This is a genomic window from Effusibacillus pohliae DSM 22757, assembly GCF_000376225.1.
GTDB classification, from domain to species: domain Bacteria; phylum Bacillota; class Bacilli; order Tumebacillales; family Effusibacillaceae; genus Effusibacillus; species Effusibacillus pohliae.
The window spans coordinates 1-56,030 of sequence record NZ_AQXL01000121.1 but is presented as its reverse complement, the minus strand read 5'-3'; the positions used below and the strand labels follow the sequence as shown (position 1 = coordinate 56,030).

Below are 56,030 nucleotides of genomic sequence, written 5' to 3'. Positions count from 1 at the left end.
GGACGGAATGACTGACCGACTTGCGGGCGATCAGCAGGATATTTTGTTCGAACAAAGTCCAGCGGGATACCGGGAGTACTTGCACATAGGAAAACACTTGACAGACGGTTTTGTACAACGTGCGAAAGCCGGTGTTCCGGGATCCGCGTACTGCTCCTATCGAATTGACGAACAGCATCCCGTTTTCCTCCATCACATCGCGAATTGCCGAGAAGCATTCAACCGATCGCATCGACTTGGGAATCGAAAAGGAATCGAACACATCCAGGAACACAAGGTCAAACCGTCTGTCGGCCGACTCGAGAAACGCGCGGCCGTGCATCGCGTACAACCGGGTTCGTTCATCGCACGGACAGTCGAAGAATCGAACGGCCGCCTGTAACACGTTTGCATCCCAATCCACCCCGATAATGTCAGCGTCCGGATGATGGCGCCGGATCGTCCGGATCGCGGTGCCCGTGCCGACTCCCAACGAAAGGAACGAGCGCACCTGCGGCAACCATGCCCGGTAAGCGAGAAAAAAGCGCTGATACGGGAACAAAAGCCGCTCTTTGTTCCGCATATCCAGCGCGCCTTGCCAATTGTCGCTTGCGAACGTCATATAGCGAACGGATCCTTTTTCAAATACGTGCACCGTCTGATGCGGCGACCGCCGCTTCCAGATCAGTTTCGTCCTGTGCAACAAGGGAAAACCGAATCGCATTGCTAGGACCTCGCTTCCGTCGGATCGAAAGCTTCCCGCTTCGGGAACAAAACCATCACCAGCACGGCCGCGATGGCGATTCCGCCGATCCATACAAATACCGCATGCAGCCCGGCGTAGAGGGAATCCTCCGCCTGCATTTTATAGTTGAGCACCGCTCCCATGATAGCGACGCCGACAGATGATCCAAGCGAGCGAATGAATTGGTTGGTGGCGGTCGCAATGCCGCGCCGGTTCCAATCGACAGCGCTCTGAATCGCCACCGTAAATGCGAGCGTCGACATGCCAAGCCCGACGCCCATCACAGCCATCAGCATCATCGCAAAAATCCGGCCAGCCCCCGGTGTCAGCATGCTCAACAGGACGGAACCGGCGGCGATCAGCGCGACGCCGGAAGAAGCCAGCCGCCTGAATCCCCAGGCAACCAGATTGCGGCCGCCATAGATGCTGCCGACCATCCAGGCAATCGACATCGGCGTCAACGTAAACCCCGCCTCGGTAGCCGTTCGTTCCAACACTTGCTGCACAAACAGCGGGATGTAGCTGGTCACCCCGAGCAACACGGCCCCGATCAGGAAGGATGTCACGTTGGAAACGGCGATCACCCGATTTTGGAACAGTTCCAGCGGAACCATCGGTTCCGAGGCCCGCCGCTCCACATACAGAAACACAACCATGCCGACAGCCGCCACGGCAAACAACGACAGGGTGGCGGGATGCAGCCAGGACCACTTTCCGCCTTCCAAAATTGCCAGCAAGAAGGCGGTCATCGACAGCGTCAGTGTACCGGCCCCCCCATAATCGATCGCATGCCGCTTTTTCTCAATCTGCTCATGCAGCGAGAACCAAAGGATCAGAATGCCCCCGAGTCCGACCGGCAGATTGAGATAAAACACCCACGGCCAGGACAGCCAATCGATCATCAAACCGCCGAGTGCGGGACCGATGATCGCCGCCACTCCCCATACGCCCGAAAAAAGCCCTTGCACGCGGCCGCGTTCCTCGACGGTGAATAGATCGCCGATGATCGTCGTCGCGATCGCCATGATCGCGCCGGCGCCCAGCCCCTGTACCGCCCGGCCGATCACCAGCATCAGCATCGACTGGGACAGTCCGCACAGCACAGAGCCAATCAGGAACATTCCGGCGCCGATCGTAAACATGATTTTGCGGCCGAACAGATCGGCTAACTTGCCATAGATTGGGGTGGAGACGGCGGAAGTCAGCAAATAGGCGGAAAACACCCAGCTGATTAACGCCAGGCCGCCCAGTTTGCTGACGATCGTCGGCATCGCCGTACCGACGATCGTGACGTCCATCGCGGCCAAAAAATTGGTCAGCATGACGGCCAGCACAACAGCCTTTCGCTTCGTCCGCACGTTATCCCTCGATCGTTTTCGTCAGATTGGCCATTTCGATCGCGGTCACAGCCGCCTCCCAACCTTTGTTGCCCGCCTTGGTACCCGCCCGCTCGATCGCCTGCTCGATCGTATCGGTGGTCAGCACCCCGAAAATCGTCGGTACGCCGGTTTTCAACGAGATGGCCGCCACGCCTTTCGCCGTTTCCGCCGCCACATAGTCGAAATGCGGGGTCGAACCGCGAATCACCGCACCCAGCGTGATCACCGCGTCGTATTTGCCGCTTGCCGCCATTTTTTGCGCCACCAGCGGAATCTCAAACGAGCCTGGAACCCAAGCGATGGACACCGCATCCTCCTCGACGCCGTGCCGTTTCAGGGCATCCAACGCCCCCGCCAGCAGTTTCGATGAAATAAATTCATTGAACCGTCCCACCACGATCCCGATTTTTAAGCCAGTGCCAATCAGATTTCCTTCGTAAATGTGTGCCATAGGTCTCTCCTCCGACGTTTTCCGTTCAATGTTCAACTAAATGTTCAACAGGTGTCCCAATTTTTTCTGTTTCGCGTTCAAATAGTTGATGTTCACCTCGTTTGGCTCCATCTGCAGCGGAATCCGTTCGACGATCGTCAGGCCGTGCCCCTCGAGGCCGCGAATTTTGCGCGGGTTGTTGGTCAGCAGGCGGAGTTTGCGCACGCCCAGATCGATCAGGATCTGCGCACCGATCCCGTAATCCCGCAAATCGGCCGGAAATCCCAGCTTCTCGTTCGCCTCCACCGTATCGTACCCTTTTTCCTGCAGCTCGTATGCCCGGATTTTATTGATCAGGCCGATGCCGCGCCCCTCCTGCCGCATGTAGAGCAGTACGCCGGAACCGTTCGCTTCGATCTGGCGCAAGGCGGCGTGCAGCTGCGGCCCGCAATCGCAGCGATAGGAACCGAACACATCACCCGTCATGCACTCCGAATGCACGCGCACCATCACCGGCTGTTCCGGATCGATCTCGCCTTTCACCAGCGCGATATGCTCCTTGTCATCGACCGAATTGGTGTACACGACCGCCTGGAAATCGCCGTATTCAGTCGGCAGATGGGCGGACGCCGCCCGCTGTACCAGCACTTCGCGCGATTTCCGGTAACGGATCAGATCGGCGATCGTGATCATCTTCAGATCGTGCTGGTTCGCGATCTCGACCAGATCGGGCACACGTGCCATCGTCCCGTCCGGTTTCAACACTTCGCAGATCACACCGGCCGGATAGGCGCCGCACAATTTTGCCAGATCGACCGCCGCTTCCGTGTGCCCTGCCCGACGCAATACGCCCCCTTCCCGAGCAATCAGCGGAAAAATATGCCCGGGCCGCCGGAAATCATCCGCCGTGCTTTTCTCGTCAATTAGGGCGGCGATCGTCACAGCCCGCTCAAATGCCGAGATGCCTGTCGTCGTCCCTTGCTTCGCATCAACCGATACGGTGAACGCAGTTCCGTGCAGATCGGTGTTCCGGTTGACCATCGGTTGCAGATCGAGTTCTCTCGCCCGCTTTTCCGTGATCGGCACGCAGACGAGCCCGCGCCCGTGCGTGATCATGAAATTGATCACTTCCGGCGTCGCCTTTTCCGCCAGCGCAACAAAATCGCCCTCATTTTCGCGGTCCTCGTCGTCAACCACGATCACCACTTTGCCTTCTTTCAGATCGGCCAACGCTTCCTCAATCGAATGAAACATCGCGCTCCCCCCTCACGCAAATCCATGTTCCCGCAAAAAATCGATCGACAACGCCGATTTTTCCTCCGCAACCGGGCCGCCAGCCGCAGCACCGAACCTGTTTGCCAACAACTGTTCCACATACTTGCCGATCATGTCGCATTCCAGGTTGACCGGATCCCCGACCCGTTTGCCGCCGAGATTGGTGACAGCTTCCGTGTGCGGAATGATCGACACCCGGAAGCTGTCCGGTTCGCGGTCCATCACCGTCAGCGAAATTCCGTCGATCGTGATCGAGCCTTTCGGCACGATGTATTTCATAATCTCGGGTCCCGTTTCGATCCGAACCAGCTTCGCATTGTCTTCCGGCTCGATCGACAGAATGGTGCCGATGCCGTCAATATGCCCGGACACGATATGGCCCCCGAACCGGCCGCCCATCTGCATCGCCCGCTCCAAATTGACCGGGCTGCCCGGCTGTAGCGTGCGCAGGGCGGTTCGCCGCATCGTCTCCGGCACTACATCCGCTTCAAAGCCGCTCGCATCGAACCGGGTGACCGTCAGGCAGACGCCGTTGACGGCGATCGAATCGCCGATTTTCGCGCCTTCCACCACTTTGCGCGCCCGGATCTGCAGTTGAATGGCATGGCCGACCGGCCGTATCGCCGCCACCCGCCCGACTTCCTCGATTATCCCGGTAAACATCGTGTCACCTACCTCCAAACCGGATATCCGGTGATCGCCAGATCGTTTCCGAACATTTCCACTGTCGTATTTTGCAGCGCGATCGCGTCGCCCATACGGGAAAATCCAGCTCCGCCGACCGGCGACTGCCCATTGCCGCCGATCAGTTTCGGCGCCACGAACATCGTCACCTTGTCGATCAGTCCCGCCTGCAGGAACGATCCGTGCACTTCGCCGCCGCCTTCCACCAGCAACAAGGTGACTTCGCGCTTGTACAGTTCGGCCAGCAGTTCGTTCAGATCGATCCTGCCGTCCGCCAGAGCGAGCTGGAGGACTTCAATTCCGCGTGCCTGCAGCCGGCCGATTTTTGCCGGATCGGCAGCTGGACCGCAAGCGACCAGCGTCGGCGCTTCCGGTTTCAATATCTGCGCCGTTTCCGGCATGCGCAAACGCGTGTCAAGCACCACTCGCAGCGGGTTGCGTCCCCCCTCCGGCAACCGGGTCGTCAACTGCGGATCGTCCGCCAGCACCGTGCCGATCCCGACCAAAATCGCGTCTGCCCGGTCGCGCATCCGGTGCACCTCGCGCCTCGCCTGCTCGCCTGTGATCCACTTGCTGTCACCCGTGCCGGTTGCGATTTTGCCGTCCAACGTCATCGCCGCTTTCATCCAGACGAACGGCCGACGCTCGTGGATTGCGGTGATCCACACTTCATTCAACCGCCGGGCTTCCGCTTCCAGGACCCCGACCTCGACTTCGATCCCCGCCTGCCGGATCCGCTCCACGCCGCGTCCGGCCACCAACGGATTCGGGTCAAGCATCGCCACGACCACGCGCGCCACGCCGGATTCAATCACTCGTTCCGCGCATGGCGGCGTTCGTCCATAGTGGCTGCAGGGTTCCAGCGTCACATAGATCGTGCCGCCTCGCGCGGCGTCGCCCGCCATCCGCAGCGCATACACTTCCGCGTGCGGCTCGCCCGCTTTTAAGTGCGCCCCGATGCCGACGATCCGTCCGTGATTCACCACCACGGCTCCGACCATCGGGTTCGGCCATGTCCGCCCGTTGGTTGCGGACGCCAACTCGAGCGCCAGCTTCATATATTCTGCATCCGTCAATCTTCTCACCACCTGCCGGTATCGCCGCAAGTCGGATCGGACGCCGCTGCCTTCCTGAACGCCTGGGAGCCCGCACGTCCGAACCCAACAAAAAAACCCTGAAGCAGAATTCTTCAGGGCATACGGGCAGCAGAAATCAGGCAAGACCAAGCAAACAGGCATAACTCGCCTGTTTTTTGGCATAGTTTTCCATAAGACACAGATCAGATCGCTCCATGCCTCGCCTGGTTCCTTCTCCCATCCGGACTGTACCGTCGGTGTTGGATTCTCACCAAACTCCTGCTTTCCTGGTGGAGTGCACCAGGTCGGCTCGTGGACTTAGCGGGGCTCCCCGCATCACCACCGGTCGGGAATTGGCCGTCAAGCCTCACCCTGCCCTGAAGGAAACTCTGCAGTTGAATGTGTATTCAGTATAACGGTGTGTAGCAGTTCTGTAAAGGTAGACTTGCAATAGGTAGAATTGCAATATCTGTGAAACCGTAATAAAATAAGCATGTCCTGTTGCGATTTCGGCAAATCCGTTTTTTGGAGTGTATGCATCATGCTTCGAAAATTGATCATCTGGTTGCTTGCGATTTTACTGGTGATTTCGGCGTTGCCCCTGTTCGCGTTCGCGGAAGGGGAACCGCAGATCCAATCGGAAGGCGCCTTTCTGATGGATATGAAGTCCGGTCAAGTCCTCTATCAAAAAAACGCCCATCAACGGTTCTATCCCGCCTCCATCACGAAAATCCTGACCTGTATCATCGCGCTTGAAAATTCCAGACTGGATGAACAAGTGCGCGTCTCCAAACGGGCGACGGAACAGGAAGGGAACCGGGTCTACCTGGCGGAAGGCGAGTACCAGTCGATGGAAAATCTCTTGTACGGCTTGATGCTCAACTCCGGCAACGATGCGGCGGTCGCGATCGCCGAGCACATCTCCGGGTCGGTGGAAGCGTTCGCCGATCTGATGAACCAAAAAGCGAAGCAAATCGGGGCGAAGGAGTCGCATTTTGTGAATCCGAACGGATTGCACGATCCGGAACATTACACGACCCCCTATGACATGACCCTGATCGCCCGGTATGCGATGCAAAACCCGAAATTCCGGGAGATCGTCAAAACGGAAACGCGCCCTTGGCACGGCAAGGAATGGAACTCGGTGCTCTATAATATCAATCCGATGCTGTACAACTATGACGGGGCAAACGGAGTGAAAACAGGGTACACCGATCAGGCGAGACAGACGATGGTGGTGTCGGCCGCCCGCGGCGACCGCGAAATCATCGGCACGCTGATGCGGGCCGATCTGAAGCAGACGATCCGGCTTGACGCAACCGCCTTGCTCGATTACGGATTTTCCCATTATGACACGCAAAAAATCGCCGAAAAAGACAAAGTCGTCACGTCCCTCACGATCAGCGACGATCTGAAAACGGACGTGAAAGTGGCATCCGATTATTACTACACGTTTCCGGCGAAAAGACATCCGGACATCCAGTCACGCATCCGCTTACATCCGCCTGCCAAACCGCCGGTGGCGGCCGGAACGACGGTCGGCGAGCTCGAGTTTACCGCCGACGGACAAACGATCGGTTCGGTGCCGCTTGTTACGGCAGGGGAGATTCCTGCGCCGCGCTCGGTCATCGAATATGTACGGTTTAACTACTCGTTCAAATGGTGGCATGCGCTGCTGCCGTTTCCGATTTTGCTGGCCGGGTTGATCTACCGCAGAATCCGCCTCCGCGAGGCAGCCCACATGCACATTCAAAATTTCCGCGACTACCGGAATCAAAACTATTAGTTCAGAGTGAACCGGGGATGACTCTCCCCGGTTCCGGAAAACGGGCATGCCTTCGCTGGCATGCCCGTTTTCACAAATTCCGCCGCTCAGGCGGCAGATGCGGTGGCCGGCCTTCTGCCGATCCATCCCCTTATGAAATCCCAAAACGGAACAAGAAACCCCCAAAATCCCCGAACCGCCCCGGCGATCCGAAAACAGGTCGAGAGGATGCTGAACAAAGCGCCCATTTTTTCACCCCGTCTCCAGTCTAGAAAATTTCCGCGCGCGGATTGCGATTCAACTACTGGCAGACTATGCAGCCGACAAAACAAAAGCCAGGGGCAGATGTCCGCCCCCGGCGAAAAATGGGCAACACAACCGATTACCGGATCGGAGCCGCCGCCTGCATCCGTTCCGGGATGCGGTCATGCCGGATCAGATCGTCCAGCGTCTCCCGTTTGACGACGAGATCCGCCTGGCCGTCTTTGACGAACACGACGGCCGGCCGGGCGATCCGGTTGTAGTTGCTCGCCATCGAATAGTTGTAGGCCCCCGTGCAGGAAACAGCCAAAATGTCGCCCGGTTCCACTTGCGGCAGCCGGACGTCCCAGATGAGCATATCGCCGCTCTCGCAGCATTTGCCTGCCACCGAAACCGTTTCGGTCGCCGGCTCGCACGCCCGGTTGGCCAACATCGCTTCATATTCCGCCTGATACAAGGCGGGGCGCGGGTTGTCGGTCATGCCGCCGTTTACGGCCACATATTTGCGGATGCCGGGAATCGTTTTGGTCGATCCGACCGTGTACAGCGTCGTTCCGGCCGGACCGACGATCGACCGGCCCGGCTCGATAATCACTTCCGGCACCTCCAGCCCACGGATCGCAAATTCGGCCAGGATCGTATCGGCAATCGCCCGCACATAGTCGGCAGGCGACAACGGCGCGTCCTTGTCCGTGTAGCGGATGCCGAAACCGCCGCCCACATTCAGTTTGGTCAACATCACACCCGCTTCCTTCGCCGCCCATTCATACAAATCGGCAAGCCGGGCGATCGCGACCGCAAACCCTTCCGTTTCAAAAATTTGCGACCCGATATGCGAATGCAGCCCCGCCAGGCGGATCGCCGGCAAATTCAGCGTTTTGCGGATCGCCGTTTGCGCCTGGCCGCTGCCCATGTCAAATCCGAACTTGGAATCCTCTTGCCCGGTGGAAATATATTCGTGCGTATGAGCTTCCACACCCGGCGTCACCCGCAACAAAATGCTGGCGGTCTTGCCTTTCGCCGCCGCCATGGCGCTCAACAGTTCCAACTCGTAAAAATTGTCCACAATAAACTCGCCGATCCCGACTTCCAGCGCGTATTCAATCTCGTCCGGCGTCTTGTTGTTGCCGTGGAAGTGAATCCGTTCCGCTGGAAACCCTGCCTTGATCGCCGTATGCAGTTCACCGGCCGACACGACATCGAGCGACAGCCCTTCTTCTTCAATCAATTTGCAGATCGCCATCGTGCAAAACGCTTTCGATGCATACGCAACCTGATACCGCAGCCCGGTTTCATCAAACGCTCGCTTGTACGCCCGGCAAGTCTCACGGATCAGCGCTTCGTCATACACGTATAGAGGCGTCCCGAATTGCTTCGCCAATTCCACTGTATCGCAACCGCCAATCTCCAGGCGGCCTTTTTCATTGATTCGGCTCGTTCCCTGAAGGTACATGAGTTGAGCTCCTCTCCACAGAAAAAAGTCAGTCGATATATATGACTGACATTATACCACGATTTTGGCGGATCAGGGAACATCACAGCCGCTTCGTTTCAAAATCTCCAAAATGGCGCTGGTGGTGATCGGCGCCCCTTTGCAGAACGCGTCTTTGCCGCCCATTTTTCCAATATCCCCGATGCCGATCACGATCGGCACGTTGCATTCGTTCAGCACATCGACCGTATCGCCCATGATGACCGGTTGGCGCAATCCCAGCGGCACCCCGTCCTTGTCGACTCCGTCGCGTACGATGTGGCCTTGCTGGTCGAGCGAAAAATCGACCCGCGTCCCTTCCACATACGCGGTGTTCGAGGCGACTGCGATCGCCCCGATCACTTCGATCGACGGATCATTGACAAGTTCGCGCAGCGCTTTTTCGCCGTACCCTTCTTCCCCGTGGCCGTTGTCGTCGAACATCACCAGCACCGGATCGTTTTTCGCCTGCTGTACCAGGCGGACGATTTCATGCCCCTGTAAGGGTGTAGGGTTGCCCGCCGATCGCGAAATGACGCGAGCCCCCACTTTGCGGGCTGCCTCCTCCACCGCTTTGCGGGCAACCTGATCGCCATCCGTAATCAGAATCACTTTCCGTTTCGCCGTCGTCCGACCTGCAGCCATATGATCACTCCCGCTGCTTAACCCCTCGCCCGGAATACCAGTGAGGCAAGGAAACTGAAGATGATCGCGGCGGAAATCCCCGCGCTTGTGACTTCAAAGATACCGGTGATAATCCCGATCAGTCCGTGCGTCTTTGCCTCCGCCATCGCCCCGTGCACCAACGCGTTGCCGAAGCTTGTGATCGGAACCGATGCCCCGGCGCCGGCAAATTTGATCAACGGTTCATACAGTCCCAACCCGTCCAGCACCGCCCCGGCCACGACCAGGATCACCATTACGTGAGCGGGTGTCTGATTCGTCAGGTCCATCAGCAACTGACCGATGACACAGATCAGGCCGCCGATCACAAAAGCCCAAAAAAACGTCACTTCGTTTCACCTTCCCTTTCGATTGCAACCGCATAGGCGATGCACGGAATCGTCTCACCTTGCTGCACCGTCAACGGCGACAGCAGTGCACCGGTGGCGACCACCAACATCCGGTTCAATTTCCCTTCTGCCATCCGCCGCATCAAATAGCCGTAGGTAACTGTCGCGCAACAGGCGCAACCGCTTCCGCCGGAGAACACTTCCGGCTGATCGGGATGAAAAATCAGCATCCCGCAATCGGTGAATTTGTCCTGCATCCGATACCCTTCCGCCTCCAGCAATTCGGCGGCAATCGGATGGCCGACGCGGGCCAGATCGCCCGTCACGATCAAATCGTAATCGTCCGGCGTTCTGCCGGTATCGCGGAAATGGGCGGTAATCGTGTCGACCGCCGCCGGCGCCATGGCTGGTCCCATTTCCCACGGGCTTTTGATCCCCATATCGATCACCTTCCCGATCGTCGCATAGGTGATCAAGGGACCTTGCAATCCTTTGCCGACCAACGCGGCTCCGGCTCCCGTCACCGTGCACTGCGCGCTCGGCGGTTTTTGCCCGCCGTATTCGGTGGGATAGCGAAACTGCCGCTCCGCCGTCGAATTGTGACTGGACGTGGCGGCCACCGCATAATCGGCAAAACCGGCATCGACCAGCTGGGCGGCGAAGGCCAAACCTTCCATCGCTGTCGAACAGGCGCCGAAAATCCCCAGATAAGGCGCCCCGATGCTTCTGGCCGAAAAGCTCGAGACGGTGATCTGATTGATCAGGTCGCCAGCCAGGATCACATCCACCTGGCTGAGCGGAACGCCCCCTTTTTTCACCGCCAATTGAATCGATTCCTGCAACAGTTTTTGTTCCGCTTTTTCCCAACTGTTTTCGCCGACATACGGTTCGTCGTGAATCACGTCAAAATCATTTTTCAGCGGGCCTTCCCCTTCCTTCGGACCGACGACTGCCGAACATGCCAAGATCCGCGGCTGATTGCGAAACTGCCACGTCTGCTTGCCCAATTTCCCCATAGCGTCCTCCTTACAGCTTCTCGAAAACGAAACGGACGAGCGCGACGAAGAAAGCGGCCACCGTACCAAACACGATCACCGGTCCGGCCAGTTTAAACATGTTCCCCCCGACTCCAAGCACGTACCCCTCGCTTTTATGTTCCAGGGCGGAAGCCGCCATCGCGTTGGCAAAACCGGTAACCGGCACGGCCGAACCGGCCCCCGCCCACTGGCCAAACCGGTCGTACACGCCAAGCCCCGTCAGCAGCACGGACAGAAAAATCAGCGTGGCGACGGTCGGGTTGCTGGCGGTGCGTTCCGTAAAATCGAAGTAGGTCATGTAAAACGTCTGGATGATTTGTCCCAGCAAACAGATCGCACCTCCCGCCAGGAACGCCCGTACCGTATTTTTCAAAACGGGGCGCTGCGGAGTCCGCTGTTTCGCAAATTTCTTGTAAGCCTGTTGCGTCTTCGGACCGCTTGCGAGCATCCGTAGAAACCTCCTTGCCCCCTGACCTGTTTGATGTTTTTAGCGTATCTCCAACGGCTGCCTCCTATCCCTCGGGTAAGCTGGAAACTGCGGCCAAACAAACAGCCTTCGGCAGATGCAAACTGCCAAAGGCTGTTACAATTCGGTGGCGTTCGTAACCGAATGGTGTTTGGGGACCACCACGAAATGATAGTAACCCCAGCCGATGCCGCCGCCAAGCACAGTGCCCAATACAAACAACCACAATACGAGACGCTTTGCCGACTTTTTGCGCATTCCGCTCCACCTCATCTTCCAGTATGTACAGGAGGAGCGAATTTATCCCAAATGATCCTTGATCGTCTGCAAAATTCGCTTTTCCAGGCGGGACACCTGCACCTGCGAGATGCCCAGCACATCGGCCACTTCTGCCTGCGTCTTGTCGCGGAAAAAGCGGAGAAACACGATCAGCCGCTCCCGCTCCGGCAATTTCGAGAGCGCATCGTGCAGAGAAAGCTTGTCAAACCACCGCTCCTGCGCATCATCCGCAATCTGGTCCATCAGATAAATCGGGTCGCCGTCATTTTCGAACACCGTCTCATGAATGGACGCTGGCTGCCGCACTGCTTCCTGCGCAAACACCACTTCCGCCGGATCCATGCCCATCGCTTCCGCCACCTCGTTGATGTGCGGCTGACGGCCCAATTTTTTTGCCAGTTCGTCCCGCACCTTGCGGATCTGGCGGGCCGTTTCCTTCAGCGAACGCGAGATCTTGACGGTCGAATCGTCCCGCAAAAATCTTTGGATTTCGCCGATGATCATCGGCACGGCATAGGTGGAAAAGCGCACGTCGTAGCTCAGATCGAATTTGTCGATCGCTTTCATCAGACCGATGCAGCCGATTTGGAACAGATCGTCCGGTTCGTAGCCGCGGTTCAAAAACCGCTGCACGACCGACCAAACCAGCCGCTGATTGGCCATCACCAGCCGTTCCCGAGCTTCCTGGTCGCCCGTTTGGCTTTTCGCGATCAATTCCTTTACCTGTTCGTCCGATAGCTTGCTGTGGGAAGGAGTCCGGTTGCGTTCCATAAGCAAACCCCTCAGTGTCCCAATACTTGAGCGCTCTTCATGCTTTTCACCAAACGGACGCGAGTGCCCTTGCCGACCTCAGACGTAATCTCGATTTCATCCACAAAATTTTCCATAATCGTGAACCCCATGCCCGATCGTTCCAGTTCCGGTTTTGATGTGTAAAGCGGCTGGCGGGCCTGTTCGATGTCGGGAATTCCCCGCCCCTGATCTTCGATCACCAGTTCGATTGTCTTCCCATCCAGCGAACAGGTTACCGTGACGATTCCTTCTGTCCCTTCATACCCGTGAATGATCGCGTTCGTCACCGCTTCCGAAACGACCGTTTTGATCTCGGTTAGCTCCTCCATATCCGGATTCAGCTGCGACACGAACGCAGCCACCGCGACGCGGGCAAACGATTCGTTCTGCGACAGGCTGGCGAACTCCAGTTTCATATGGTTGCGCGCCATCGTTATACCTCCCCCATTTCGGCCAACGCCCGGGTTTCGGTATCATAGACGGGCAGAATCTTGAATATCCCCGACAGCTCAAACAGTTTGCGCAGCGAATCGTTCACGGCGCAAAGCGACATTTTGCCGCCAAGCTGCGACACCCGTTTGTACCTTCCAAGGATCACGCCAAGCCCCGAACTGTCCATAAATTCCAAACGTCCAAGCGAAAAAATCATATTTTTATAGAGACCGCTGTCCAATTCCGACTCGACACGGTTCCGCACCAGTTCGGCCGTGTGATGATCCAGTTCCCCTGCCAACCGGACTACCAGGGTGGTTCCGATTTTCTCCGTTTCGATTTGCAAACTCATGTTTTACTCCCCCTGTACAATCCAAATCTACAGAGGGTATTCGTGCAGCAGATAAAATTTTCCTTCCGCTCGACAAAACTAGATGGAATTCGAGCGGATCCGTCAAAACCGGCGGGCGTATACTTGTCATACCCTCCCGATCGCCATCATTTTTCCATCCAGTATTCCCCTCGTTCACCAGGAATAGTACAATAAAACTGGGGGTAAGGGAAACAGGGGGAACAAAGTGAATGCAAAAAACTTTGGGACAAAAAATCAAACAACTCCGCCGCAGCAAGCAGATGACGCAAAGCGAACTGGGCAAGGGCCTGGTGACACCGAGCATGATCAGCCAGATCGAAGCTGACAAAGCGAGTCCTTCCTGCAAACTGCTGGCGGAACTGGCCGCCCGTTTAGGTGTCAACCTGCAATATTTTCTGGACGAAATGCAAATCAAAATGGAACAAAACGGCGCGGTAAAATATGCCCGCATGCTGATGGAAGCGGAAAATTACGCCGCCGCCTGCAACCTATTGCAAAAGCTGCTGAGTGAACCGCTTCCTCATCTCCCGCTCACCGAACTTCAACTTGACCTGGCCCAGTGCCTGCAAAAAAGCGGCCAACCGGAGCAGGCGCTGGAATTGTACGATCAGATCATCCAGACCGCCTTCAGCGAGGGCGACTCCCAGACTGCCGTACGGGCGTTCCGCGGCATAGGGCTGCTTGAACATGACAGGGGCAACCTGGTGCTGGCCCATTTTCACTGGAGCAAAGGAGCCGTCATCGGCTGCCGGGAACTGAGTCCCGACAGCGATCTGCTGGCCGATCTTCTGCTTCTCCTGGCACAGGTGCAAAATCAGTTGGGCGCCCACTCGGAATCGCTCGCCACCTTGCAAAAAGCACAATCGATTTTGCAAGCGGTCGGTCATCCGCAACAACTTGCCGCGTTGGCTGAAACATTCAGCAGCGTCTATCAAAATCTGGGACAGTATGAAAATGCGGCCGAATACGCACGGGACTCGATCTCCATCTGGCAGGCCCTCAACCTGCGCCCGCGCGCAGCCCACATGAAAACCACCCTGGCGCAGATTCTCGACGAAAGCGGCCGGCCGGAACAGGCGCTGGAACTCTTGGAAGAATGCCTCGAACAATTCCATGTCGATCTGATGGAAGAGATCGCCTATGTCCACTCTGTCATCGCCGGCATCTTTTTCCGCTTGGGGCGGCTGGAAGCCGCCAGGTCGCACTGCGAAACGGCGCTGGCGTTAGCCGACCAGGACGTAGAAGCGCGGCTGCAGGCATACCGAACCCTGGCGAAGGTGTATTTGCAGGAAAACCAATATGCAGAAGCGATTGACTACTGTGAATTGTTGATCGACCTCTGCCAAAAACAGCACTGCCTCGGCGAATTGACACGCGCGTTCACGTTTCTTTCCGAAATCTACAAACGGCAGGGAAATTACATGAACGCGGCGGAAACGATCTTGCGCATGCAAAAGGCGGTGGAAACCAATCTCCGCGAAATCACCGTGATGGCGTAGCGGTAACAAACGTCCCGGAAAATTCCGGGGCGTTTGATTTTACGAATCGGCGACATCCGCTCTCCCAGATGATTCGGGTTCCGGTTTGTCGCGGGTGAAAAAGAACAAGAACACGGCCAAGAACGCGGCCGCAAAAAAGATTGTTCCCCTTGACGGCTTGATTGCCGGAATGTCGGATAACGGCATGTTGCATCATTCCCTTATTTTTGTATGACGGATTTGACACTTTTCCAACACCAATTCGCGGTATTCAGCAAAAAACTGCACCGCTTCCGGAACGTATGCTTCTTTTTTCTTCAATCCGAACGGCGGTCCGCCGACGACAATCGTAAATCCGCCTGACGTTACAAAAGTGCCGATCACATGGATTTGACCAATCAAAAGCAGCAATGCAGCGATGATCTCCAACCAGTCCAGCACAACGCTTGCTTGCGGAACTTCCGGAAGGGCTTCCACTCGGGGTCTGCCGGTAATGGGACCGGACAAAGACAGCGAAAACCCCTCGGGCGTAACAAACACTCCGCGAATCGTAATTTGTCCTGTCAACAGCAAGATAACGGTGGCAATATCGATCGTCTGATAGACAGTTCGCACGATGTTCCCTGCCACGTTCCTTGTCTTTTTTTGCAAACTCACCACCCCAATTGCCGCAACGTCTACTATAAGGTATGTGACCGAAAGCTCTGATGTCCTCAGCGTATCTTTTATTTTCCAAGGCAACCGGGACACGGGCGGTCAAAATCCATCAATGAATACAAATTTGCAAGCAAAGGGAATGAAAATTCATTGCACGGAGTGATTCCATTGGGACGGCAAACAATATAGCAGCCAGCGAATCCCGAAAATTTAAAGGTTAAATCCGCAGGGCCACCAGCAAAGCGGCCGCAAGCAGGGCAAGCAGGCTGCTCACCGCAAAGGCGGCGGTCGCTCCAAACGTTTGCCAGAGAGTGCCAGCCAGCAAGCTGGCGGGCAGAGCTGCCAATCCGGTTACCGCGTTGAACGTGCCGATCGCGGTTCCACGCTGTCCTGCCGGTACAAGATCGGCGATGTACGCTTTTTGAATCCCTTCCGTCGCCGCGTAATAAACCCCGTACACAAGAAACAGCGCCCAAATCCATGCCGGCTGGTCGGCAAACGCAAATCCCAGGTAGATGGCGGCAAAAATCAGATAGCCGGCGACCAGAACGGATCGCCGCCCGATGCGATCCGACAGGATGCCGGCCGGCATCGCAAGCAGGCTGTACGTCAGGTTAAAAGCAAAATACGCCAGCGGAATCTGCGCCGGCTCCATACCCGCGTCCTGTGCCCGCAAAATGAGAAATGCGTCGGAAGAATTGCCGATGGCAAACAGCGTGGCGGCAAACGTAAACGAGATAAAGCGGCGGTTTTGGTTGCGAAAGCTGATGGTGGGCCATGACCGCTCTCCGCCTGCTTGTTCCCCCGTCCTTTCTTTCAAGAAAAAAATCAACAGGATGACCGCCAAAACGCCCGGTATGGCGGAGACCCAAAACACCGCCCGGTAATCGCCGGCAAACTGCGACAGGATCCAAAACGCCAGAAAAGGACCGGCTGCGGCACCCAGTGTATCCATCGCCCGGTGAAACCCAAACGCCCTGCCCCGATCCTGCTGCGGGGTCGTATCTGCGATCAGGGCGTCCCGCGGGGCGCCTCGCACCCCTTTGCCAAACCGGTCGGCAAAGCGAATCGCCAACACCTGCCCCCAGGTCGTACTGAGAGCGAACAGCGGTTTGACCAGATTGGAAAGCCCGTAACCTACGATCATCAGCGGTTTGCGCCGTCCGATCCGGTCAGACAACCAGCCGGAGAACAGTTTCAGAATACTCACCGTACTTTCGGCGATCCCCTCAATCAAGCCGATGGTTGCTGTTTGCACATGCAACACGGTTGTCAAGAAGAGCGGCAAAATCGGTACGATCATTTCACTCGACACATCGGTAAACAGACTGACCCAACCGACAACCAGCACCGTTCGGCTGAGCCCCCGGAAACCACCCGCAGATCTCCCTGCCTCCACTTGCTTCGCCTCACTTTCTATCGATCCATGACGACCTGAACCGGTATCGCGATCAACAGGCCTTCCTGTACCCGTTTTTCCAGTTCCGGCACAAGCCGTCGGACAACCTCCGTTCTGCCGACCGCTTCGATTACGACCGGTACCTGCGATGACAGCGAAAAGATCGATTGTTTGTGAATCACGTGGTCTTTCCCGAAGCCCACGATGCCGCGGGTGACGGTTGACCAGATCAGTTGGTGTTCGTTCAGGAGGTGTAACAGTTCCTGATACAAGGCGCGTCCGAACCAATCGGATTTTTCCTTGACATAGATCTTCAGCATCAGGTACTCCGTTTCATTCATCGGCCAGGCCCCCTTCAAAATGTCGAACGCTTCAATTGTCACGATTTCCCCATGCGGAATCATGGATTTGAGTTCGGGCAAAAGTGATCTCACCCGCTCTTGTGTGTCCACCGCTTCGATCACGATCGGCAAATTGTTGAACGGAACGTCTTCCAACACCATCTCCCGAAACGTGTCATTCTCGTCGATTCCTGCATCCGCCCGCGCCACAGTTGCACCCGCCAGTCCTTTTTTCCAAAGAAACTGCATGATCTCGGTGTACAGCGGTTGCGAATGGCGGTGGTCCAATTCCTGCTCACCCAGCACGATGTTCAGCAAAAGCTGGTTGGCCATTTTTTCACCCCCTGCTCACAGATCCGATGGCATAGCCGCAAAACGCGAGAACGATGCCGATCGTGTAACTGATCGCCAGATACTGAACGAACGGTTTCCATTCTTTTTTCATACCCAGTTGGATACTCTCCAGCTTGAATGTCGAAAATGTGGTAAATGCGCCCATAAATCCGGTACCAAACAGGAGGCTGACCGTTGAGCCGGCACCGCTGCCGATGATTAGCCCCAACAGGAAGGAACCTGAAAGATTGACGAATAAAGTACCGTACGGAAACACGGACGCCACCCGTTTTCCCAGCCATTGGCTGATCCCGTAGCGGGCGATCGCACCGAAAAACCCCCCGACAGCCACCAGAAAACTGTGCCAGATCAAGGCGTCTGCCACTCCCTTTCGTTTTTTTTCAACGGAAGCTGGGCGATGCGGCACCCGGCCCATGCCAGAAACAGGCCCCCCCAGAGACTGAGCAGAACGTAGAGCAATGCCGTTCCCCACAGTCCCTGCCGGATCAGTTCGAACGTCTCTACGCTGAATGTGGAAAATGTGGTGAACGATCCGACCACACCTGTTCCAAATCCGAGCCGGATCCAGGCGGGAAACCAGCCCAGTCGGGCCACCCGGGTGGTAAACCAACCCAGCACGAAGCAACCGATGAAATTGGTCACAAGCGTCGCCAGGGGAAAAGGCAACGCCCACCACGCATGAACAGACACTCCCAGATAATAACGAAGCAACGCTCCCAGAATGCCGCCCGTACCTACCGCCAGGTAGAGCACACCGATCACCTCCTTTGATCCCCGGAAAAAGGCAGACTCCTACCAGCACAAAACCTGGTAGGAGTCATCAGCCGCTGCCGGCAGTTATGGCGAACTCCATCGCCTGTTCCACATTTTCCCTCATTATAGTGCACATGTGTGGGGTTCGTCAAATCTTCGTGATCACTCATTTGATCATCATGTCATCATGCGGATGCCATGTCAATGTTATCAAGGAATTCCGTTTGTCATTCTCTCACATAAACCAATTTCCCCATGCCCTCACGCTTCTCCACTTAGTCGATAAACCGATTATAGCAAATCCCTTCCCTGAAAAGCGACCCATAGGACCTTCAGCCTCTCGTAGTCCTCCCGCGTATCGATATCCTGGAACAGGTATGGATCGTCATATTCGACACACATTCCCTGGCCAGGCATCCCGTTTCGCAACAGGTGACGGGCCCCTTCGTCTCCCCGCAACCGTGCAAGAGTGGAAAACAGCCGGTCGGATAACAAAACGGGCGGCCGCGCGATCCCCCGGTGACTGGCCGCCACATAAGAAAGCCGCCTGTTTTCATGGGCGCTTTTTTGGTAGTGAAAAATCAGCTCATCGATCACCGACCGGGTGACAAACGGCTGGTCGGCAAGCAGCACCACGATTGCCGCTGCCTGCCAAGCCGCGGCCCGCAACCCGCATCGCAAAGAGTGTGCCTGCCCCAAGCCTGATTCGGCACAGGCAACACGGCTCCATTTTTCCCGAACCGGGGTGGCAAAAAGGGAGCGGTCGACCCAGGCGAGCGAATCGTCCGCTCGGGTGACCACGAGGATGTGGTCCAACTCCGACGCAAGCGCCGACCGCAACGCCAAACTGCCAAGCGGCACTCCCCCGAGCGGCAGCGCCAGTTTGTTGGTTCCCATACGACCGCTTTTCCCGGCCGCCAGATAGATCCCTACAATGCACCGCCTTGTCTGAATAGGCCCCGCCATCAAACAAAAAGATAATTTCAGCCGCTTTCAGCTTCCCTTCTCTTGTGCAGCCCAGTTTGATTTTTGCATCGAGCCCGATGTGAACGGGAGACGTGATGAAATCCTCCTTGCGTGAGTTGACCAGTTTCACCTTGCGGCCGCCGACCGCTCGTGCCGCCAGATAGGCGATCAGTTCGAGCTGGACCGGCACTTTTCCACCGTAAGCTCCGCCCACCAATGGAGTGCGGACGATGATTTGACCTTGCGCAAGATTCAAATACCGGCTCATCAACCTTTCCACCATAAACGGGGACTGCGTGGAAGAGTGAATGATGATCTGTCCGTCCGGCAAAATTTCAGCCGTGACCGCTCGCGTTTCCATCGCGGCATGGTCCGATTGCGGGAATGAAAAGCTTGCTTTCGCGATCACTTCGCTTTCCATCCATCCCTTATCGAGGTTTCCCTTTCGTATTTTTGTACGGTTCGCGATATTGGTGCCAGGCTCCGGGTACACTCCCGGTATGCGCTCATATTCGCCCAGGCGTTCGTGAATCAGCGGCGCATCAGGTTGCAGGGCTTGCGTGGGAGAGTTGACAACCGGCAGCGGCTGGTATTCCACTTTGACCAACCCGGCGGCCCGCTTCGCCGCCGCTTCACTCTCCGCCACGACGACTGCCACCGGCTCGCCGTGATAGCGGACCCGGTCCGCCGCCAGAATCGGCCGGTCGCGAATTTCCTCTCCCGTCAGCACAACCTGATCCCGTCCCGTCACCACTGCCCGCACCCCGGAAACGGATCGGGCGGCGGCCGTGTCAATCGATTTGATTTTCGCGTGGGCATAGGGACTGATCACCATCTTCGCATGCAATATCCCGGGAGCCATCCAATCACTTGTATATTTGGCGACTCCCGTCACCTTGTCCAAAGCTTCTTTTCTTGGCACGCTTTTGCCGACCGCCATACCGCCTGAGCCCCCCTCCCCCTCAACATCTCCCGTACGTGTATATGCCTGCTTTCCATTGTCCTATTCCATTCTTCACAACACAAAAAAGCCGCCCCTGGTTCTGGCAACCATTGACGGCTCCTGTTTCCGAATGCCTATGACGCGCCGAACTTCAACCAACTGTCAAACGTCCGTTTCAGCATCGTGCCATACCCGGCCCGCTCCGCATCCTGTCCGGCCAAAATCGGGCTGCGCGCGATTTCCTGACCGTTTTTGCAGAGGATGATATGACCCACCACGTCCCCTTTTTTCAGCGGCGGTTTGACAGGCAGCAGCTCGATTTGCTTCGTATAGGCATCTTTCTTCTCTCCTTTCTTCAGCAAGATGCCGACCGTGTCACCTGCGATCAGCGGAATCTCGCGCGGCACCGCTTTGTCGATGCGGCCCGGCTGGACGACTTGTCCCTTTTTATAAATCGCCTCGCTGTAAAAATTGGCGAACGCCCAATCGAACATTCCGGCAATCTCCGCATTGCGGGTGGGGGAAGTCGGTTCCCCCATGACGACGGCGATCACCCGAAACTCGCCGCGCTTCGCGGTTGCCGACAAGCAATATCTCGATTCGCTGGTGAAACCGGTCTTCAAGCCGTCGACACCCGGGTAAAACCGCACCAGCTTATTGGTGTTGACCAGCCAGAACGGCTTGTCCGTATCTTTCCGCAAATAGTCCTGGTACATTGATGTCCACTTCAAAATCCCCTCATGTTTCAGCAACTCCCGCGACATGACGGCGACATCGTAGGCGGACGTATAATGGTTCTCGACCGGCAGTCCGTTGCAGTTGGAAAAATGCGTATCTTTCAGGCCCAACTCCTGCGCCCGCTGGTTCATCAGGCGGACGAACTCCTCTTCCGAACCAGCCAGATGTTCCGCCACGGCAACCGATGCATCATTCGCGGAACCGAGCGCGATCCCTTTCATCATATCCTCAAGCGTCATCTCTTCACCCGGCTCGAGGAAAATCTGCGATCCGCCCATCGAAGCGGCCCGCTCGCTGGTGCGGATATGGTCGGTCAGTTTCACCTTGCCCGCTTCGATCGCCTCCATCACCAACAGCATCGTCATGATCTTCGTGATGCTGGCAGGAGGTAGCCGGTCGTGCGCGTTTTTCTCAAACAGCACCTGGCCGGTCGCCGCGTCCATGACAATCGCGGAGACGGCCTGTTTGGCAATCTGCACCTGCGATTTTTCGTCCGGTTTTGTTTCGGTAGCACGAGCGGAAGCGACAGGGAGCAAGCACGCGCCTGCCACCACTCCCGCCGCCAGACCGGCCAGGACGGTTCGTTTGAAAGCCCTACCCCACATACTGTGATTTCCCTCCTTCACTCGATAGTGGTAGTGTACCACCAAAGGCTGGATTTCATCACAGCATCCGGGAACGGTCAATCGCCTCGATAGGTTGGCCGCTCCAGAGAAAACCGCTCGCCGAGCTTGGTATATTCGGTACCGGCCAAGCGACCGACGGGCCCCAGCTCAGCCAGCTTGATCTTGCCGTTTTCGATCACCGCATCATCGATGTGAAAACAGACTACTTCGCCAATGATCAGGTCTGTATCCGGCCCGTTCCCCAACTCCAGAACCTGATGCAGCCTACACTCCATCGCGACTCTGCACTCGGCCACGCGGGGAACGTGCACCTTTACGCTGGGCAGCGTGTGCAGGCCAGCGCGTTCCACCTCTGAAATGCCGGGCGGATAGGGGCATGACGTGTGATTGATCAGCTCGATCAACCGTTCTTCCGTCACATGCACCACGAACTCGCCGGTGCGCCGGATATTGCGCGATGTGTCCTTGTACGCTCCGCCCTCTTTTCGCCCCACCGAAATCGACAACAGAGGCGGATCGGAGCACAATGCGTTAAAAAAACTGAACGGTGCCGCATTCACAACACCGTTCTCGTCCAGTGTCGTGACAAACGCGATCGGCCTTGGCGCGACCAGCCCAATCAACAGTTTGTAAACTTCCAGATCGGTCAGATGATTCGGATCCAGCAACATATTGCCCCTCCACGTTCCTCCCGTTTTGCGTTCACGGATTGTTCCCTGCTTCTACTATTCCGCAAATAAGCCGATCTTGCAACCGGATGTGTGACTTTTTGCCGGTTGTGACGTCTATATGATTGTAGGCTGTGAAAAATGGGAGGGAGCAGTATGTCTGTTGTCCTGCAGGTCGATACGCTGAGCAAACGGATCGGATCCCGCATCCCGGTTGACCAGATCTCGTTTGCCATTCGCGCGCCGCCGCGACGTATTGGCGTAGCGGCGTACGTTTGGAGCCCCGGGCGAAGTACCCGGAAAAGGCTTCGAAGCATAGCATCACTTCGCTGGGCGATAGGGATGCGCTAGTGCCGAACACGCCGCTTTTTGCATATGCTGGTTCAGAATGTGCGCAAACGGAGAGCGTGAAGAAGGGTGAAGGATGAAACTCGCTGTGATTGTCGGAACTCGCCCGGAACTGATCAAAATGGCGTTGGTCATTCAAAACATCAAACAGCGGCACCCGCGTTCCCTCTTTATCCATTCGGGCCAACATTATGATGACGCACTCGACAAAAGGATCGCCGAAACGTTCGGGCTGCCGGAGCCGGACTGCCGCCTGCACGTCGGTTCAGGTTCCCACGCCACGACAACGGCCAACATCATGGTCGGTGTCGAGCAACTCATCGACCGGGAAAAAATCGAAACGGTGATCGTGCACGGAGATACCAACACCACACTGGGCGCCGCGCTGGCGGCCGCCAAGCGAAACTGCCGCATCGCCCATGTGGAGGCCGGTCTTCGCAGTTTTGACCGACAGATGCCGGAAGAGATCAACCGGAAACTGGTCGATCACATGGCCACCCACCTGTTTGCTCCAACCCGGACCGCCGCCCGCAACCTGCAGCGGGAAGGAATCCGGAACGGGATTTATCTGGTGGGGCAAACGATTGTGGATGCGCTGGCCTATATCAATGCCCGGTCTGGCGACAGGCCGATTCTCGGCCAACTGGGACTTGCCCCGAAACAGTATCTGTTTGTCACGATCCACCGTCAGGAAAATACGGACGATCCCGCCCGGTTGCGATCGATTGTGCAGGCGTTGCGGCAGATCTCCGGGGATACACCGTACAAAGTGGTGCTGTCCCTGCATCCGAGAACCAAACGGAAACTGGCCGAATCGGATTTATTGCGGGCGCTGCCATCCAAAAACCTGATCGTTCTGGACCCGCCCGCCCCGTTTGCCGACTCGGTTCTGTTGCAGCGGGAAGCCCGAATCGTTTTGACGGACAGTGGAGGTTTGCAGGAAGAAGCCTGTATCCTGGGCACCCCTTGCATCACCTTACGGCTGAACACAGAACGCCCGGAAACGGTTGCCTGCGGGGCCAACCGGCTGGCCGGAACCGACACCCGCGAGATCCTGCAGTCGATGTCAGCTGTGTTACAGTCCGCTCAAACTTGGATCCATCCCTACGGCCCGCCCGGCGCAAGCGAAAAAATCGTCCGGATCCTGCTGCAGGGATAAGGGAGGGCTTGTCGTGACTCACTCCGAACGGTTGGCTTCCCGTGCAATGAAACTGCTTGCAAAAGGCGTGTTCCCCCTACCGGACGAGACAGCGGTAACGATCATTCTACGCAGTACCCGCCCGGCCTGGACGTCCGCCTGTCTGGAAACGATCCGCCGATGCACGTCGGAACCCGCCAAACTGATTGTTGTGGATGACCATTCCTACGATCCGGAGCTGGCGGGCAAAGACCGGTTGAATCTGGCGTTGTCGCAAGTTAAAACCGATTTTTTCGTTTTGCTGGATGACCGCGTGATGGTCACCCCGCACTGGTTGACACGCATACTCTGGACTTTTTTTGATGATTCGGCAGTCGGGATGGCAGCCCCCTCTTCCAACCTTGAAACGGATTCGGCTTTTTGTTCCGATCTCGACGAACTGTTCGCCTTCTCACAGAAAATCGCCATGCAAAACAGCGGAATGTGGGAACCTGTGCACAGCCTGCGCGGAACCTGTTTCGTTTGCCGCAAATCGGTACTGGACAGGATTGGCGGACTCGATCCTTCTCTCCAATGCCACACAGCCCGTCTGCTCGATTGGTGCCTCCGGGCGAAAGCAAACGGATACCGACTCGCCCTTTGCAAAGACGCGTTTGTGTATGTCATGCAGCCGATCTCTGAAGAGTCTGATGAAAAGACGGCAGAAGAGGCGAACAGCTGGATCCGCTTCCGCCAAAAATGGAATCTGGCGGCAACGGTCGATCCGTATTCGACCCTCGTCCAAACAGAGGATCCGGGCCAGATTCCCCTGACTTCGGAAGCGCTTGCTCCTCCCCTTGTGTCCGTCGTTGTCACGTGTTTTGCCGCTTCCTTGCATGCTTTGCATGAATCGCTCGCCAGTATTGAGCAACAGACCTACTCCAACATCGAAATCCTGCTGATCCGCCTGGGGTCTCCTCCTCGCCTGCCGAAACTCACCCGCCGACCCGTCGCTGGCCTCTGGATCGAACAAGCAACCCAGGCTCAAGCGGCGTTTGAAGCAGTGCAGCGGCTGGCGCGGGGACGATACATTGCATACCTTGAGGCAGGTTATCTGTACCGGCGGGATCATATCAGCCGGTTGGTCGACGCGATCCACCGAAAGCGGGCAGCCCTGGCGCTGGCCCAATCGGACGCATGGGAGGAAATTCCTCTTTCCTGCGTCATGCACGTGCATCCCGGCCCCGATCCAGCCAATTTGCCAATTCGATTCTCCGAACAGGGAACATGCAAACTGCTTCCCAACGCAATGCCGCTCTCCGACATGGCAAAAATTCCGGAACTCACAGTACGGAAGGTGAAGTCATGAAAATCGTCTGTTTCGGCACCGCCTGGCAACAGGACTCCCCCTGCCACCGACTCCTGCAATTGCTGCCAGAGTGTGACGATCCGCTGCTGATTCCGGATGTTCCGCTCTCACGCCTGGAATCGCTTGATCCGAATGAAACGGTGGCATTCGTGTTTCACCCCTATTGGATACAAGTGGTGAACCGGTTTGCGCCCCGCTATCTCGTTTCCTATCTCGAACCGTGCCCGGAAGGGTGCGACAGGAGCTTATGGGAAAAATGCTCGACCCATCTGGCCGCAAGATCGACGGTTGTTTGCACGCAATCAGAACGGATCTATCTGGAACAATGTTTTCGCCGCGATTCCCTGATCTTGCTGTCGGGTGAAGAACGAAAACCGTTCGATGTGCATCAGACCAAAGACAGTACCTTGTTTCTCCGCGATTATGAAGTGGCTTTCCGGGATGCCATGAACCGGATGATCCACAACCTCCCGATGACGGATGTGGTGCAAAGACAGTGGCGCTGGCGTACCGCGTACTACAGGAGTCTTTTGGAGCGGGCCGACATGCGGGCTACGGTCTGTTTTCTGCTTTCGGTGTACCTGTATTTGTTAAAACAGCCGGAAGCTCGCGAGCATCTGCTGCAGTCGTTTGAATCCGCCCTGCTGGCGGGCGACAAAGACTGTTTGACGACACATTACCGTTTTTTATCGGCGATCGAAGCGCAGGCGGGCGAGCTGGAGAAGGCGGTCCATGTCTACGGCATCACCGCCCTTCTGCCGCATGAAAAACAAGCGTACTGCTTCCTGCTATCCTTGCTGGAACAAGGAAAATACGGACTGGTGCAGGCGGAAATCTTCCGGCTCAATGAGGATTACAAATCGGCGGCAGCGATTCTCAGAACGCTTGCTTCCGATGATGCACGACGCATATTATGCCAGGTGTATCTTCATCTGGGACAACTGGAAGAGGCGCTCCGCTTGATTGAGCCGGCCGATCTTGTTTCCCTACAGGACCGGCGGGATTATTGCATTCTCAACGGCACGGTGCGATCCATGATATACGGCAATCGACATGCGGCCATCCACTGGTTTTTGCAAGCTGCAACCTATGATTATCAGGCGATCGCGCATATTTTGGAATGCAAAGCGCTGGATGACGGTTTGGCCGCCTGCGCAAAGGAGGTGAGGCCGGATGATCCGGAAATCGCAAGACAACCGGTTGACGGCGATGCTGCAGGTTCGGAATGAAGCGGATCGCTACTTGCCGATGGTGCTCGATCAGCTTTCACAATTTGTCGATGACATCGTGATTGTGGATGACGCCAGCACCGACGGCACCGTCCGTCTCTGCAAATCGTACCAAAAGGTCACCCGTCTGATCGAATTGACAGAGTCCCATTTTGACCGCGAATGGGAGCTGCGGTCCCTCCTGTGGCAGGTTGCCGTATCGACAAGTCCCGATTGGCTGCTGGCGGTGGATGCGGACGAGGTCTATGAAGACAGGGTGAAAGAACAGATTGCTGGTCTCATCAATCAGGATCAATTCGACTGGGTCGGATTCCGTTTTTATGACTTCTGGGGAGGTTTGACCCATTACCGGGACGATGCGTTGTGGAATATCCACCGCCGGCACACGATGACCCTGGTCCGGTATCTGCCGGGATACCATTATTTCTATCCCAAACTGATGCACCATTGCCCGCGGCTTCCCCTGTCCTATTGCGTTCTGCCGGGACATCGTTCCGATCTTCGCGTGAAACATCTGGGCTGGGCAGGGAGCGAAGAGGAGCGGTACCAAAAGTACCTCCGTTATCTGTCGATCGACCCGGATGGCATCTGGGGTAGCCTTGCTCACTACCAGTCGATTCTAGATCCCAATCCCAATCTGGTGGAATGGAAAGAAGAGGAATGATGAAACGGGTCAGTATCTTCACACACAGTTTTCTCGACGGATACAACTGCCGTTTTACGCGTATTTTTGGCGGCGGACTGGAACGCTATATCTACGATCTCTGCGGCGTCATCCAGGAAATGGGATACAAGCCGGAAGTTCACCAGCTTTCGTACTATCAGCCGTTTGCCACCCGCTTCGAACAGATCGAGGTGTTCGGATACCCCTACGATTTTGACCAGATTGCGGAAGCGTTTGAAAAAATGGTATCCCATGCCCGCGGAGCATTGATTTACGCAAGCTGCATCTGGCATCCCATCCGGTACCGCATAGGCAGTCTGGGCATCTGCCACGGCATCAACTGGGATCGGCCCGATTTGCCCCAGTCGGACAAAACGCATGTGGCGAAATCGATCCAGTTGGCGCTCGACCAGTTGCATCGCATTGTTTCGGTCGATTCCCAATTTCTCACATACTGCCGTTCCGTGTGTACGTACGAGGATCCCGAGCAGGTGGTGCTAGTGCCCAACTCGGTTGACACCCGTCACTTCCTGCCGAAGGAAAAAAAACCTGACTCGTCGGACATCCGGATCCTGTTCCCGCGCCGGATCAGTTATGAGCGGGGCATCATTCCGATGATGTTGGCAGCCGACCGGTTATTGCGCCAGTATCCTAACCTGGTCGTCGAATTCGCCGGTGAATTGGTCAAAGACAGCCCGATCGGTGACACGTTTTTGCTCTGGATGCGGGAACATCCGCACAAAAACCGGATCATCCACCGGACCTACGCGTTCGACCGGATGGCCGACGCCTATCAGGAAGCGGATATCGCAGTCATTCCCAGCATTTTTTCGGAAGGTACATCATACTCTTGTCTGGAGGCGATCAGTTGCGGGATACCGGTGGTGGCCAGCAATGTGGGAGGGCTGAATGACATCATTATCGACGGATTTAACGGGCTCCTGACAGCTCCGACGGAGGAACGGCTGAGCGAAGCGATGATCCGGCTGATCGAAGATCCGGCGCTGCGCAAGACGCTTGGAGCGAATGCCCGGGCCACCGCGTTGGCATTTGACAAATCAATCTGGAAACAGCGTTGGAAAAACATATTGGCAGACTACCTGGAAGGTGGGGCAACATGAACGACCCGCAAAAATACGTCTGGGACCGATTGTGGTCCCAAGAAGTGTCCTACCATTGGGATTCGCTGAGTCAAACGATTTATGAGACGATCGGCAGATTGATCGGTGACGTAACAGGAAAGACGGTACTGGAAGCAGGATCAGGCACGGGAAAAATCTCCTTGCGCCTGGCGATGGAAGGTGCCAACGTGACACTGGTTGATTATTCGAAAAAAGCGCTCGACAATAGCCACCTGGCGTTCCGGCGCAAAAACCGGAACGGGCGATTTCTGTTGTCCGATATCCGCAACATCCCCGTTCCCGATGATACGTACGATTTGACCTGGAACGCGGGTGTTCTCGAACATTTTGATTTCGCGGGAAAAGTGGCTGTCCTGCAGGAAATGGCACGTGTCACAAAACCTGGCGGAATGGTCATCACATTTGTTCCTTATGCTAAATGTTTGCCGTATCGCGTCGGAAAAGCGTTTGCAGAAGCGAACGGAATCTGGATGTATGGTCGGGAAGACCCGGTTGATACCTTGCAAAACGAATTTCACACCAGCGAAATCCGGTTGCTTGAGGAGTTTCCCATCGGATTCATAAACAGTCTGGATTTTCTCGATTTCATTCCGCAGTCACAACCGGTAAAACAATGGATCGGGCAATGGTACCAGACGCTGACCGACGAGGAGCGCAGTCTGTTTCCAGGGTATTTGCTGGTGACCGCGGGAACCGTGGGACACTGATCGAATACCCAATCGAGCAGGAGGGGGCGGCTGGCCCCCGTCTTCAAAAGACTGCTGCATGTACGTGCAGCAGTTTTACTTTGTGTGATTTCCATACAGGGCGAAAATGTCCTCTGCGATCGCTTCGGCTCGCGCCTGCCAACTCTCTTGTTGAGCGATCGTTTGCCTTTTTGCCATCTTTTCCGGAGTGCGGTCTTCGATCAACGCGTCATCCAGATGCTGTAAAAACTGTTGTGGGGAGTTGGCGATCCGGACGCATGAATAGAGCCGCACTTCCGGCAGATCGGTTGCGACGACAGGCAATCCGGCGGCCAGATATTCATACAGTTTGACAGGATTGGCCGCTTTCGTCACGCCGCGAACCTGAAAAGGAATGATCGCCGCATCGAATTGGCGGGCAAACGCAGGCAGTTCTGCATAATCGCGATTTCCGAGCCAAAGCGTATTGGAAGCTTTTGCGAGAGACTGCGGAATGGGCGAACTGATCTGGCCGACGAAGCAAAACAGGTAGTGTGGGCGCTGTTGGACCAGATAGGTGAGCAAATCGTAATCCAGCCAGGTAGCGACAGCCCCCCAGAATCCAATCACAGGAGCGGTCGAGCCGCACAGGGCTCTGGCTGTTTCCTCATGCGGCAGGCGACCGGTCTCCGGCTTCAAGGCTGCGGAGAAATGGGCGTAATCGACAGCGTTGCGCACCAGTCTGACTTTCGCATGTTGACAGGCCGCCTCCTCATAAATCGCCTGGGAAGAGCAAAGCACCAGATCGGCCGCCTGAATTTTGCGGTCGTGCCACTCGGCATAAGGTGCGAATTCTTCCACACAAGCGTCCGCAATGTCGCTGACCACCAGTGCAAGGTTGAACTTCGGCAACAATTCAACATAGGGACCGTGTGTGAGCCACATGATATAGGTCTGGTCGAGCGGCAATGCATCGATGTCCTGGCAGATCACAAAATGATCGTGCAAACGAACAAACGGATTGCTTTTGTCTTGCGTGACATTGCAGTATATGACATCGAACCCGAGCAGGCTGAGATGATACAACAGATGTTGGGGGCGTTGGCGGTGAACATGGAAATCAAAACACGGGAGATAAAGAATCGGTGGTAACAGATTTCCCATCGGTCTGTCTCCTTCATTCGCAAAGTGTGAGAAACTGCAGATCGCTGTCCAAAGCGGCAAGCGGTTGTCCGCTGACCGACCTTGCCGCCGACGTGTACAAATGCAAAAGCGCGATGCGGGGGGCCACCCGATTGGGAAATTCCCTTTGTGCTTCCGAATACCAGCCATGCGATGCCGCAAAATCGGAGCAATCGTACGCCAACAACCCGGCGGCCAACCGTTCCTGGTAGGTCAATCGCTCCCGCCTCATGTTACACAATGCCAAGAGTTGGCGTTTGGCCGCTGCAGGCGCTTTTCTCAATCCGCAGAGCACATGAACGGGCAGCCAGGGCCAGGCAACCGCAAGCGGAACCTGGCTTTGCAACCAGATCAACCCGTCCCACGCCCCGACCTGAACGAGCACCTGCTGGCACTGACGGTACGCCGTTTCGGAAATGTGTATTGGTTCATCGCCTTTCAGCATGGCCTCTATGGAGGAAAAGGACGGATCCAGGATAACAAATTGCTCCAACTGTTTCATGGCGGCACTTGTATCGTTCTCTTGTAACAAAAGCGCCCATAAGTACAGATGGCGCACCGCTTTCGGGGCGAGAGTCCAGACGATTTTTGCCTGTTCATACTGATCGGTCTGCGTCAACAGGATGCCTTTCAGTATCGGATCCGATACTTCCGAAACGTTTCCACAGGCCAGTATCCGCATCGCAAAATCAGGCTCCCGGTGATTGAGCGCCACCTGGATGAGCAGGCGCCGGGCGCGTTCCGGAACCTGATTTCCAGATTTCGTGAGGAGGGCAGACACCTCCTCTGTCTCGCCCGCCAACAGCAAGATCGCCAGCAGACGCCGCCATGCGGGCAGATAGGCCGGATTCTGGCGCACTGCCTGGACATAATGATGTTTCGCCTGTTGCCAGACGCACAGATACTCACACGCCAGTCCCGCCAGGAAATGCGAACGGTAGGTCCCCGATCCGGAAGCGGACGTGTACTTGAAGGACACGTCCCCGATATTGATCGCTTGCAAAAAAGTCGATTGGGCGTTCTGATACTGTTCATTTTCGAGCAACAGCATCCCTTTCAGGTCCAGCAGATCCGTAAAATCCGGGTAAAAAACCAGCGCTTCTTCGATGATCCGGCATGCGTCCTGTTGGCGTCCCGTTTCCCGCAAGGCGTACGCCGTCTTCAGCAGCAGATCCGAATCATAGCCGCTGAATATCGGCACACGGGGCAGGATCGATTCAAACAGAGCGAGCGCTTCGGCATATTTTTGACGCTGAAAATATTCGGTTGCCAACGCATATTGCAGCCGCAGATCATCCGGCTGGCGTTCGATCGCCCGTTGCAGGATTGTCCAGTTTCGTTCGTTCTTCCGTTTGCGGTCGATCACTTCCTGCAGGTAGCCGTAATGCCGTACCGTGATGTCCGAAAATTCGATTTGTGCGGCGGCGATTTGCCGAATGCTGGGAACCACCTCTTCATGGATGCTGCTTGTAAAGCGAATGTCCGGATGGTTGCGAAAGAGGCGGCAAACCGAATCGGTCACATACTCTCCGTCATCGGATCCCCCGATATAATTGATGATTTTGAGAAAATACCCATACACCTGTTCCTGTTGCAGCAGGCCATTCAGATAGTCCGCATCCGGTGGTTCCAGTTCTTCGTCCGCGTCCAGCACCAGAATCCATTTTTTCGTTGCCCGGCTGAGTCCCGCATTGCGGGCTTTCGCAAAATCGTATTCCCACGGAACCGGAATGACGGATGCTCCGAACCGTTTTGCGATCTCGACCGTTTTGTCGGTTGAACCGGTGTCCACCACAATGATTTCCGATACGACCCCGGATACGGAAGCAAGGCATCGTTCGAGAAACTCCTCTTCATTTTGCACGGTCATGCACAATGAGATGTCAAAGCTCATGCCAATCCTCCCGACTAAAAACCGTCCGCGTGGGGACAAGCCAAGCGCGCATCCCGCACCACATCGTGATAGGCTGCAGACGTTCCCAATACTTCCAGATGAAAATCGGACAGGCTGGCCAGCGTTCGGATCCATTGTTTGTACGCATCCGGGCTGTGGAGCCGGTCCCGCCAGCCGTCGAGCAGCTGCAGACCGGCGTCGATCCGCCCGTTTTGCAACGCGCTTTTCGCGAGAAACGGCAGTTCTTCCCCGCTGGCCAGCACATCTTTCGGGACTGCATCGGTACCCTTTTCCAGCCAATCCAGCCCGATTTGGAAGAAGTTCCGTTCTTTCGAACGAATCTGCCGCAACATCCTCCGTGCGGCTTCCCAGTCGCCCTGCAGCAGCAGACATTTCAGTTCCGCCATCCGTTTAAACTGACGCAGGTTTGCATTGCGCAATCGCCTTGCAAGCGCAGGAACCGGTTGCAAGCAATCGGTCTCAAACAAAATCTGGATTATCCTGGCCAGGGCCGCTTCCGATTTGAGATGAAAACGTCGCTCGATAAAAGCGGGGATTTGCGGCTGGGCATTGGTACATTTCAGAAGGCGAAAGATACGATACAACGGTGGATTTACGCTCGATTTGAAACGAATCGCCTGCATGTGGCACTCGATAGCCCTGTCGTATTGGCGCATCGCTTCGTACAAAAGGCCCAATGTGTAACAGGTCTGGTACGTGCCGATCCCTTCTTCCGTGTGATAACAGTTGGCCGCAGGTCCCAATGTCAAAGCGTGACTGAAAGCGGATTTCGCTGCCGCGAGTTGTCCCGCTTGGATCAAACAGACCCCTTTCAGATGATGCAAATCGGTATAATCCGGGTAGAGACCGATTCCTTCCTCACACAATCGGATCGCTTCCGGCAAGCGGCCAACCGCCAGCAAGCAGCGGATTTCATATTTAAACAGCAAATGCGTATAACTGCTCGCAACAGGATCCAGCCGCGCACGCGCTTTTCGAAACGCGTCGAGCGCCTGCTGCAGACTGGCCAGTCGCAGATATTCCACTCCCATGTTGTAGAGGGTGAACGGATCGTCCGGTTTTTCCGCGAGCATTTGCTGCAACAGCTTCAGGTTGCGGTGAATTTTGTCTTTTTTGCGAACCGTTTCCTGTTGATACCCGTAATGGTGAATTTTGATGTCAGTGATGTGAAAGGCGGCTTCCGGCTTGTGACGGCAAATGCTGGCGGCGATCTGCTCGTGAATCCGTCCCTCGAACCGGTATTCCGGGCGGTTTTTGAACAGCCTGAGAACCGGATTGATCGTCGCCCCCTGGGAACCATCGCCGATATAGTTGTGAATCTGCAGGAAGAACGCTTCAAACTCCGGATGTTGAGCACACAGACGAAGTTTCTCGCGGTCATCGGGATCCAGTTCTTCATCCCCGTCCAGAAACAGAATCCAGTCTCCGCTGGCCCGATCCACCCCCTGGTTACGGGCGTAAGCAAAATCGTCCCGCCAGGAGACACAGAACACATCAGCACCAAATCGACGGGCGACAGCGGCCGTACCGTCTGTTGAGCCGGTATCGACTACAATGATTTCATCCACGGCTCCTTTGACACTCTGCAAACATCGCGGCAGATGGTCGGCTTCATTTTTGACGATCATACACAATGAAATCGTTGGCTGATGCATAGAGATTCCTCCTCTGTGCCCCCTTCCAGCACGTATGCCAGCGGATCCCCCGGAGCTTTTCTTTGCTTGCCCTGATCCGCTGCAAATCGGCTTGCAATGCCGGGTGATCCGGGAAGCGGCCGATCCCTTCCACCGCGACTTCCTCCGCGATCCCCAAATAACACAGGGCCGCGCCTGTTCTCGCCCGCTCATCAGTTGGAGCTTCCGCTAAGATTTGTTCAAACAGAGCGCACGCCTGGCGAAAATGCCCTTTGTCATACAGAAGTTCAGCCAGCAGAAACAATCCTTCCCCATCCAGTGACCCGGTTTTCATGGCTTGCAGGAGACAATCAGCAGCCAGCAACACAAATCCGTTCCGGTACAGACATTTTGCGTAGGCAAGAAACCAGTCGGACGAAAGCTGGCCCAATGCATCGGCAATCCGCAGCAACCGGAGTTGAACCGCCCGTTCCAGCAGATTTTGCACAAACGGTTGTGAAACGGAATCCGGGACTTTTTTTTCGATCAACCAACCATCCAGACACGCAAACATGTGTTGCTGTTCCGGCGACAATCCCGTGTAAAAACGGAACGGCAGGCTTCTCTCCTCGCTCCAGCAGCACAACGCCCGATCCAGGAGCAAGGACTGCCGGCCGGGTTCTGCCGCTTCCCGCAGCAACACCCCCAATTTTTCATAGGCTTCCGGAAACTGTCCCGTCTGCATCAGACATTCGCAACGAAGTTTTTCCCCTGCAAGCGACAACGGGTGAATGCGGTTGAGCAACGCCAGCGCTTCCGGGTATGCGCCGATTTCAGCCATCACCGAAGCCTGCAACAACCGGTCCGCAGTGGCGGTTTGCAGATGTTCAAGAATTTGCTCGTCCGCCATTCCCAGGCGGTGCAAACTTTCTGCCAGACCTGTCAATGCCGGGACATAGCCCGGATGCTGACCCAACGCCTGCCTGTACAAAGCGACCGCTTCCTCCACCGCCCCCCATTCGTTCGCCAGATTCGCCATCCGCTGGAACGACCGGAACGTTCCCATCCCCGCTTCCGTCACATACTTGCACGGGGCGGCTCCGCAACGAGACGCCTGTTCATAGGCCGCAAACGATTCCCGCAACAAGCCCTTTCGTTCCAACGTTTCCCCCAGCAGATGATACAGGTCGGGGTAGTCATCATAATGGGTGATTTCAGCACGCAGCAAACGTTCCGCTTCTGCCAGTTCATTTAATGCTAGCAGGACTTTCGCCCGATCCCGAACCAAAGTGGGGCGGTACGATCTTCCAACCGGCGTCAGATCGTAAGCCCGTTGCAACTCGCTCGCCGCTTCGCGCAGTCTGCCCATTTGGCAATGGGTGACTCCCAGGTTATAAATATGGAACGGTTCTTCAGGCTCTTCCTTGACCGCCATCTCCAACAGCCGGAGATTCCGGCGGATTTTATCTTTCCGCTCCATGCGCGGTGGCAGGTACCCGTAGTGAACGATTTGCAGAGGAGACAGTTCAATTTTGGTCAATGGGTGATGTTCCAAAATGGCCGGGATGATCTGCTCGTGAATCCGGCCCCGGAACCGGTAACTTGCATTTCGCCGGAACAGGCGGACCGTCTGGTGCCGAAGCCGATCCTCCGGGCGATCGCCCAGCACATTCTCAATCTCCACCAAAAAAGCTTCTGCATCGGTCCGTTGCAAGAGGTCGGCAAGCAGTTCCGCGCCTGCGGCGAGCGCTTCATCCGCGTCAAGCACCAGAATCCAGTCGGTTGTCGCGTGGGAAAGTCCCAGATTCCTCGCTTTCGAAAAATCATCGTCCCACTTTGTGTGCACGATTTTCGCTCCGTAGGAGATGGCAATGTCTACGGTTCGGTCGACCGACCCTGTATCCACAATCACAATTTCATCCGCAACCGTTTTGACGCTGTCCAGGCATTGAGGCAGTACATCTTCCTCGTCGCGCGTGATCACATGTACGCCAAGCAGCGGACTATTCATACGATTCCTCCCTCAAAGAAAAGAGTACATGGAATCCATGTACTGATGAGTGACAAATCAACCTAGGTTCCTTGCCCGTTGAAGAACACGTCGATTGTGGTCGGGCTGCCCGCTGTGGAGGAGCGGTACGCCAACCGGGTGTATTTGAGGAACCGCTTGGGAACGAGTACATCAACCGAACCCACTGCAATGCCGGTGACGGTGTCGACGTCATCAAACCAGTTCGTTCCGTTGGCACTGATCTCAACCCGGGCATCCACCTTGTTGGTACCCGGTCCCTTGTTATAAATGAAGAACGAATAGGTACCGAACACGCTTGTGGTAACGGCAGGCAGCGCTGTGAATGCATCGGCGGTCACGACGTTCAGTGTTTGTTGCTCCTGGAAGCTCTTCTGTGAAATCGAAGTGACACTGCTCAGCGTACCGGCGGTAATGGTCGCACCCAGCACGCTGGTGATCGTACCATTCAGCAGGTTGCTCAGCGTACCGGCGGTAATGGTCGCACCCAGCACGCTGGTGATCGTACCATTCAGCAGGTTGTTCAGCGTTCCGGCGGTAATGGTCGCACCCAGCACGCTGGTGATCGTACCGTCCATCTGGATGTTGAGCAACCGTCCGCTGGCGTCTGTCACCAACGCCCGGCTGGTGGCGGTCGTGTCTTTCCCGAAAATCAATGTGCGAAGATCGTCCGGGTTTGTGTTGAACGAAGCAAAATTCGGCAATCGTCTCTCCCCTCTCCAGCATATTGTTAGTAACGGCAGCATGTTGTGGGCGGATGCTGGTTTTTTGGAAAAATACCGCCAGCACATTGGCTGCTTTTACAATGTACGAATCTTGCCATTTTTCCGGTTGTACTGCAGTCCAGACAAGCGAAAAATATATGTACACCCAAACCGGCTTGTCCAGCCAAAAGGGATCCACCCCACGCTTCGACTAGCCGATTGACTGCGACTGAAAATAAATATCCAGCCGGGTCTGCTTGCCCGCTTCTTTTGCCCGTACGGAAACACGTGTAAACCGGAGAAAGCGGGTCGGCACGATCACCACCGTTTGCCGCGCGTTCACATCCACTTCCCGATCGATCGCAAAATCAAACACTGTCGGACCCAGTTCGACCCGCGCGAGTGCGGGATGCTCTCCCCGATTGACGAACGCATAGGAGTAGGTGACCTGGGTGGAGGTGTCTTGCGGAGGCAATACCAGCCAGTCGTCCTGGGTTTCAACACCAAAGAATTTTTCTTCGCGAAACACCCGTTCCAGGAATGGGAAGCGAGGAACGACTTCCAGTCTGCCTTTTTTATCCGTACGAATGGCCTGTACATTTTTTCCGTCGAAACCAAATATTTGAACGCTATCCCGTTTTGCAGCCAGGCGCCGGATATCAAACCGGCGCCCCTTCACCCGGACCTGGTGAAAAATTCGCTTGATGTTCAAAGGTTGATTCGGGAATGCGCGAACCGGCTTGCCCGTTTTGTCCCTGGCCGGCACCCGATACAAATCTTTTCGTTTGTAACTGATTCCGGTATCTGCCTGCTTCCGGTGTTTCCATTTTTTGTGTTGTTTGCCCATCGCTGCCCTCTTCCTCCTTTCCGCTGGTGTTACTATACGTTGGTAAAAAGGCAAACTGCACGGCGGCTGTCACGGATACAACATGAAAGCCCGCTTTCGGGCGCACCAAAAAACAGCCTTTGCAGCGGTATCCGCCACAAAGGCTGTTTCACTCGGCCAAAAGTAGTTGGTTCGAAAAGTGGCCGGCGGTTTAGAAAAACCGTTCCGTCTTTTCGCTTGTTACGACGCCATACAGCAACGGCAACCGGGGGACGGGCTGCGGACTGACGGAAAAGGCTTGCCGGATTAGCTCCCGCACCTCGCACAACCGGGACTCGTCGTTGATATGCAGCATCGCCAGCGGCTCGCCTTTGCGGACTGGGTCGCCGACCTTTTTGGTGAGCACAATTCCCACCGCCAGGTCGATCGGCGAATCCTTCCGCTCCCGTCCGGCTCCGAGCAGCATCGCGCAGGTGCCGATCGTTTCCGCATGAATGCGGCTGACGTAGCCGTCCGCCTCCGCCGGGAACGGTTCTATCCGTTTCGCTTGCGGCAGCTTTTCCGGGTGATCGATCACCGCCGGATCGCCCCCCTGCGCCTCGACGAACCGCTTGAACGCCTGCAGGCCCGCGCCCGTCTCAATCAGCTCTTGCAGCTGCGCCTTCGCCGCTTCCCGGTCTGGGGCCCTGCCGGCCAGCACCAACATCCAGGCCCCCAGTTCCAGACAAAGCTGCCGCAACTCCGGTGCCCCTTTGCCGTTCAGCGCGGCGATCGCTTCTTTCACTTCCAACGCGTTGCCGACCGCATAGCCGAGCGGCTGGTTCATGTCGGACACGACCGAGACCGTTTTCCGCCCCAGCTCCGTGCCGATGTCGACCATCGCTTTCGCCAGCGCAAAAGCTTCCTCCCGCGACTTCATAAAAGCACCTTCGCCCGTTTTTACATCCAGCACGATCGCGTCCGCCCCGGCAGCCAATTTTTTGCTCATGATCGAACTGGCGATCAACGGAATCGTATCGACTGTCGCCGTCACGTCGCGCAGGGCGTACAATTTTTTGTCCGCCGGGGCGAGATCGGCCGTTTGCCCGATCAATGCCAGTTGAATCGTGTTGACGTTCCGAATAAACTGTTCTTCCGTCAGCTCGACAGAAAAACCGGGAATCGACTCCAGTTTGTCGATCGTGCCGCCGGTGTGCCCTAAGCCCCGCCCGGACATTTTCGCCACCGGCACGCCGGCTGCTGCCACCAGCGGCGCCAACACCAGCGTCGTCGTGTCGCCGACGCCGCCGGTCGAATGTTTATCCACTTTGATCCCTTCGACGGAAGAGAGATCCACCATGTCGCCGGAAGCAGCCATCGCCATCGTCAAATCGGCCGTTTCGCGGGAGGTCATACCGCGAAAATAAATCGCCATCGCCAGCGCCGACATCTGGTAGTCGGGAATCGACCCGTCGGTAAACCCCCGCACGATCCATTCGATTTCCTGTTTGCTAAGCGTTTGTCCGTCTCGCTTTTTGCGGATCAAATCGTACATGCGCATCAGCTTTGCACCTCAGCCAGGAACCCTTTGACGAGCGAAATGAATGTTGGCCGGGTGCGGTTCGCCACCTCGACCACCTGTTCGTGCGTCAACGGTTCCAACTCTTCCCCGATTGCCATATCGGTCACGCAGGAAATCCCGATCACCTTCAATCCCGCATGGTTGGCGACGATCACTTCCGGCACGGTCGACATGCCGACCGCATCCGCCCCAAAGTTGCGCAGCATGATCAACTCCGCCGGGGTGCAGTAGGCGGGACCGGAGATCGCCACATAAACGCCTTTTTGCACCTGGATCCCGTTCTTCTCCGCAACACGTTCCGCGATTTCAATCAGTTCCCGGTTATACGCCTGCGACATGTCGGGAAAACGGGGTCCCAGCTGCGGATCGTTCGCCCCGATCAGCGGATTGCTGCCCGTAAAATTGATATGGTCGGTGATCAGCATCAAATCGCCGGGCTGAAAGTTCCGGTTCATACCGCCGCACGCGTTGGTCACCACCAGCTTGTCGCAGCCCAGCTGTTTCATCACATAGACGGGAAAGGTGATCTCCTTTTGCGAATACCCTTCGTAAAAATGAAACCGGCCCTGCATGGTGACGACGGGACACCCTTCCAATGTACCGATCACCAGTTTTCCGGCGTGCCCTTCCACCGTCGACAACGGAAAATTCGGGATCTCAGCAAAATCGATCACTGTCGGCGATTCAATTTCGTCAGCCAGGACACCGAGGCCGGACCCGAGAATCAGCCCCACCTGCGGCGTCAGATCGGTTTTGGAACGTATGTAAGATACTGTTTCTTCGATTTTTTTCAGCAGAGACAAAATGATCACCCTCCAATTCACCCCACAAAGTGACGTGAAGCCCTGTAGCAAATTCCCAATCCTTTGCACCCAAAGGGCAGATAGGGCGACTTGGCAATTCATTGCCTTAGCGTCACTTATACTCTCTGAGTGCAAGTCGCGCCAGGTCGCGCTATGCGGGGGCCTACAGTTCCCGAACGATTTCGCGCACCAGGTCGCTGAACTTGCTTTTGACCCGTTCCGCCGTTTCCATCACTTCCTCGTGGCTGAGCGGCTGATCGAGAATACCGGCCGCCAGATTGGAGATGCAGGAAATCCCGAGCACCCGCATGCCCATATGCTTCGCCACGATCACTTCCGGCACGGTCGACATGCCGACCGCATCACCGCCCAGCTGCCGCAGCATGCGAATCTCAGCCGGCGTCTCGTAGCTGGGGCCTGTAAGTCCGACATAAACGCCTTCCCGCAGGCAAATCCCAAGCCGTTCCGCCATCCGTTTCGCCAGATCGCGCAGCTCCCGGTTGTACGCCTCCGACATGTCGGGAAAACGGGGCCCCAGCTCCGTTTCGTTATGTCCGATCAGCGGATTTTGGAAGGTGAAGTTAATGTGGTCCTTGATCAGCATCAGGTCACCCGCTTCCCATTCCGGGTTGATGCCGCCCGCTGCATTGGTCACCAGCACCGTGTCGATGCCGAGCCGCTTCATCACGCGAATCGGGAACGTCACCTGCTCCAGGCTGTACCCCTCATAATAATGGAACCTCCCTTGCATCATCGCCACTGGTTTGCCGGCAAACGTGCCGAACACAAACTGGCCGGCATGGCCTTCCACCGTCGACACGGGAAAATGGGGGATTTTCCCGTACGGCACCCGGTGCGCCTGCTCCGCCTCTTCCGCCAGCACGCCCAAGCCGGATCCGAGCACCAGTCCGATTTTTGGCGCAACCGGAACGCGGTTTTGAATCCATTTCACCGCCTCATCGATCTTCTGCAGCAATTTCGCCATCGTTTCGCCTCCTACCGTTGAATCTTCGAGAAAAAGCTACTTCCGATGCCCGGATTCGGAACACAAAAATTCTCCGCGATCGTCGCGCCCAAATCGGCAAACGTTTCGCGCGTGCCCAGGTCAATTGCCGATTGAATGCCCGAACCGTGCAGCAAAATGGGAACAAACTCGCGGCTGTGATCGGTGCCCGGCGTGGTCGGGTCACATCCGTGGTCGGCCGTCAGAATCAACAGATCGTCCTCGCGCATCGCTCCGATTATCTCCGGCAACCGGGCATCAAACTGTTCAATCGCCTTCGCGAACCCTTGCGGGTCGTTGCGATGGCCGTATTTTGCGTCAAAGTCGACCAGATTGGCAAAGATCAAACCATTTTTGACCCGTTTCATATAGGAGAGCGTCTTGTCCACACCGTCCATGTTGTCTTCCGTGTGCTCCCCTTCGGTGATGCCGGATCCTCCATAAATGTCTTCGATCTTGCCGATTCCGACCACGGGGAAGCCCGCATCCTGCAGTTCATTCAAAACGGTCCGGCCAAAAATCAGCGAATAGTCGCGCCGGTTCGCCGTCCGGGTGAAATGGCCGTTCCCTCCGACAAACGGCCGGGCAATCACGCGCCCCACCGCGTGCGGTCCGACCAGAATCTCGCGGGCGATCTCGCAATAGCGATATAGTTCCTCCAGCGGGATGATCTCTTCATGAGCCGCAATCTGAAACACGCTGTCGGCCGATGTGTAGACAATCGGATAGCCAGTGCGCATGTGCTCGTCGCCCAGTTCTTTCAGGATCTCGGTGCCGGAAGCCGGCTTGTTGCCCAGCGTTTTCCGGCCGATGCGCCGTTCGAATTCGTCCATGATCTCGCGCGGAAACCCTTCCGGATAGGTCGGCAGCGGCCTTTCCAGTTTGACGCCGACCATTTCCCAGTGGCCATTGGTCGTGTCTTTTCCAGCCGACTGCTCCGCCATTTTTCCGTAGGCACCGCGCACCGGATCGGTAGGCACGCCTTCGATCGGGTGAATGCGTCCCAGCCCCAGCTTCGCCATATTCGGGACGTGCAACCCGCCTACCGCTTTTGCAATATTGGCGATCGTATTGGAGCCGATGTCGCCGTACACCTCAGCGTCGGTCATCTCACCGATGCCGCAGCTGTCCAGTACAATCAGGATGATGCGGTTGTATGCACCCATCGGGTATCTCCTTTCTGCACAAAAACATCAACCGGCCCATTCTGCCGGGTTGTATTCGATCCTAGGTTACCCAACCTTTGCCATTCTGACAACTTCGCTTTCGCAGCTAGACGTGCTCCAGGATGTCGGACCAATCGATGTGCTGCTTAAGCGTCTCGACATACTGTTCCAGGCCTGTCCGGTCTTCTTCGTCAAACCTCGCCAAAATCGGGCTGTCGATGTCAAGCACGCCCACCACCAGTTGATCGACCACGATCGGCACCACAATTTCGGAGCGGGAAGCGGCATCGCATGCGATATGGCCGGGAAACCGGTGGACATCCGGCACCATCAGCGTCTCCCGCTTGGCAGCCGCCGTTCCGCACACCCCTTTTCCGAGCGGAATCCGCACGCAAGCGGGCTTTCCCTGAAACGGCCCCAACACCAGCTGCCCGTTTTTCATCAAATAAAATCCCGCCCAGTTGATCTCCTCCAACTGCATCCACAACAGCGCCGCCGCATTTGCCAGATTGGCCAGCCAATCGGTTTCCCCCGCCAGCAGATGGTGCAGCTGCTGATCCAACGATCGGTAGAATTCTGGTTTGGTGCCAGCGATTTGTTCAAATGCAAACGACATTTCGATTCTCCTTCCGTCCAATTTTGGTTGCGCTTCCGGCAATGCCACACGCCACAGCCCATTTTCTATACACGCTACATCTGTTTTGGTTGATTGTAGCATAAACCCTGATGGTAAAAGTAAAAAGAGCCCTCCCGCCAGTCCGAGAAGGCTCTTGCGCAGTCACACCATCGGGCCGGAATGCGTTTCGTTGCGGGTGTCTTCCTGTGCTTTCGAAATTCTCTCCTGATTTCCCAGATGTTTCAATGTCGCGAGCAGAACCAGGAGAGTTGCCACAAACAGCAACCCGGCAATAAAAGCCAATACTCCCATCCATGTCCCCCTCCCGTCACCAGTCCATTCCAGTATACGATCGGGCACACTGAAACATGCGCCTGCCGCTTCAGGCGCGCGGATGCGTTTTCGCGTACACTTCCTTTAACCGGGACTTGGTGATATGCGTGTAAATCTGCGTCGTGGAAATGTCGGCGTGCCCCAACATCTCCTGGACGGAACGCAGATCGGCGCCGTTTTCCAGCAAATGGGTGGCAAACGAATGGCGCAAGGTGTGCGGCGTGATCTCTTTGTTGATGTTCGCAGCCTTCGCGTATTTTTTGATGATTTTCCAGAATCCCTGGCGGGTCAGCCGCTGCCCGTGATGGTTCACAAACAGCGATGTTTCCGACCGGTCGCGGAGCAATTTAGCGCGGGCGCGGTTCAGGTATTCTTCCAACATCTGCAAGGCGACAGAGCCGAGCGGGATAATCCGTTCCTTTGCCCCTTTCCCGTAACACTTCAAAAATCCCATGTTCAGGTTGACATCATCGACATTCAGGGAGACCAGTTCGGATACACGGATCCCCGACGCATACAGCAGTTCGAGCATCGCCTTGTCGCGCAAACCGGTGCTTGTCTTCAAATCGGGCGAATCGAGCAGCGCCTCTACATCTTCCACGGTCAACACTTGCGGCAGGCGTTTTTCGATCTTCGGCGATTCCAGATTGGCGGCCGGGTCACCGTCGATCAATCCGTCACGCAGCAGGAAACTGTAAAATGCCCGAATGCTCGCCAGGTTGCGCGAGATTGTCGAGGTGGCGCGGCCTTTTTGCTGCAGGTCCGCCAGATAGGCAATAATATTTGCGCGGCGTGTTTGGTTGACGTCCGCCACGCCGCTTCGCTGTAAAAATTCCGTATATGCGATCAGATCCCGCTGATAGGATTCCAGCGTGTTTTGCGAGAGACCCCGTTCCACCGCCAGGTAGTGGATAAACCGTTCGATCAACTTGTCCATGCATGAGACTCCCCTTCATCGCTTGCACCTTTTCTATTCTACGTGAAGGGGCGTTTTCCTGCTCGCCGCAGATGTCAGCTTCTGCTATCATTCGCCGAGCCTGTAAAACATCTTGAGCCGTTCGATGATCGCGGCCGTGACGTCCTCGACCGGTTGCTCCAGATCGAAATCACCGTTCACTTTCAGCGAGTTGCCTTTCGGCTGTTTGTATTTGTCAACCGGCTGCATCCAGACATGCACGATCTCCATCATCTTGAACAAAACGAACGAAAACAGACACACCAGCACGACCATCTGCACCCATCGCAGCAACCGCCAAACCGAAAAAACCATACTGCACCCCCTACCGATGCATATGAATTGGCGCCCGGAAAAATGATATGCTCAGGAGGTGTGGAACTTGACAGAACCCCAACACACATATCTGGACAAATATCCGCCCGCTCATTTGACGGAGGAACAGGTGCAGCAGCTGCAAAAATTGGAACGGGAACTTACGCAGCAGGCAGGCAGCCCGATTCTTTTGATGGCGTTTCGAGCCCAAGACTAATTTGTACCCATTGCAAAAAGGGGAATTCCGCCGCAACGAACGGAGAATTCCCTTTTTCAGAGCTTCCGCAATTTGATGGTTTGTACGGAATGATCGGAGCTTTTCGTCATAATCAGACGAGCGCGGTTGCGCGTCGGCAAGATGTTGGTCCAGAGATTGACATAGTTGATTTCTCGCCAGATGTGGCGGGCAATCTCGACCGCTTCCGGATCGGTCAGACCTGCATACCGGTGAAAGTAGGAATTCGGGTTTTGAAACGCGGTGTTTCGCAACAGCTTGAACCTCTCCACATACCAATGTTCGATATCCGATTCGTCAGCATCCACATAGATGGAGAAGTCAAAGAAATCGGAAACATATACTTTGGGGGCGTATCCTGGCTCGCCATCCCCGGAAGCGACCTGCAACACGTTCAGGCCTTCCACAATCAGGATGTCCGGCCGCCGGATCACCTGCCGTTCGTTCGGTACGATATCGTACGCCAGATGGGAATACACCGGGCAGGCTACTTCCGCAACGCCCGATTTGATATCGGCTAAAAATTGAATCAGCCGCCGTATGTCATAACTCTCCGGAAACCCTTTTCGTTTCATCAGCCCGCGCTTTTCAAGTACCGCGTTCGGGTACAGGAAGCCGTCAGTCGTCACCAAATCGACTTTCGGATGGTTGGGCCAGCGGGCAAGCAAAGCCTGCAGCACCCGGGCCGTCGTGCTCTTGCCAACCGCTACACTTCCGGCAATGCCTATTACATATGGGACTTTTTCGCTGTTGCTGCCGAGAAACGTATTTGTCGATTTGTGCAGTTCCTGGGTAGCCGCGACATAAAGATTTAATAGCTTGGAGAGCGGATGATAGATTTCCTGGATCTCTTTCAGCGAAATCGTTTCATTCAGTCCGCGCAGTTTTTCCAATTCCTCTTCGGAAAGCGAGTGAAAAGGAACCTCACAAAGTTCTCTCCATTCTTCCCGTGTGAATGTAAGAAACGGTGAGAATTTTGTTTCGTTGGCCAATTTTGTGATCATCGATCTCCGCTCCCGATGGATACAAATAGGTCAGCTCTCCGGTTTGATCATCCGAATTTTTCGCAACTCCTAGTATACATGAAAACGCTTGCTTGCAACATGCCCCACTTTCCCTTGATTTGCGCCAACTATTACATAGGCTTCTTGATTCACAACAGGCCCCTCATACTTCTTCAAAAAAGAGACGTGCGGCTCACGTCTCTTTCCGGAGGTTGTCAGATCTGCCGCTCAAGCCAGCGCCTGTTCCAGCGGTACGTAAGGATGTCCGAGCGCGGTTGCCACCGCTTCATAGGTCACTTTCCCGTTGACCACGTTCACCCCTTTGGCGAGCGCGGGATTGTCGGCAACCGCCGCTTTGTACCCCATATTCGCGATTTGCAGCGCATAACCGAGGGTGACGTTAGTCAACGCGAGCGTCGATGTGCGCGGTACGGCGCCGGGGATGTTGGCGACCGCGTAATGGACCACCCCGTATTTTTCATAGGTGGGATCGGAGTGGGTGGTGACCCGGTCGATCGTTTCGACCGAACCGCCCTGGTCGATTGCCACGTCAACGATTACCGACCCTTTTGCCATTCCTTTCACCATATATTCCTTCACCAGTTTCGGTGCGCGGGCACCAGGGATCAGAACCGCCCCGATCAGCAGGTCAGCTTTTTGTACGGCCTGCTCGATGTTGTGCGAGTTAGACATGACGGTCGTGATGCGCCCGCCAAAAATATCATCCAGATACCGCAGTCGGTCCGGATTCACATCGAGTATCGTCACCCGCGCACCGGTGCCAAGCGCCATTTTCGCCGCGTTCGTGCCGACCACGCCGCCGCCGATGATGACCACTTCCGCCGGCGGAACACCGGGAACGCCGCCGAGCAGCACCCCTTTTCCCCCATACGGTTTTTCCAGGAATTGCGCTCCGATTTGCACCGCCATCCGCCCCGCCACTTCGCTCATCGGCGTCAGCAACGGCAAGGAACGGTCTGGCAACTGGATCGTCTCATAGGCGATCGCCACCACGCCTTTGTCGATCAACGCTTTTGTCAATTCCGGTTCCGGCGCCAGGTGGAGATATGTAAACAGAATTAGACCTTCCCGAAAATATCCGTATTCCGCCGGCAGCGGCTCTTTCACTTTCATCACCATGTCGGCTTTACTCCACACTTCCGCTGCCGAGTCGAGAATCGCCGCCCCTTTTTGCCGGTACTCCTCATCCGTAAATCCGCTGCCGACACCGGCCGACTTTTCAATGTACACATCATGGCCGTGACTTTTTAGCGCTTCTACACCGGCCGGCGTAATCGCCACACGATTTTCGCTGTCCTTGATTTCTTTCGGTACTCCGATGATCATGGTCGCATCCCCCTTTCCTAGCTTGTCCCCACAGCCAAGGTTTGCATGCACGAATCGAATGAAAAAAGCCTTCACTTCCTTTCAAGTGCAAGGCTTTTTCACACCTCATCGCGGCAGTTCTCGCAATAGCCGAGAAAGCTGACGCGGTGATCGACGATTTTGAAGTTGTGCTCCCGCTCCACCTTTTCTTCCAGCGAATCGAGCAGATCCTCGATTTCGTAAAACCGGTTGCATTTCAGGCAAATCAGGTGATGATGGTGATGCGGATGGTCTTCCGAGCGGAACTCGTAACGGGCCATGCCGTCGCCAAAGTTCAGCTTCTCGATAATTTTCAGCTCGCTCAAAAGATCCAGCGTCCGATAGACGGTCGCAAGCCCGATGTCGGGTGATTTTTGCTTCACCAACATAAAGATTTCTTCCGCGCTCAAATGCGCTTCCTGATTTTCCAACAGCACCTTGAGGGTGGCTTCTCGCTGCGGGGTCAGTTTAAACGACTTCGAATGCAATTGCTCCTTGATTTGGTTTAATCTCTCTTGCATCCGAAGAACCCTCCCGAAACACAATAAGCTGCACATAAAGTTGCCTAAGGCTAACTTTCCTAGACTTATTATAAAAAAAGCGGCGGGAGGTGTCAAACTCCGGGCACATTCCGCATCAGTTCCAGCATTCGGTCGAAGCTGTCCGGTTGCACCGGATCTTCCAGTGCCAGTTTGTTTTTTGTCAAATGGCCGCACTGGCGGCAGCGGTGAACGATCATATAGCCTTTCTTGCTGTGCGATTCGATGCGGACCGGTTCCAGGATCCCCCGGCAGTCGGACGCCCGGTCACCCGGGTGGATATCGAGATGCAGGGAATAAAAACATACCGGGCAATGGTTGCGGCATCCCCCGGATTGCAGCGGCCGGACTTCCGTGCCGCAGTGAATGCAGGTAAACGGTTCATTGCGAACGGTGAATTTCGGTGTTTCGCGCATACGGTTCCCTCACTTGCCGGAATTGGCTCAAAGGATGGCTGCCTATACGAGTATAGCGCGAAACCGAATCAGGCGCCACTTCAGGCACCGGCCTGTCCGCCGGGAATCGATCTGGCGAATCGGCGAATTGTCCCATCTTCCCCTTACAGGTGAGGCGTGATCATTTTCATCAAAAACGGGCTGATGTACCCTTCGACGAAAGAAGCGATCACCAGGCAGCCGCCAAGCATCAGAATCAGCGCGGTGTATGACAAAAACCTCGGATAGAGCGGCATATTTTGCGAAAACCGGGAACGGAGCAGCATCAGGGAAAAGGCGATCCCGGCGACACCGGCGATGATCAGGCAAGGAACGATTATCAGGTTTTGCGGCAGCACGGCCAGCACGGCGAACAGCAGCCCCTTGCTCTTGAAAGCGTCAACCAGAAAGCCGATCGTAAACCCGATCATGAACCCTTTCAAAAATACCAGCACCACAATCAGCGGCAGGCCGATGATCGACAGCCCCAATATCCAGATCAATCCGAGCATTTTCAGGTTTGTCGCGACCGAATGCCAGGTTACGTAGGCGGCGTTTGGAATATGGTTGTCGTTGACCAGCCCGAAAAACCCTTTCAGGTAATTGAACAGGTCCGCTTTCTGGCCGTCCGCCAGCGCATTCACCACAATTGCCCCGAATATGACCCCGACGATGAACAGGATGATCGTATAGACGAACAATTTGGCGTGTTCTTGCGCATAGCGGCCGGCAGCGAGTTTCAAGCTTCGAATCATCAAAGGGCAACCTCCTTGTCCTGCTATCTCTACGACTATATGCAGGACAAGCTGATGTTAGCACCCCAATCTAGCAAAACAAGAAAATAGAAAAGAGGCATCGCTGCCTCTTCTCGCCGCCTCGCCTCACCCGTTTTGTTTTTGAAACTCGATCATAAACTCCCGCAGCGCTTGGCATGCCTCAAACGGTACCGCATTGTAGGCGGACGCCCGGCAGCCGCCGACCGAACGGTGGCCGTTCAGGCCGACAAATCCCGCCTGTTTCGCTTCCACCAGGAATTTTTTCTCCAGTTCCTCCGTCTGCAGGCGGAACGTAATGTTCATCAGCGAGCGGCTGTCCTTGTCCGCATGGCCACGGTAGAAGCCGCCGCTCCTGTCGATCGCCTCGTAGATCAGTGCCGCCTTTTCCCGGTTCCGCCGCTCCATCTCCGCGACTCCGCCCGTCTCTTTCACCCACTTCAACACTTCGCCCAGCATGTAAATGGCAAATGTGGGTGGCGTATTGTAGAGCGAGTTGTTTTTCACATGGATGTCGTAGCGGAGCATCGTCGGAATGTTTTGGGCGGCTCGCTCCACCATGTCCGGCCGCAGGATGACCACCGTCACGCCGGACGGTCCGAGGTTTTTCTGCGCCCCCGCATAGATCAGGGCAAATTTTTTCACGTCGATCGGTTTCGACAGGATGTCGCTCGACATGTCGGCGACCAGCGGCACCTCCCCCGAATCGGGAAAATCGGTCCACTGCGTGCCGTAGATCGTGTTGTTTGACGTGATGTGCAAATACGCCAGATCGTTCGAATAGTGGAGCTCGTCCAGCCGCGGGATGCGCCGGTACGATTCGTCCTTGGTGCTCGCCACTTCCACCGCGTTGCCCAGCAGCTTCGCTTCCTTGTACGCCTTTTCCGCCCAGGAGCCGGTCAGCACGTAGCCGGCCGATTTTCCCGCCGGCAGAAAGTTCATCGGCACCATGCTGAATTGCAAGCTGGCCCCGCCTTGCAAGAACAGCACATGATAGTCTGCCGGAATCCCGTAGACTTCTTTCAGCAATGCGATCGCCTGATTGTGCACTTCTTCATAGAGTGAGCTGCGATGGCTCAGTTCCATGACCGACATGCCGGACCCGCGAAAATCGACCAGTTCCTCCTGCGCTCTCTGCAGCACCGGCAGCGGCAGGGCCGACGGCCCCGCATTGAAATTGTACGCCCTTTGCACCTGCTTGAGCATCTGTTTCTCCCCTTTGCAGCTGAAAAAATGACCGAAAAATGATAATTCTTATCATAGCACAACCGACCGCCTGCCAGCCAGCGAATTTTTGCTGCACCGCTATTCCAGGCTGATCGCCCTGCCGTATTTTCCGCCGCCGCCCGCTGCAAGTTTCAACGTTCCGTTGCGCGCGCTGACGATGTCTCTGGCAATCCGCTCGCCGACCACTTCCGTCAATTCGGCTTCGCTCGCTTGATGCAATACGTTCATTTCCGTTCCAAATGCTTCCAACAACCGTTCCATCGTCTTTTTCCCGACGCCCGGAATAAACTCAAGCGGCACCTGATAGTAGTAAATCGGACGGTGGTCAGGATGCACCGGCTGCGGGCGGTCTGCAATCGCATAAATTCGGTCCAGTACGCCGCGCAACACATGCTGGCCGCCGCACATCGGACAGGTGAACACCGGCGGATCCGCCGGCACCACCTCATTGCAATCGAGGCAGTAGGTGCGGTGGTATTTTCCCAGCTGCGGGGCCAGGCCATAGTTGGCCAGCACGCGGTGGCCGTCTTGCCGTAGCAGCGCCTTTTTCACATCGGCGAAGCTGGTTCCCGCAGCCGCGATCCGGTTGTACTCGCGGCCGATTTTGGCAAGCGAATGGGCGTCCGAATTGGACAGGTATGTGAGATTGGCATGCTCCGAAAAAAGGTCCGCCAGCCCGGTGTCGGCCGACAGTCCCAACTCGAGCGCCGTCACTTTCGAAAGGTCGAGCATCTCGCTCGCTTTGTCCACACAGCTGCCGTACACGCTTTTGTGCGGAGTGAACGCATGGTTGATGATGAACATGCCGCAAAGTTCGGCCGCGATGTCCTGCAGTTCCCGCGATGTGCAGCGGGCGCGCTGTGAGGACAACACCGGGTTGGTCACCCGCGCAGCCAGCCAGTCGGAAAATTCCTGCATCGTCTCCACATCCGGCATCCAGACGCCAAAATGGGCCGCTCCCCCGTGCGGGCCGGCCGTCTCGACCTCAGCCCCCAGCAGCACGGTGGTTTTCCCCTGATAGGTCAGACCGCCGCCCGCCAGCGGAACCAGTTCGCCGGCTGCGATCAACTCGCGAAACTCCTGCAGCACCGGCGGCGACACCGCATCAATAATGCCGACGATGTCGATCCCTTTCCGCTCGGCCGCCTCTTTTACGATTTCAAACAGGCGCAGATCGCGCGACGCTGTGATTTTCACCGGCCGATTGCCAAGCGTTCGGCCGATGTGAATATGCAAATCGAGAAAATACGAGTTCACGTCCGACCCGCCTTCGCCCGCTCCTTCATCCACCAGTACAGCGCGGTGATCGTTTTCGCGTCGGCGATTTCACCGACGGCCAGCAACCGTTCCGCTTCTGCCGCATCCGCCTCGATCACGTCCAGAAACTCGTCGGTGTCCAGCTGCTGCTCCCCTTTCGCCAATCCTTTTGCCAGATACAAATGCAGCAGCTCATCGGCGAACCCCGGCGATGTATACATCGAATGCAGATGCTCGACGACGCTCGCCCGATAACCGGTTTCCTCCAACAGTTCCCGTTTCGCGCATTCCGCCGGGTCTTCGCCCGGTTCCAGCTTGCCGGCCGGAATCTCAACCAGGGTGCGCTCGCACGGTTTACGGAACTGCCGAACCAACAGCACGCGGTCTTCGTCCGTGATTGCTAGCACGGCAACCGCCCCCGGATGGCGCACGATCTCGCGCGTCGCCTGCTTCCCGTTCGGCAGGCGGATGGTATCGACCTGCAGAGAGATCATTTTTCCCTGAAAAATCGTTTGGCTTGAGACAGTCGGTTCCTGCAAATGTTTGTGATCCATGCATATCTCTCCTCTCCATCCGGGAATACTTGTCCAATCCCGGCATACAGTAGTAGCACAGGAAAAAAGTGCAGGGAGTGACCCCCATGAAAACGTATCTGTCCGATACCAGTTTACGCATAGTCGGCAAGGCTTGGCAAATCCGGGCCGCGCTGCGAACATTTGCCGGCAGCAAAATCACGTTGCAGTCCTATCTGGACATGCACGGTCATCCAACGGTCCGCAAGCGGAAATGGAGCGATTCGAGATGGAGACGGCTGTGACCGCGTCGGCTGCCGCCAGCGGTTGGGTGCATGTTCCTGTTGCAAGTTCCACCGCCAATCGTCCGGCAGCGGCCGCCGCCATGAAAAACGGTAGATCCTCCGAGAGTGTCCTGCCCATCGTCGTCAGTTTCAGATCGTAGCAGGCTGCCGCCTGCCGGATGACCGACCCGTCCTGCAGGCAGACCCGGTGCTTCTCCGGAATCTCGTACTCCCGCAACTGCTCAAGAATCGTTTTCAGAGAGGAAGGGTCAAGCAGCGGAACGGCCACGAGCGCGGGCGCCAGAGCCACTTTTCCGAGAGCGGTCAGGGTATGATGGCTGACTCCCCGATGACGCGGCCGTTCATCGGCAAACGAGATGCGCGGGCAGGCAATCGGCGTTCCCTGCAAGCTGGCCGCCGCATTGATGACTTGCCCCTGCTCGACCCCCGTGTGGCCGAATCGGGTACCGGTTCCGACAATCCCCGGCCCCATCGCGGCAATTGCCAGATCCGCTTGCAAAACATACTTGGCAGCCAGTAAGCCGGAATAAAGATTCACCGCCTCCAGATCGCCGCCAAACGAGTGGCCGACTGTCAGCGTTCCGCAGAGAAGTCCTTTTTCCTTCAACTCCGCAACCGTTCTCGAGAATGCAATCGGCAGCGCCGCACCGTCCGTCATCACATACGCCACCCGAAGAGGGCGGGATCCGGACGCAACATACGCGATCGTCGCCGCAATGGCGGGCAGCATGGAGTGAAGTTCTGCCGCAATCACCGGCATGCCCGCAAGCGAATCCTTGTCCCGCAGCGCCTCATGTGCGGGATGAGCCGTCTCCTCACAGCTTAACACACGCACTTGTCCGGGGGTATAGCGCAGTTTCATGATATGCCCGCCATCCCTCCTGCCTGTTCGCGTACGCTGATCAGGCAGCACAAAATGATAGCCGCCCGAACCGAGTCCCAACCGAACCGCAGTGGTGTTCAACAGCACAGTTTCTCCCGGAACAGCAGGAGCGGACAGCTCCGTGTACAGGATCGCCCGCTCCTCCTTATGGCCTACTAATACCGCCAACTCCATCATGCCGTTTTGCTCGCGAATGATCCGCAGCACCTGTCCCTGCTCCACCTGGATCATGCCCGAACACCTGCGGGTACCCGCTCAACGACCGACTCGATGATCCCCAGTACGAGTTTCGTCGCGTTCACCAGATCCTGCACCGTCACCGATTCCTGCGACGTATGGTCATTGGACGCGCCGACTCCCAGATTGACCGACGGAATGCCCGCCTCGTTCAAAATATTGGTGTCGCTGCCGCCGCCCCTCGCCGCGAGTTCAGGGTTCATCCCTGCTTTCCGAACGCCAGCGAACGCCAGGCGGACGACGTCATCGTCCTCTGACAGATTGAAGCCGGAGTAAATTTTTTGCTCCTCCATCTCGAAGCGGGCCCCAAACTTCTCGCACGCCATCGCAAACGCAGACTGGATTCCGGAGAGCTGCGCGGCCAGCTTGTCCTCATTGCGGCTGCGGGCTTCCCCCCACATTTCCACATAATCGCAGACGATGTTGGTCCGCTCGCCGCCTTTGATCACGCCGATGTTGACGGTCGTCTCTTCATCGATCCGTCCCATCCGGACGTGCGAGATGCCGAGTCCGGCCGCCGCAATCGCACTGATCCCGTCTTCCGGGTTGACTCCTGAGTGAGCCGCTTTCCCGTAGATTTTGATGGTAAAATCGATCTCCGTAGGCGAGGCGCCGATGACCACGTGCGGCGGGCCGCCGGAATCCATCACAAATCCGAATTTGGCCCGCAGCTTCTTTTTGTCCAGCAGCCGCGAACCGTTCAGGCCGGTTTCCTCCGCAATTGTAAACACATACTCTAGATCGCCGTGCGGCAGCTGATGCTCCCGAAGCACATGGGCCGCTTCTAGCATCGCCGCGATCCCCGCCTTGTCATCCGCGCCAAGAATCGTTCGGCCATCCGTGCGGATCACGCCTTCCTCCACCTTCGCGACCACTCCCTTGTTCGACACTACCGTATCCATATGGGCGGCAAATAGAATTGGCGCGGCTTGGTGGACCGTTCCTTTTTTTCGCGCAATCAAATTCCCGGCAAACCGGATCGTCTCCGCGCCCCGCATGTCGCCAAGCATTTGCAGCAGATCGCGACCCGCGTCATCCTCTTCCACCTCGAATCCGAGCGACTCCAGCTCCTGCCTCAGATAGTCGGCGATCTCCCGCTCGTGGGACGAGGGGGAATCGATCCGCACCATCTGCAAAAAACGGTCGACCAGACGTTGTTCGTTTACTTCCGCCATGTTCCATCCTCCTGGAAAACGATAACTGAAAACTAGTATGCACAAAATGGCGGAGGCTGAACCGAAGTGCAGGTCCAGCCTCTGACCGATTTTTGCATCTGGCATGCTTTCACCGAATCATGTTTATACCGACCGGTGCTTGCGGATCACGTCGTAAAACCACATCGGGTCGTCCAGATCCGCATGCCGTTTTTCCGCTTCCATCAAGAAAAAATGGATCAACAGCAAAGCGTCCAATTCGTGCAGCGACAGCAGCTCCCGGATGCCGTAGCGCCTCGCCACGTCGAGCCGGATGCGCTGCCCCTCCTCCTCCCGATTGCCGAGCAAACGACCGAACAGAATGGCATGCATCAGATGCGGCGAAATCGTGTACGGGATCGTTTTGCGTTGCTCCAGCCAGCGAATCGTCCGCCCTTCCACCGGATGGGCGTGCGTCCTTTCCACCAAAATCCGGTCCGGCGGGTTCTGTCGAAAAATTTTGTTCAACAGAAACCGCAGTTCCTTTTCCCGAAAAAACCCCCGCTCCAAGACGGCAACCGGCTTGTTCCTCCCTTCCCAGCGAATGTACATCAGTCCCGTCAGGTACCCGGGATCAAGGGCCAGGATGTTCATGGCGCATCCCTACTTTTCATGGAATTCGTGGTTCAGGTGATCCTGATAAAGAGCCAAGAAAGGAGGTTCTTATGGGTACATTGTTTGTAAAACCGGCGAGCTGCAACCAGCAATTCGAAGAGTTCGGCGTGTTTCTTGAACAATCACAAATCGGCAATCTGTTTGTGTATTACGATCGCGGCTCCGCAACTGTCGATGGCTCGATTTATTTGCCGAACGATCTACCAAAACCGGCAAGCATATCAGGAGGAACTGCCCTCACCCGCCTTCCGTTACGGCTACCCGAACAGTTGGTAACCCGCTTATTTTTATTATATACCGAACGAAAGCCGGCCGGTACAGGCTGATCACGGCCTGTTCCGAACCGGCTTCCGAATTGGTTTGCCGCCCGTTTGCGCCGCGGGGTTCGTTGCCGATGCGATCCTCTGCTGCGAGAGGTTCAGGATCGGTTCGGAGACAGGCGGTTAATCGAGCGGTTCGATATACACGATCGATGTCATCGGAAAGATGCGCCGTCGGTGATCGGTCAGTATGGAAACAAAATGTTCCGTCAGGCCGGTCAGTTTCCCCTCGTGCTGGCGCTGCTGGATATCCTGCAGCCGCACGCTCTGGTTGATCAAATCGTGGATCATGCTGGCACCTCCATTGATTTGGCTCTCATATTGGAGGATGCCCCGTTCACCCGATTCGAATCCCGTCACCTGTCACGACACACGGCTCGACATCGATCGCATCGACTGCACACCAGCAGAAACGATCGACCGGGAGCGATTCGCGAAGCTGGGCCATGTCCCTTTGCAGTTCGATCATTTCCTGCAGGACGACGGGGGTCCGTTTGACCACCGGGTCCTCCCGCACCAGCAGCAGGAGAAATTCGGAAAATTGGCCGATGCCCCGAAACGTCAGATAGGTGAGACGTTCGACTTCAAATTTGAGTTGAAACACCAAAAGAAAACCGGACTGCAGGAACGCGTCGGCGATTTTTTGCGCCGCCTGCACGAAGCTGTTGAACACCCGCTCGCGCCCTTTCAGATAATGGCCAACCGCCGGTTCCAACGCCTCGACACGTCGGCGGGTCTGTTTGATCCGTTCGACAATGCTCGCATTCAAATCCCTGATGGAGATGATTTGCTGCAAAAGCGGCAGTGGGTGCGTATAATCGGGCATGGTGCTTCCTCCCAAAAGACGTCCTGCCACTATGTTATGAAGGTAATGCGAAGGGTGGCAATCTTCTGCCTACTCCAGCCTGAAGTCTTACAGGCTGCCGGATCAGCGGGGCAGATTTTAGCTGTTAGCAGAATGAAAAAGCTACCTACAGGAAAGGGTTATGCACTCTGTTTAACTTCCACTGTATGCGGATTGGACATACGATTGAGTACCAGATAATGTAGCCGCTCACGCTATTTGGCGGTGAATTTCTCACCGCCATTGTCGTGAGCGCTCTACCGTCAATCCGCCAGCCGAGTGAGCGCTGTGTCGACAGTCATCGCAGGCACGAGAAAGCAGCCGGTTAACCGACTGCTCCCCGTTGCCGATC

At 56.1% G+C, this 56,030-nt stretch carries 61 protein-coding genes, 1 pseudogene and 2 riboswitches (1 of these 64 running past the window's edge); of the genes and pseudogenes, 11 read left to right on the top strand and 51 right to left on the bottom strand.

Annotated features, from left to right (window positions below; translation table 11 throughout):
• The 6 genes in view from C230_RS0110205 to ribD are tightly spaced (at most 36 nt apart) and all read right to left on the bottom strand, a layout consistent with a single transcriptional unit that may run on beyond the window.
• Nucleotides 1-703 carry the 5' portion of a spermidine synthase gene (locus C230_RS0110205; protein ID WP_018131940.1) on the bottom strand. Its footprint begins 107 nt before the window's first position, so 703 of the gene's 810 nt are visible here — the first part of the coding sequence; its start codon is at nt 701-703; its stop codon lies off the left edge, out of view.
• A 2-nt stretch (nt 704-705) separates the two neighbouring features.
• Nucleotides 706-2,082: an MDR family MFS transporter gene (locus tag C230_RS20085; RefSeq protein ID WP_018131939.1), complete on the bottom strand. Its 1,377-nt coding sequence runs from the start codon at nt 2,080-2,082 to the stop codon at nt 706-708.
• A 1-nt stretch (nt 2,083) separates the two neighbouring features.
• Nucleotides 2,084-2,554, bottom strand: coding sequence for a 6,7-dimethyl-8-ribityllumazine synthase (gene ribH, locus C230_RS0110195; protein ID WP_018131938.1), 471 nt, complete (start codon nt 2,552-2,554; stop codon nt 2,084-2,086).
• Nucleotides 2,555-2,590: 36 nt separating this feature from the next.
• Nucleotides 2,591-3,787 (bottom strand): bifunctional 3,4-dihydroxy-2-butanone-4-phosphate synthase/GTP cyclohydrolase II, encoded by a 1,197-nt coding sequence (locus C230_RS0110190; RefSeq protein WP_018131937.1) that lies wholly within the window; start codon nt 3,785-3,787, stop codon nt 2,591-2,593.
• 12 nt (nt 3,788-3,799) lie between these two features.
• Nucleotides 3,800-4,471 (bottom strand): riboflavin synthase, encoded by a 672-nt coding sequence (locus C230_RS0110185; protein WP_018131936.1) that lies wholly within the window; start codon nt 4,469-4,471, stop codon nt 3,800-3,802.
• Nucleotides 4,472-4,479: 8 nt separating this feature from the next.
• A complete protein-coding gene (gene ribD / locus C230_RS0110180; protein WP_018131935.1) occupies nt 4,480-5,568 on the bottom strand; it encodes a bifunctional diaminohydroxyphosphoribosylaminopyrimidine deaminase/5-amino-6-(5-phosphoribosylamino)uracil reductase RibD in 1,089 nt (362 codons plus the stop codon).
• A gap of 225 nt (nt 5,569-5,793) precedes the next feature.
• A riboswitch (FMN riboswitch) is annotated at nt 5,794-5,957 on the bottom strand.
• A gap of 152 nt (nt 5,958-6,109) precedes the next feature.
• Here ribD and C230_RS20080 point away from each other — a divergent pair.
• Nucleotides 6,110-7,354 carry a D-alanyl-D-alanine carboxypeptidase family protein gene (locus C230_RS20080; protein WP_018131934.1) on the top strand — a complete coding sequence of 415 codons (1,245 nt, stop codon included), beginning with the start codon at nt 6,110-6,112 and terminating at the stop codon, nt 7,352-7,354.
• Between the two features lie 361 nt (nt 7,355-7,715).
• Here C230_RS20080 and lysA read toward each other — a convergent pair whose 3' ends face one another.
• From lysA to spoIIAA, 9 genes are all read right to left on the bottom strand, one after another.
• Nucleotides 7,716-9,047, bottom strand: coding sequence for a diaminopimelate decarboxylase (gene lysA / locus C230_RS0110170; protein ID WP_018131933.1), 1,332 nt, complete (start codon nt 9,045-9,047; stop codon nt 7,716-7,718).
• A gap of 72 nt (nt 9,048-9,119) precedes the next feature.
• Nucleotides 9,120-9,710: a stage V sporulation protein AE gene (locus tag C230_RS0110165; protein WP_018131932.1), complete on the bottom strand. Its 591-nt coding sequence runs from the start codon at nt 9,708-9,710 to the stop codon at nt 9,120-9,122.
• 17 nt (nt 9,711-9,727) lie between these two features.
• The gene (gene spoVAE, locus C230_RS0110160) at nt 9,728-10,078 is read right to left on the bottom strand and encodes a stage V sporulation protein AE (protein ID WP_018131931.1); all 351 of its coding nucleotides are present in this window, start codon (nt 10,076-10,078) and stop codon (nt 9,728-9,730) included.
• Nucleotides 10,075-11,094: a stage V sporulation protein AD gene (gene spoVAD, locus C230_RS0110155; RefSeq protein ID WP_018131930.1), complete on the bottom strand. Its 1,020-nt coding sequence runs from the start codon at nt 11,092-11,094 to the stop codon at nt 10,075-10,077. The genes spoVAE and spoVAD overlap by 4 nt, the downstream gene beginning before the upstream one ends.
• 10 nt (nt 11,095-11,104) lie before the next feature.
• Nucleotides 11,105-11,563 carry a stage V sporulation protein AC gene (spoVAC, locus tag C230_RS0110150; RefSeq protein WP_018131929.1) on the bottom strand — a complete coding sequence of 153 codons (459 nt, stop codon included), beginning with the start codon at nt 11,561-11,563 and terminating at the stop codon, nt 11,105-11,107.
• Nucleotides 11,564-11,698: 135 nt separating this feature from the next.
• Nucleotides 11,699-11,839 carry a hypothetical protein gene (locus tag C230_RS22565; protein WP_018131928.1) on the bottom strand — a complete coding sequence of 47 codons (141 nt, stop codon included), beginning with the start codon at nt 11,837-11,839 and terminating at the stop codon, nt 11,699-11,701.
• A 42-nt stretch (nt 11,840-11,881) separates the two neighbouring features.
• Nucleotides 11,882-12,631 (bottom strand): RNA polymerase sporulation sigma factor SigF, encoded by a 750-nt coding sequence (gene sigF / locus C230_RS0110140; RefSeq protein ID WP_018131927.1) that lies wholly within the window; start codon nt 12,629-12,631, stop codon nt 11,882-11,884.
• Nucleotides 12,632-12,642: 11 nt separating this feature from the next.
• Complete coding sequence (gene spoIIAB, locus C230_RS0110135) at nt 12,643-13,083, bottom strand: anti-sigma F factor (protein WP_018131926.1); 441 nt, start codon at nt 13,081-13,083, stop codon at nt 12,643-12,645.
• Nucleotides 13,084-13,085: 2 nt separating this feature from the next.
• Nucleotides 13,086-13,436, bottom strand: coding sequence for an anti-sigma F factor antagonist (spoIIAA, locus tag C230_RS0110130; protein ID WP_018131925.1), 351 nt, complete (start codon nt 13,434-13,436; stop codon nt 13,086-13,088).
• Between the two features lie 230 nt (nt 13,437-13,666).
• Between spoIIAA and C230_RS0110125 the strand changes: the two genes are divergently transcribed.
• Nucleotides 13,667-14,956 carry a tetratricopeptide repeat protein gene (locus C230_RS0110125; protein ID WP_018131924.1) on the top strand — a complete coding sequence of 430 codons (1,290 nt, stop codon included), beginning with the start codon at nt 13,667-13,669 and terminating at the stop codon, nt 14,954-14,956.
• 192 nt (nt 14,957-15,148) lie between these two features.
• Here the strand turns inward: C230_RS0110125 and C230_RS20075 are convergent, their stop codons facing one another.
• From C230_RS20075 to C230_RS0110075, 9 genes and pseudogenes are all read right to left on the bottom strand, one after another.
• The gene (locus tag C230_RS20075; protein ID WP_156807420.1) at nt 15,149-15,550 is read right to left on the bottom strand and encodes a hypothetical protein; all 402 of its coding nucleotides are present in this window, start codon (nt 15,548-15,550) and stop codon (nt 15,149-15,151) included.
• A 259-nt stretch (nt 15,551-15,809) separates the two neighbouring features.
• Nucleotides 15,810-16,943: an MFS transporter gene (locus C230_RS0110110; protein WP_018131921.1), complete on the bottom strand. Its 1,134-nt coding sequence runs from the start codon at nt 16,941-16,943 to the stop codon at nt 15,810-15,812.
• Nucleotides 16,944-17,008: 65 nt separating this feature from the next.
• On the bottom strand, nt 17,009-17,665 hold the full coding sequence (locus tag C230_RS21380; protein WP_018131920.1) for a DUF190 domain-containing protein: 657 nt from the start codon (nt 17,663-17,665) through the stop codon (nt 17,009-17,011).
• A 4-nt stretch (nt 17,666-17,669) separates the two neighbouring features.
• The gene (crcB, locus tag C230_RS0110100) at nt 17,670-18,038 is read right to left on the bottom strand and encodes a fluoride efflux transporter CrcB (protein ID WP_018131919.1); all 369 of its coding nucleotides are present in this window, start codon (nt 18,036-18,038) and stop codon (nt 17,670-17,672) included.
• On the bottom strand, nt 18,035-18,439 hold the full coding sequence (gene crcB, locus C230_RS0110095; RefSeq protein WP_018131918.1) for a fluoride efflux transporter CrcB: 405 nt from the start codon (nt 18,437-18,439) through the stop codon (nt 18,035-18,037). The genes crcB (C230_RS0110100) and crcB (C230_RS0110095) overlap by 4 nt, the downstream gene beginning before the upstream one ends.
• 51 nt (nt 18,440-18,490) lie before the next feature.
• A riboswitch (Fluoride riboswitch) is annotated at nt 18,491-18,552 on the bottom strand.
• Nucleotides 18,553-18,730: 178 nt separating this feature from the next.
• Nucleotides 18,731-19,336, bottom strand: a complete 606-nt coding sequence (locus tag C230_RS22560) for a nucleotidyltransferase family protein (protein ID WP_245533983.1) — start codon at nt 19,334-19,336, stop codon at nt 18,731-18,733.
• Between the two features lie 40 nt (nt 19,337-19,376).
• Nucleotides 19,377-20,345 (bottom strand): annotated as a pseudogene (locus tag C230_RS22000) (xanthine dehydrogenase family protein molybdopterin-binding subunit); the annotation flags it as partial.
• Between the two features lie 137 nt (nt 20,346-20,482).
• Complete coding sequence (locus C230_RS0110080) at nt 20,483-21,691, bottom strand: D-alanyl-D-alanine carboxypeptidase family protein (protein ID WP_018131916.1); 1,209 nt, start codon at nt 21,689-21,691, stop codon at nt 20,483-20,485.
• 77 nt (nt 21,692-21,768) lie between these two features.
• Nucleotides 21,769-22,383, bottom strand: a complete 615-nt coding sequence (locus C230_RS0110075; RefSeq protein WP_018131915.1) for a flavin reductase family protein — start codon at nt 22,381-22,383, stop codon at nt 21,769-21,771.
• 421 nt (nt 22,384-22,804) lie between these two features.
• On the opposite strand from C230_RS0110075, the gene wecB reads away from it, so the two are divergent.
• The 6 genes from wecB to C230_RS0110040 are packed head-to-tail and all read left to right on the top strand — an operon-like array spanning nt 22,805 to nt 28,956.
• Nucleotides 22,805-23,887, top strand: coding sequence for a non-hydrolyzing UDP-N-acetylglucosamine 2-epimerase (gene wecB / locus C230_RS0110065; protein ID WP_018131913.1), 1,083 nt, complete (start codon nt 22,805-22,807; stop codon nt 23,885-23,887).
• A gap of 13 nt (nt 23,888-23,900) precedes the next feature.
• The gene (locus C230_RS0110060) at nt 23,901-25,214 is read left to right on the top strand and encodes a glycosyltransferase (RefSeq protein WP_018131912.1); all 1,314 of its coding nucleotides are present in this window, start codon (nt 23,901-23,903) and stop codon (nt 25,212-25,214) included.
• A complete protein-coding gene (locus C230_RS0110055; RefSeq protein WP_018131911.1) occupies nt 25,211-26,443 on the top strand; it encodes a tetratricopeptide repeat protein in 1,233 nt (410 codons plus the stop codon). Before C230_RS0110060 ends, C230_RS0110055 begins: the two co-directional genes overlap by 4 nt.
• Nucleotides 26,388-27,107: a glycosyltransferase gene (locus C230_RS0110050; RefSeq protein ID WP_018131910.1), complete on the top strand. Its 720-nt coding sequence runs from the start codon at nt 26,388-26,390 to the stop codon at nt 27,105-27,107. The genes C230_RS0110055 and C230_RS0110050 overlap by 56 nt, the downstream gene beginning before the upstream one ends.
• Nucleotides 27,107-28,228, top strand: coding sequence for a glycosyltransferase family 4 protein (locus C230_RS0110045; protein ID WP_018131909.1), 1,122 nt, complete (start codon nt 27,107-27,109; stop codon nt 28,226-28,228). Before C230_RS0110050 ends, C230_RS0110045 begins: the two co-directional genes overlap by 1 nt.
• Nucleotides 28,225-28,956 carry a class I SAM-dependent methyltransferase gene (locus C230_RS0110040; protein WP_018131908.1) on the top strand — a complete coding sequence of 244 codons (732 nt, stop codon included), beginning with the start codon at nt 28,225-28,227 and terminating at the stop codon, nt 28,954-28,956. The genes C230_RS0110045 and C230_RS0110040 overlap by 4 nt, the downstream gene beginning before the upstream one ends.
• Nucleotides 28,957-29,031: 75 nt before the next feature.
• Here C230_RS0110040 and C230_RS0110035 read toward each other — a convergent pair whose 3' ends face one another.
• From C230_RS0110035 to C230_RS0109970, 14 genes are all read right to left on the bottom strand, one after another.
• Nucleotides 29,032-30,078: a glycosyltransferase gene (locus C230_RS0110035; RefSeq protein WP_018131907.1), complete on the bottom strand. Its 1,047-nt coding sequence runs from the start codon at nt 30,076-30,078 to the stop codon at nt 29,032-29,034.
• 13 nt (nt 30,079-30,091) lie between these two features.
• Nucleotides 30,092-31,990 carry a tetratricopeptide repeat-containing glycosyltransferase family 2 protein gene (locus C230_RS21375; protein WP_018131906.1) on the bottom strand — a complete coding sequence of 633 codons (1,899 nt, stop codon included), beginning with the start codon at nt 31,988-31,990 and terminating at the stop codon, nt 30,092-30,094.
• Between the two features lie 14 nt (nt 31,991-32,004).
• Nucleotides 32,005-33,666, bottom strand: coding sequence for a glycosyltransferase (locus C230_RS20055; protein WP_169332843.1), 1,662 nt, complete (start codon nt 33,664-33,666; stop codon nt 32,005-32,007).
• Nucleotides 33,623-35,635: a TPR domain-containing glycosyltransferase gene (locus C230_RS21370; RefSeq protein ID WP_018131904.1), complete on the bottom strand. Its 2,013-nt coding sequence runs from the start codon at nt 35,633-35,635 to the stop codon at nt 33,623-33,625. Before C230_RS21370 ends, C230_RS20055 begins: the two co-directional genes overlap by 44 nt.
• A gap of 62 nt (nt 35,636-35,697) precedes the next feature.
• A complete protein-coding gene (locus C230_RS0110015; protein WP_018131903.1) occupies nt 35,698-36,357 on the bottom strand; it encodes a DUF6385 domain-containing protein in 660 nt (219 codons plus the stop codon).
• Between the two features lie 211 nt (nt 36,358-36,568).
• Nucleotides 36,569-37,204, bottom strand: coding sequence for a DUF6385 domain-containing protein (locus tag C230_RS0110010; protein ID WP_026174245.1), 636 nt, complete (start codon nt 37,202-37,204; stop codon nt 36,569-36,571).
• 190 nt (nt 37,205-37,394) lie between these two features.
• Nucleotides 37,395-38,723 carry a pyrimidine-nucleoside phosphorylase gene (locus C230_RS0110005; RefSeq protein WP_018131902.1) on the bottom strand — a complete coding sequence of 443 codons (1,329 nt, stop codon included), beginning with the start codon at nt 38,721-38,723 and terminating at the stop codon, nt 37,395-37,397.
• Nucleotides 38,723-39,547: a purine-nucleoside phosphorylase gene (locus C230_RS0110000; RefSeq protein WP_018131901.1), complete on the bottom strand. Its 825-nt coding sequence runs from the start codon at nt 39,545-39,547 to the stop codon at nt 38,723-38,725. Before C230_RS0110000 ends, C230_RS0110005 begins: the two co-directional genes overlap by 1 nt.
• A 163-nt stretch (nt 39,548-39,710) precedes the next feature.
• On the bottom strand, nt 39,711-40,523 hold the full coding sequence (locus tag C230_RS0109995; RefSeq protein WP_245533984.1) for a purine-nucleoside phosphorylase: 813 nt from the start codon (nt 40,521-40,523) through the stop codon (nt 39,711-39,713).
• A gap of 20 nt (nt 40,524-40,543) precedes the next feature.
• On the bottom strand, nt 40,544-41,716 hold the full coding sequence (locus C230_RS0109990; protein WP_018131899.1) for a phosphopentomutase: 1,173 nt from the start codon (nt 41,714-41,716) through the stop codon (nt 40,544-40,546).
• Between the two features lie 106 nt (nt 41,717-41,822).
• Nucleotides 41,823-42,332, bottom strand: coding sequence for a GAF domain-containing protein (locus tag C230_RS0109985; protein ID WP_018131898.1), 510 nt, complete (start codon nt 42,330-42,332; stop codon nt 41,823-41,825).
• Nucleotides 42,333-42,494: 162 nt separating this feature from the next.
• On the bottom strand, nt 42,495-42,644 hold the full coding sequence (locus C230_RS22555; protein ID WP_018131897.1) for a hypothetical protein: 150 nt from the start codon (nt 42,642-42,644) through the stop codon (nt 42,495-42,497).
• A 70-nt stretch (nt 42,645-42,714) separates the two neighbouring features.
• Nucleotides 42,715-43,602: a site-specific tyrosine recombinase XerD gene (gene xerD, locus C230_RS0109975; RefSeq protein ID WP_018131896.1), complete on the bottom strand. Its 888-nt coding sequence runs from the start codon at nt 43,600-43,602 to the stop codon at nt 42,715-42,717.
• A gap of 87 nt (nt 43,603-43,689) precedes the next feature.
• A complete protein-coding gene (locus C230_RS0109970) occupies nt 43,690-43,935 on the bottom strand; it encodes a DUF4227 family protein (protein WP_018131895.1) in 246 nt (81 codons plus the stop codon).
• 67 nt (nt 43,936-44,002) lie between these two features.
• On the opposite strand from C230_RS0109970, the gene C230_RS22550 reads away from it, so the two are divergent.
• Nucleotides 44,003-44,152 carry a hypothetical protein gene (locus C230_RS22550; RefSeq protein WP_018131894.1) on the top strand — a complete coding sequence of 50 codons (150 nt, stop codon included), beginning with the start codon at nt 44,003-44,005 and terminating at the stop codon, nt 44,150-44,152.
• A 56-nt stretch (nt 44,153-44,208) separates the two neighbouring features.
• Here C230_RS22550 and coaA read toward each other — a convergent pair whose 3' ends face one another.
• The 8 genes from coaA to C230_RS0109925 all read right to left on the bottom strand — a co-directional run bounded on the left by coaA (nt 44,209) and on the right by C230_RS0109925 (nt 51,323).
• Nucleotides 44,209-45,174 carry a type I pantothenate kinase gene (coaA, locus tag C230_RS0109960; protein ID WP_018131893.1) on the bottom strand — a complete coding sequence of 322 codons (966 nt, stop codon included), beginning with the start codon at nt 45,172-45,174 and terminating at the stop codon, nt 44,209-44,211.
• A gap of 228 nt (nt 45,175-45,402) precedes the next feature.
• Nucleotides 45,403-46,521: an alanine dehydrogenase gene (gene ald, locus C230_RS0109955; RefSeq protein ID WP_018131892.1), complete on the bottom strand. Its 1,119-nt coding sequence runs from the start codon at nt 46,519-46,521 to the stop codon at nt 45,403-45,405.
• Nucleotides 46,522-46,619: 98 nt separating this feature from the next.
• On the bottom strand, nt 46,620-47,060 hold the full coding sequence (fur, locus tag C230_RS0109950) for a ferric iron uptake transcriptional regulator (RefSeq protein WP_018131891.1): 441 nt from the start codon (nt 47,058-47,060) through the stop codon (nt 46,620-46,622).
• A 92-nt stretch (nt 47,061-47,152) separates the two neighbouring features.
• Nucleotides 47,153-47,494 (bottom strand): RNHCP domain-containing protein, encoded by a 342-nt coding sequence (locus C230_RS0109945; protein WP_018131890.1) that lies wholly within the window; start codon nt 47,492-47,494, stop codon nt 47,153-47,155.
• A 143-nt stretch (nt 47,495-47,637) separates the two neighbouring features.
• Entirely contained in the window at nt 47,638-48,267 is a 630-nt protein-coding gene (spoIIM, locus tag C230_RS0109940; RefSeq protein WP_018131889.1) for a stage II sporulation protein M, read from the bottom strand.
• 126 nt (nt 48,268-48,393) lie between these two features.
• Nucleotides 48,394-49,491 carry a 3-phosphoserine/phosphohydroxythreonine transaminase gene (serC, locus tag C230_RS0109935; RefSeq protein ID WP_018131888.1) on the bottom strand — a complete coding sequence of 366 codons (1,098 nt, stop codon included), beginning with the start codon at nt 49,489-49,491 and terminating at the stop codon, nt 48,394-48,396.
• 99 nt (nt 49,492-49,590) lie between these two features.
• Complete coding sequence (locus tag C230_RS0109930) at nt 49,591-50,769, bottom strand: endonuclease Q family protein (protein WP_018131887.1); 1,179 nt, start codon at nt 50,767-50,769, stop codon at nt 49,591-49,593.
• Nucleotides 50,766-51,323, bottom strand: coding sequence for an NUDIX domain-containing protein (locus C230_RS0109925; RefSeq protein WP_018131886.1), 558 nt, complete (start codon nt 51,321-51,323; stop codon nt 50,766-50,768). Before C230_RS0109925 ends, C230_RS0109930 begins: the two co-directional genes overlap by 4 nt.
• 86 nt (nt 51,324-51,409) lie before the next feature.
• Between C230_RS0109925 and mciZ the strand changes: the two genes are divergently transcribed.
• Nucleotides 51,410-51,586: a Z-ring formation inhibitor MciZ gene (mciZ, locus tag C230_RS21995; protein WP_083910529.1), complete on the top strand. Its 177-nt coding sequence runs from the start codon at nt 51,410-51,412 to the stop codon at nt 51,584-51,586.
• On the opposite strand, the gene C230_RS0109920 is transcribed toward mciZ, so the two are convergent.
• The 3 genes from C230_RS0109920 to C230_RS0109910 form a co-directional block, all read right to left on the bottom strand.
• Complete coding sequence (locus C230_RS0109920) at nt 51,501-52,700, bottom strand: DUF3866 family protein (protein ID WP_018131885.1); 1,200 nt, start codon at nt 52,698-52,700, stop codon at nt 51,501-51,503. The two genes, mciZ and C230_RS0109920, sit on opposite strands and share 86 nt — an antisense overlap.
• The gene (locus tag C230_RS0109915; RefSeq protein ID WP_018131884.1) at nt 52,697-53,881 is read right to left on the bottom strand and encodes a M20/M25/M40 family metallo-hydrolase; all 1,185 of its coding nucleotides are present in this window, start codon (nt 53,879-53,881) and stop codon (nt 52,697-52,699) included. Before C230_RS0109915 ends, C230_RS0109920 begins: the two co-directional genes overlap by 4 nt.
• A gap of 123 nt (nt 53,882-54,004) precedes the next feature.
• Nucleotides 54,005-54,493: a hypothetical protein gene (locus tag C230_RS0109910; RefSeq protein WP_018131883.1), complete on the bottom strand. Its 489-nt coding sequence runs from the start codon at nt 54,491-54,493 to the stop codon at nt 54,005-54,007.
• Nucleotides 54,494-54,564: 71 nt separating this feature from the next.
• Here C230_RS0109910 and C230_RS0109905 point away from each other — a divergent pair, with 71 nt between their 5' ends.
• Entirely contained in the window at nt 54,565-54,840 is a 276-nt protein-coding gene (locus C230_RS0109905; RefSeq protein WP_018131882.1) for a hypothetical protein, read from the top strand.
• Nucleotides 54,841-54,957: 117 nt separating this feature from the next.
• Here the strand turns inward: C230_RS0109905 and C230_RS22545 are convergent, their stop codons facing one another.
• Together C230_RS22545 and C230_RS0109895 are read right to left on the bottom strand one after the other, a co-directional pair.
• On the bottom strand, nt 54,958-55,125 hold the full coding sequence (locus C230_RS22545; protein ID WP_018131881.1) for a hypothetical protein: 168 nt from the start codon (nt 55,123-55,125) through the stop codon (nt 54,958-54,960).
• A 46-nt stretch (nt 55,126-55,171) separates the two neighbouring features.
• Nucleotides 55,172-55,660, bottom strand: a complete 489-nt coding sequence (locus tag C230_RS0109895) for a hypothetical protein (RefSeq protein WP_018131880.1) — start codon at nt 55,658-55,660, stop codon at nt 55,172-55,174.
• Nucleotides 55,661-56,030: the final 370 nt, after the last annotated feature.

What these genes read in the sequence shown, in the direction of transcription:
- ribH (WP_018131938.1), bottom strand. Translation starts at nt 2,554, where the DNA reads ATGGCACACATTTACGAAGGAAATCTGATTGGCACTGGCTTAAAAATC.
- C230_RS0110190 (WP_018131937.1), bottom strand. Translation starts at nt 3,787, where the DNA reads ATGTTTCATTCGATTGAGGAAGCGTTGGCCGATCTGAAAGAAGGCAAA.
- C230_RS0110185 (WP_018131936.1), bottom strand. Translation starts at nt 4,471, where the DNA reads ATGTTTACCGGGATAATCGAGGAAGTCGGGCGGGTGGCGGCGATACGG.
- C230_RS20080 (WP_018131934.1), top strand. Translation starts at nt 6,110, where the DNA reads ATGCTTCGAAAATTGATCATCTGGTTGCTTGCGATTTTACTGGTGATT.
- lysA (WP_018131933.1), bottom strand. Translation starts at nt 9,047, where the DNA reads ATGTACCTTCAGGGAACGAGCCGAATCAATGAAAAAGGCCGCCTGGAG.
- C230_RS0110165 (WP_018131932.1), bottom strand. Translation starts at nt 9,710, where the DNA reads ATGGCTGCAGGTCGGACGACGGCGAAACGGAAAGTGATTCTGATTACG.
- spoVAD (WP_018131930.1), bottom strand. Translation starts at nt 11,094, where the DNA reads ATGGGGAAATTGGGCAAGCAGACGTGGCAGTTTCGCAATCAGCCGCGG.
- spoVAC (WP_018131929.1), bottom strand. Translation starts at nt 11,563, where the DNA reads ATGCTCGCAAGCGGTCCGAAGACGCAACAGGCTTACAAGAAATTTGCG.
- C230_RS22565 (WP_018131928.1), bottom strand. Translation starts at nt 11,839, where the DNA reads ATGCGCAAAAAGTCGGCAAAGCGTCTCGTATTGTGGTTGTTTGTATTG.
- sigF (WP_018131927.1), bottom strand. Translation starts at nt 12,631, where the DNA reads ATGGAACGCAACCGGACTCCTTCCCACAGCAAGCTATCGGACGAACAG.
- spoIIAB (WP_018131926.1), bottom strand. Translation starts at nt 13,083, where the DNA reads ATGGCGCGCAACCATATGAAACTGGAGTTCGCCAGCCTGTCGCAGAAC.
- spoIIAA (WP_018131925.1), bottom strand. Translation starts at nt 13,436, where the DNA reads ATGAGTTTGCAAATCGAAACGGAGAAAATCGGAACCACCCTGGTAGTC.
- C230_RS0110125 (WP_018131924.1), top strand. Translation starts at nt 13,667, where the DNA reads ATGCAAAAAACTTTGGGACAAAAAATCAAACAACTCCGCCGCAGCAAG.
- C230_RS21380 (WP_018131920.1), bottom strand. Translation starts at nt 17,665, where the DNA reads ATGGCCAACCAGCTTTTGCTGAACATCGTGCTGGGTGAGCAGGAATTG.
- C230_RS22560 (WP_245533983.1), bottom strand. Translation starts at nt 19,336, where the DNA reads ATGGGAACCAACAAACTGGCGCTGCCGCTCGGGGGAGTGCCGCTTGGC.
- C230_RS0110080 (WP_018131916.1), bottom strand. Translation starts at nt 21,691, where the DNA reads ATGTGGGGTAGGGCTTTCAAACGAACCGTCCTGGCCGGTCTGGCGGCG.
- C230_RS0110075 (WP_018131915.1), bottom strand. Translation starts at nt 22,383, where the DNA reads ATGTTGCTGGATCCGAATCATCTGACCGATCTGGAAGTTTACAAACTG.
- wecB (WP_018131913.1), top strand. Translation starts at nt 22,805, where the DNA reads ATGAAACTCGCTGTGATTGTCGGAACTCGCCCGGAACTGATCAAAATG.
- C230_RS0110055 (WP_018131911.1), top strand. Translation starts at nt 25,211, where the DNA reads ATGAAAATCGTCTGTTTCGGCACCGCCTGGCAACAGGACTCCCCCTGC.
- C230_RS0110050 (WP_018131910.1), top strand. Translation starts at nt 26,388, where the DNA reads ATGATCCGGAAATCGCAAGACAACCGGTTGACGGCGATGCTGCAGGTT.
- C230_RS0110045 (WP_018131909.1), top strand. Translation starts at nt 27,107, where the DNA reads ATGAAACGGGTCAGTATCTTCACACACAGTTTTCTCGACGGATACAAC.
- C230_RS0110040 (WP_018131908.1), top strand. Translation starts at nt 28,225, where the DNA reads ATGAACGACCCGCAAAAATACGTCTGGGACCGATTGTGGTCCCAAGAA.
- C230_RS0110035 (WP_018131907.1), bottom strand. Translation starts at nt 30,078, where the DNA reads ATGGGAAATCTGTTACCACCGATTCTTTATCTCCCGTGTTTTGATTTC.
- C230_RS21375 (WP_018131906.1), bottom strand. Translation starts at nt 31,990, where the DNA reads ATGAGCTTTGACATCTCATTGTGCATGACCGTGCAAAATGAAGAGGAG.
- C230_RS20055 (WP_169332843.1), bottom strand. Translation starts at nt 33,666, where the DNA reads ATGCATCAGCCAACGATTTCATTGTGTATGATCGTCAAAAATGAAGCC.
- C230_RS21370 (WP_018131904.1), bottom strand. Translation starts at nt 35,635, where the DNA reads ATGAATAGTCCGCTGCTTGGCGTACATGTGATCACGCGCGACGAGGAA.
- C230_RS0110010 (WP_026174245.1), bottom strand. Translation starts at nt 37,204, where the DNA reads ATGGGCAAACAACACAAAAAATGGAAACACCGGAAGCAGGCAGATACC.
- C230_RS0110005 (WP_018131902.1), bottom strand. Translation starts at nt 38,723, where the DNA reads ATGCGCATGTACGATTTGATCCGCAAAAAGCGAGACGGACAAACGCTT.
- C230_RS0109990 (WP_018131899.1), bottom strand. Translation starts at nt 41,716, where the DNA reads ATGGGTGCATACAACCGCATCATCCTGATTGTACTGGACAGCTGCGGC.
- C230_RS0109985 (WP_018131898.1), bottom strand. Translation starts at nt 42,332, where the DNA reads ATGTCGTTTGCATTTGAACAAATCGCTGGCACCAAACCAGAATTCTAC.
- C230_RS22555 (WP_018131897.1), bottom strand. Translation starts at nt 42,644, where the DNA reads ATGGGAGTATTGGCTTTTATTGCCGGGTTGCTGTTTGTGGCAACTCTC.
- xerD (WP_018131896.1), bottom strand. Translation starts at nt 43,602, where the DNA reads ATGGACAAGTTGATCGAACGGTTTATCCACTACCTGGCGGTGGAACGG.
- C230_RS0109970 (WP_018131895.1), bottom strand. Translation starts at nt 43,935, where the DNA reads ATGGTTTTTTCGGTTTGGCGGTTGCTGCGATGGGTGCAGATGGTCGTG.
- coaA (WP_018131893.1), bottom strand. Translation starts at nt 45,174, where the DNA reads ATGATCACAAAATTGGCCAACGAAACAAAATTCTCACCGTTTCTTACA.
- ald (WP_018131892.1), bottom strand. Translation starts at nt 46,521, where the DNA reads ATGATCATCGGAGTACCGAAAGAAATCAAGGACAGCGAAAATCGTGTG.
- fur (WP_018131891.1), bottom strand. Translation starts at nt 47,060, where the DNA reads ATGCAAGAGAGATTAAACCAAATCAAGGAGCAATTGCATTCGAAGTCG.
- C230_RS0109945 (WP_018131890.1), bottom strand. Translation starts at nt 47,494, where the DNA reads ATGCGCGAAACACCGAAATTCACCGTTCGCAATGAACCGTTTACCTGC.
- spoIIM (WP_018131889.1), bottom strand. Translation starts at nt 48,267, where the DNA reads ATGATTCGAAGCTTGAAACTCGCTGCCGGCCGCTATGCGCAAGAACAC.
- serC (WP_018131888.1), bottom strand. Translation starts at nt 49,491, where the DNA reads ATGCTCAAGCAGGTGCAAAGGGCGTACAATTTCAATGCGGGGCCGTCG.
- C230_RS0109925 (WP_018131886.1), bottom strand. Translation starts at nt 51,323, where the DNA reads ATGGATCACAAACATTTGCAGGAACCGACTGTCTCAAGCCAAACGATT.
- mciZ (WP_083910529.1), top strand. Translation starts at nt 51,410, where the DNA reads ATGAAAACGTATCTGTCCGATACCAGTTTACGCATAGTCGGCAAGGCT.
- C230_RS0109920 (WP_018131885.1), bottom strand. Translation starts at nt 52,700, where the DNA reads ATGATCCAGGTGGAGCAGGGACAGGTGCTGCGGATCATTCGCGAGCAA.
- C230_RS0109915 (WP_018131884.1), bottom strand. Translation starts at nt 53,881, where the DNA reads ATGGCGGAAGTAAACGAACAACGTCTGGTCGACCGTTTTTTGCAGATG.
- C230_RS0109910 (WP_018131883.1), bottom strand. Translation starts at nt 54,493, where the DNA reads ATGAACATCCTGGCCCTTGATCCCGGGTACCTGACGGGACTGATGTAC.
- C230_RS0109905 (WP_018131882.1), top strand. Translation starts at nt 54,565, where the DNA reads ATGGGTACATTGTTTGTAAAACCGGCGAGCTGCAACCAGCAATTCGAA.
- C230_RS22545 (WP_018131881.1), bottom strand. Translation starts at nt 55,125, where the DNA reads ATGATCCACGATTTGATCAACCAGAGCGTGCGGCTGCAGGATATCCAG.
- C230_RS0109895 (WP_018131880.1), bottom strand. Translation starts at nt 55,660, where the DNA reads ATGCCCGATTATACGCACCCACTGCCGCTTTTGCAGCAAATCATCTCC.